Below are 57,671 nucleotides of genomic sequence, written 5' to 3'. Positions count from 1 at the left end.
GGATGAAGAATGCGAGCAGCGGTCCGATGGCCGCGCCGATGTTGTCGAGCATCCGATGCATCCCGAACGCGGCGCCGAGACTGTCTGGTCTGGACGACGCCGTGATCACGGCATCCCGCGGCGCCGTGCGGATTCCCTTGCCGATGCGGTCCGCAGAGATCACCGCCGTCAGTGCACCGAAGCCGGAAGCGAACAGGAGCCCGACGCGGGCGACGGCGGCAAGCGCGTACCCGGTGAAGGCGACCCACTTGGGCTGGTCGAGGCGATCCGAGGTGTACCCGCCGGCGATCCGCACGAGCGCGCTGATGCCCTGGTAGAAGCCGTCGAGGAACCCGAACGCGATGGTCGACAGGCCGAGGAACCCGGTGACGTACAGCGGCAGGATCGCGGTGACCGACTCGGACGAGATGTCGGTGAGCATGGACACGATGCCGAGTGTCACCACGGTCGACGACACGGTGCGGCGGCCGGGCCGCTTCCCGCGCGCGGCTCCCTTCGAGTCGGCGGGCTTGGGAGTGTTCGAGAACGAGATGTACATGCTCACTCCGTCCGCAGGACACCGAAGATCGTGTACATGTTGCCCGTCCCCGTCGTCCGCACGTTCAGCGTCAGGGACTCGAACTCACCGGTGAACGCCATCGTGCTGTCGTCGCCGGGCTGCTCCCGGAGCCCGAGCGAGGTCCACAGTGCGCGGTAGTGCGCGCGGATCTCGTCCAGCGCGGTCGTGGTGGACGAGACCAGGCTGACCTGCATCGCGGTGTTCTCGGTGGCGATCGAGGTCGACACGACGTCGGAATCCTCCATGGGCTCGGCGACGGAGGTCGGGAAACCCGCCACGAGACCCCCGTCGCGCGAGCCGGATTTCGGCAGCGGCGCGGCGACCAGCGGCTCGGCTGCCGCGAGCGGCGGCAGCCCGGTGCCGGGGGCCGCTGTCGGCGGCGGCACCTCGGACCCCGTCGTCGGCGTCGCCCCTGGCAGTGGCCCCGGCGTCGTCGGCGGGGCCACTGCCGTTGTCGGCGCGCTGGAAGGCGGCGCTTCCGCGCCATCCCGACCCGCCGTGTTCAGCATCGCGATGACGACGATCCCGGCGACGACGAGCACGCCGATCACCGCGATCGCGATCTTCATCGCCGGCGTCAGCGCCGTGCCTCCTGCTGTGTGTGCCACCTTCCCCGTCTCCCCTCGGGTGCTGGGCGCTCGTCCCGTGCGATCAAGGTCGCATCGGGTCACGCGCCCGTCGTCAGTAGGCTCCCTTCGGAGCGAGCATGACCTTGGCTGTGCGCCACATGATCTGCAGGTCGGTGATCACCGACCAGTTCTCGACGTAGCGCAGGTCGAGGCGGATGCTCTCGTCCCAGCTCAGGTCGCTGCGTCCCGACACCTGCCAGAGGCCGGTGATGCCGGGCTTGATATACAGCCGGCGCGAGACGGTGCCGTCGTAATCGCTGACCTCGGTGGGCAGCGGGGGCCGCGGCCCGACGACGCTCATCTCTCCGGAGAGTACGTTCCAGAACTGCGGCAGTTCGTCGAACGACAGCTTGCGCAGGATCTTCCCGACGCGGGTGATGCGGGGGTCGTCCTTCATCTTGAACAGGAGCCCCGCGCCCTCGTTGGCTGCTTTCAGCGCGGCGAGCTTCTCCTCGGCATCGGCATGCATGGAGCGGAACTTCACCATCTGGAAGGGCTTCCCATCCCGGCCCACGCGTTCTTGGAAGAAGAACACGGGACCGGGAGAATCCAGCTTGATCAGCAGTGACAGCAGCGGTGTCATCAGGACGATCGGGATGAGCGCGAGAGCCGACACGACGATGTCGAGGGCGCGCTTGAGAATGTGCTTGGCGCCCTCGTACGTCGGGATCTGCATCTTGATCATCGGCAGGCCGTCGACCGGAGTGAACGACAGCCGAGGGCCGGCGACGTCGGCGAGGCGGTCCGTGAGCACGAGCTCTGCGGCCGTCCCCTCGAGCTGCCAGCCCAGGCGCTTGATGAAGTCCGTGTCGCGCTCCGGGCGGCCGGCGACGATGATCGTGTCGGCTTTGAGGTCGCAGGCGACCTGTGCGACCGAGTTGAGGTTTCCGAGTACCGGCACGGTCGTGCGACCGAGGTCGAGCTCGCGGGCATTTCCGTCGAGCAGCGTGGCGCCGACGATCTGGTAACCGGCGGTGCCGATCGGCTCCAGAGCGCGCACGACGTACTCGACCTCATCGCGATTCCCCACAACGAGGGTGCGCGACGTGAAACGGCCATGGCGGCGCTGGTTGCTCAGCCAGCGCCGCCACGACCACCGACTCATCAGAAGGCCGAGCAGGCCCGTGGGGAGGGTGATGAGCACGGTGAGCCGCATCGAGTCCCAGCCGAGAAGAACGGCAACAACCGCCATCAGTCCGATGGCGAGGCCGGAGGCATGCGCGATGCCTCGGTACTCGGCGGTGCTCGAGCCGAACAGTGCCGTGAGGCTCGTGCGCATGACGAGCAGCGTGGCGAACCACACAGCCGTCAGAAGCACACATCGCATCGCGACATCTGCGGGCGGTTCACCTTGATGAAGCTGGATACCGGCCGCGATGCCAGTGGCGATCGCGATAACGGCTGCATCCGTCAGGCCGAGGCGGACGCGGTGCGCCCGTTCCCAGTGCAGACGGTGCTCCAGCGTCGCCGAGACTCGCGGCATTGGTGCCGTGGTCGTCTCGACCCGGACGCGCGGAACGGGCGACGCCGGGACGGCGACCGATTCATCACGCGTGAGGCTCAGAGCGTTCTCTACGGACGTCATGTCCGTACACCCCGAGCCGTGCATGCACGCATACCCCAGTGCGACATTGCTTCCCCAGTTTCATCCCCAGTGACCGTGCGTCCCACACGCACGGGTATCCGTCACCACAACCCCTTGTGGTGTCGCATGACACGTGATCCCACATCACGGTGTGTGCGTCGTTCCCAGGCGACGCTCACTGTCAAGCAGTTCGGATGTTGGTCACATTAGCCCAACCCGGCGCGCGATGCATAGACATTCGTCGGTTAATTCTCCGGATGACGTCACGAAGGGGAGAACTCCCGCGTCGGGCGGCTCCATGACGGGTGAAAACCCGATGCGCAGCGGGTTCGCTCCGTGGCTACTCCGCGGCGCAGATGCGGTAGCGACCGCTGTCGGCGAGGACGTCGGTCGTGCACTCGGCGCCGGTCAGCCTCGGCACGCCGCGCATCGACTCCGCGTCCCAAAGCCCGACGTGTGCGCCGGACAGGACGACCGGCGAGACGGCCGCACCCCACGGCGCGGCGGCCAGCCATTCCACGTCGTTCTCGGCGACCCACGCTGCGAGCGGTTCGGCCGCAGCCCGCTGCATCGCGAGACTCTCCCAGCGTGCCCCGGTGGTCGCGACGACGACGTGCATGGTCGCCCCCGCCCCGATCCCGAGTGCCAGAACGGATGCCCCGACGATGGCCACAATGCGCATCCCGTGCCGCTCGAACAGCACCCCGACACCCCATGCTGCCGCAGCGGCGAGGATCGGGAAGAATGCGAACACTCCGGGCGCGGGATGCCGCACCCACAGCGGCAGGTGCGATGCGGTCGCCCACCAGCCGACGAACGCCAGCGCTCCGACGACCGCCGGCCAGACATACAGCGCGACACGCGATGCAGTGTTAGAGCCGCGCGCGACCCACAGTCCACCGGCGATCAGCCCCACTGAGACGACTGCGAGCGCGACAGCGGCCCACACGGGCAGCGACCATGACTCCGACAGTGTGGTGAGCTTCTGCACCATCGTCGTCGGCGCGCTGCCCTGCCCGCCGCTGCGGACGAACCACCAGAGAGCCCGCAGGTGCTCGATGAACCCGTCGAAGCCGAGCGAGATCAGCGCGAACACCTCGACGAGGAACGTCGGCAGCGCCACGAACAGCAACGGCACCCACGACCGCTTGAGGGTGTCCACGATGCGCGCCCACCCACTGCCAGAAGCCACCAACCACAGCGCCACCGCGAACGCCGGTAGCGCGAGCAACGCGATGAGCTTCGCCTGCACGGCGAGTCCGACGAGCAGCCCCGCGAGCCAGGCACGTCGCGGCAGCACGACCAGGGCCCAGACGAGCAGGGCGGCGGCGGGGATCTCGCCGAGCAGATCGGCCGGCCCCTGAATGGGGGAGACGCCGACTCCGGTGCTGAACGCGAGCGGCACGGCGACGGCGACCAGTGCCGCCCAGCGACCGCCGATGCGGCGGCCGAGGACGAAGAGCCCTGCCAGCAGCAGCGCCCAGTACGCCAGCGGGATCAGGCGTGCGCCGATGACCGGGTCGATGCCGGTCGCGACGACGGCGGCGACGGGCAGCAGGACGGCCGGTCCGGTGGAGATGCGCGGGTCGAAGGGCGTGAGCGTCGAGCCCGACAGAGTGCCATCGCTGGTGTACCCGAGTCCTGCGAGAAGGTTCAGCGGTACGGTGAGGTTGAACGCCTCGTCCTCCCAGAAGCGCCAGACGACCAGGCTGTTCCACGCGAGCACGAGGTGGCCGACGAGCAGCGCCGCCGCCAGCACCCAGAACAGGGCCGAACGCACCGCCCTCATGTCAGGCGACGGGTGCGGGTCGTCGGATGCTGCGCAGCGGTGCGGACGGCCGCAGCGACAGCATCCACACCTCCTGCAGGGCGTTGATCGCGAACTGGCGCAGGCGCTTGGGAGGAAGGCGCACGCCGGCCGCGCGCCCCCACATCGTGCCGCTCTGCGATTCGCCGCGGCGCGGGATGCTGGCCACGCGCAGGTAGCGCACGGCGAAGCCGGAGCGTGCCTCGGCGAGCGAGAAGTGCACGTGGGGGACGGACGCGTGTTCCGGCACGGCATCCACGAGCGCCTGCAACGCGGCGGGCCGGTAGGCGCGCAGGGGAGTGTTGACGTCGGGAACCCGGCGGCCGGATGCCGTGGCGATGAGCACGCCGACGCAGGCTGTGAGCACCTTGCGGTACCAGGGGTCGGTGCGTCCGTCGCGCACGCCGTGGACGACCTCGGCCGAGGTGGCTTCGGCGGCGTCGATGAGGCGGGTGAAGTCGGTGCCGAGGAACTGTCCGTCGCCGTCGACGTGCACGATCAGGTCGGCATCCGATGCCAGACCGAGGCGGTAGGCGGCCAGCGCGGTCGGGCCGTGGCCGCGGTTGGCGGGCTGCGTGTGCACCTCCACGTCGGAAGTGTCGTCGAAGACATGCGCCGTGGCATCCGTCGAGCGGTCGTCAGCGATGAAGAACGAGACGCGTTCGGCGAGCGGGGCGATGTTGTCGCGGATCTCGTCGATGAACCCGCGGATGCCTTCGGCCTCGTTGTAGGCGGGCATGACGATGGCGAGATGGGTGACGGTCACAGATTCCTCGGGCGCTCGTGGATGCGCGGTTCTGGGCGCATGCACCTAGTACTCTAATGGAGTGAAGATCCCTGCCCGTTTGCGACGCCTGGCGGGTGTGGGAAGTCGGTTCCTCATCGTCGGTGCGATCAGCACCGTGATCGAGATCGCGGCGTTCAACCTCTTCGTCTTCGTGTTCGACTGGGACCCGGTCGTGTCGAAGATCGCCGCCTCGCTGGTCGCTCTCGTGAACGCGTACATCGGCAACCGCGAGTGGGCGTTCCGTCACCGTGATCGCCGGGGGCGGGTCTCGGAGCTGGCGCTGTTCCTCGCGACGAACGGCATCTGCACGCTGCTCGGTGCGGGGCTCGTCTGGCTCGGCGTCGAGGCGCTGGAGGCGATCGTCGGTCACGCGACCGGAGCGTTCGCCCTCAACGTCGTCAACCTGATCAGCATCGTGATCGTGGTTCTCTTCCGCTTCGTGCTCTACCACAAGGTGGTCTTCCGCACCTCGGGCTCGTCGACCTCCGAGCCCCCCGCGGCCTGAGCCCGTCCGGTCCCTGACCCTGTCACCGGTCCGTGAGCCTGCCGAAGGGCGCGGTGCACCCTGACCTTCTTGCGGGTCGTTGAGTGAAGACGGCCTTGTTGAGCGAAGGCCTCTGCGGGTCGTTGCGCGAAGGCGGTCTCGTTAAGCGAAGACCTCTGCGGGTCGTTAAGCGAAGACGGTCTCGTTAAGCGAAGACTTCTGCGGGTCGTTGAGCGAAGGCGGCATCGCCGCCGAGGACGAAACGCGTTGAGCGAGCGTCAGCGAGTCGAAACGTCCCCTCCGGAACGCGACGACCTAAGCCCCGACGCCATCCTTTGCCCGCGTCCTTCTCTGCCGCTTCGGCTTGGCCTGTGCCTGAGTCAGCTCCGTCGGAGCCTGCTCCAGCGTGTGCGTGGATCCGTACGTGTAAGAGCCGTAGCCGTAGCTGTCCGGCCCCTTGGTCGGAAGCATGGTCACGACAACGCCGAGCAGGTTGACACCCGCAGTCTCGAGTGTGCGGATTGCGCCCGAGAGTTCCGGCTTCTTCGTCTTCCCCGAAGCAGCAGCGAGAATGACGCCACGGGCCTTCTTGCCCACCACAGCTGCGTCGGTGACGAGCAGCAGTGGGGGAGCATCGATGAGGATGTAGTCGAAGTACTCCTCGAGGGGCTTGAGCAGTCGGTCCATCGCCGCAGATCCGAGCAGCTCGCTCGGGTTCGGCGGGATCGGTCCGCTGGGCAGCACGAACAGGTCGGTCTTGCCCCACTTCTGCAGGGCCTCCGAGACCTCGATCTGGCCGATGAGCACGTTGGTGAGACCGACGCCGCCCTCGATGGCCATGTAGTCGGCGACGCGCGGCAGGCGCAGGTCGCCGTCGATGAGCAGCACGCGGGCGCCGGTCTCAGCGAGCGCGATCGCGAGGTTCGCCGTCGTGGTCGATTTGCCCTCACCAGGGCCGGCGCTCGAGACAACGTAGGTACGCGAAGCGGAGTCGACGTCGAGGAATTGCAGGTTCGTGCGCAGGGTGCGGAACGACTCGGCGCGCGGGCTGCGCGGATCGGCGTGCACGATGAGGGGGCGCTTCTTCGCCTCGGGGTCGTATGCGACGCCGCCGAGCATGGGTCGGTCTGTGATCGTCTCGAGGTCGTGGATCGTGTGGATGCGCGTGTCGAGTACGGTTCGCAGCACGGCGAAGCCGACGCCTGCTGCGAGACCGAGCAGGCCGCCCAACAGGATCAGTAACGGCACGTTTGGACTGGAAGGACTGGTCGGTACCGCGGCCGGGTCGGTCACCGTGATCTGCACGGGGCTCGCGCCGCCCTCAGTAGTAGGACGCTCGAGGTCGCTCTGCACCACGTTCGCGAAGCTCGCGGCAGTGGCATCGGCGATCTTCGCGGCCTGTTCCGGATTCGTGTCGGTGACCGTGATGTCGATGAGCACCGTGTTCAGCGGGGTGGTCGCGGAGACGCGGCCCGAAAGCGCCTGTGCTGAGATGTCGATTCCCAACTCTTCAACCACGGGCTCGAGCACGAGCGCTGTGCTGATCACATCGACGTAGCTCGTGACGATCTGGCGGGCGAACGTCGTGCCCTGCACGAGATCTCCCGTGGCGGCACCTTCGGTGCGTACCGACACGTAGAGCTGGGTGGAGGCCACGTACTTGGGAGCCTGCACCGAAGCATATGCCGCGCCTCCGGCGAGGCCGAGGATCAGCAGCACCAGGATCGCTATCCAGTTCTTGTGCAGGATGCGGATGTAGTCGCGAAGCTCCACGCTTGTAGGTTCCCTCGGTCTGTCGGTCGGCGCCGCATTCGGCGCCGTGATTCGTGTACAGGTTACTAGTGGGCCTCAGTCGGCCCTGATTCAGCGGGTCGCAGCCTCATGGGAGCCGTAGACGCCGTAAGCGGTCTTGTCGACGCCCTTCGTCGGCAGCATCGTGACGACGGCGCCGAGCACCTTCGCTCCGACGCTCTGGATGCTGTCCACCGCATCCACCAGCCGCGGCGCGTGGGTCTTGCCGGCCGCGGCGACCATGATCGCGCCGTCAGCCTGCCGAGCGAGCACGGCGGCGTCGGTCACCAGGCCCACGGGCGGGGCATCGATGATGATGATGTCGAACGCGTGCTTGAGCTCGTAGATGAGGTTGGTCATCGCGGCTGACCCGAGCAGCTCCGCCGGGTTCGGGGGGATCGCGCCGGATGGGAGGAGGAAGAGCGCTCCCCGCCCCCAGCGCTGCATGGCCTCGCTCGCCGCGATGCGGCCGATCAAGACCTCTGTGAGCCCCACACCTCCTTCGATCGCGAAGTACTCCGCGACGCGGGGGAGACGAAGGTCGGCGTCGAGGAGCGCGACCCGCGCACCGGATTCCGCGAATGTGATGGCCAGGTTCGCAGCAGTGGTCGACTTGCCCTCACCCGGGCCGGCGCTCGTGATGACGAACGCGGCTGGGTCGCCGTCGACGGTGAGGAACTTCACATTGGTGCGCAACGCGCGGAAAGCCTCGGCCCGGCGATCCCGCGGGTCTGCGGCGATGACGAGTGGGTGTTCACGCGCATGCGGGTCGAGAGCGATCCCGCCGAGGATGGGAACATCGATCGCCCGCTCGACGTCGTCTATCGAGCGGATGCGGTTGTCGAGCACTGCGCGCAGGGCGGCGACACCGATGCCTGCGGCGAGCCCGAGCAACGCTCCGAACGTCACGATGAGCGGCACGTTGGGGGCTGAAGGAGAGACCGGTACCTGGGCAGCCTCCAGGGTGTCGATGCGCACGATGCTCGGCCTGGCATCGATCGGACGCTCGAGGTCTTCGGCCACGACTGTCGTGAAACTCTCACCGATCGCGTTGGCGATGCGCGCCGCCTGCCCCGGGTTCTCGTCGGTGACCGTCACGGTGATCGCCGTGCTCGATGTCGCTGCCGTGGCGCTCACCTCAGACACAAGCGCTTCGATCGTCATGTTGAGCCCGAGATCATCGATGACCGGCTGCAGCACGAGCGAGCTCGGGATGATTGCCACGTAGCTCGTGGTGGCCTGCTGCGCATAGGTGCGCGCGAGGTTGAGTTCGGCGGGCGTGCCCGTGCTGGCCTGGGCGGAGATGAACAATTCTGTGGAGGCGCTGTAGCGGGTGGGCGTGTTGAGGGCGACGACTACTCCCGCAGACAGGCCGATGACGGTGAGCGAGAGAATGAGGACGAGGTTGCGTCGAAGCACGCGCAGATAGTCCTGAATGGTCATCGCTCTCCCGATGTTCGAATAATGGTCGGCGACGGCCGAGTATCCTGAATGACATTAGTCCCTCGCCGCGCGTCTCGTGGCGCGCACGCACGGAGAGTGAACATGATGTCCCCCAACGCCGCGAAGCTGGAGGCACTCGTCGGTGCGCCGCGCCGCGCTGACGCGCCGCTCGATGAGGGGCGGGATGCCGTCAGGCTCGTCGCCATGGTCGAGGCTGCTGCCGTGAACAGTTCGCCGACGCTGGTGTCGGGCGGCTTCCTGAAGAATGCGAAGCAGAAAAAGGTGCGTGGATATCGCCGCATCGACTGGCTGAACGTGGGGGCGGCCGCGATTGCGATCATGGTAGCCGCGGGGGCCGCGACCTTCACCGGTGTGCAGATGGCCAGTGCTAGCCCGACCCAGGGCGCGGTGCAGATTCTCAGGGCAGATGAGTCGGCGCTCGCCGGTGCAGAGCAGGCTGCGGCCGCGTCGAAAGCTCGCCTCGAAGAGGCGGTTCAGACGGCCGCCACGGATGCTGCGGCGTTGCGCACGGCGCTGGGCGTGCTTGCCGAGACCGAAGAACAGCCAGCGACGGCCGACTCAACGGCGCTCGCGACAGTGACCCAGGCCGTCGACGGATACACGACGGCCCTCGGCGAAATCGTCATCCCTGAAGTTCCTGCTGCTTATAAGCGCGGAAAGGTCGACACGGGGTCGCTGCAGAGCGTCGGCGATGCGATCAACCGTGTGCAGGAAGCTTCGGTCGAGGTGGATGCCGTCGCAGAGCAGTTGCGAGCTGCACGCGCAAGCGTGGACGCGCTGACCGCGACCTTCACGACACAGTTGGCAACATTTGCCACTTCGTTCGCCGGCCACGCCCAAACCGAGATTGATGAGTACCCGGTAGCCGAGCAGGAGTTCCGCGACGCGGTGACTGCTGCGGCGGACGCCATCACCGCGACGCCGTTGAACACGCCGATGGGCGCGACGGCCCTCGCTGCCTACCGGGACGCAGTGATCGCGCTGCACGACGACGACTATCGGGCACGTCTCGAGGAAGAAGCCGAGCGCGAGAGCCAGCACCAGAACAACTGGCAGAGCCCGCCGGCGTCGGAGGAGCCGACCGATCCTGGCACAGCAGATCCCCGAACGACGAATCCAGGAACGACGAATCCCCCTCCGGTCGTGGATCCGGAGCCGGATCCGGAGACACAGCCGGAAGACGACGACACGTTCTTCTAATACGCCGGTTCCGGCCACTGAGCCTGTCGAAATGTGCACCCCTGGGCTGTGGAGGCCCACTGGCCATCAAGTTCTTGGGATGTGCAAACATAGAAGGGCATGGTGCAGATGATGCCGATGCATGATTTCGGGGTGATAGCCGAGGGGGGCAAGTCGGTGGAACCAAGCGCAAGCACCGGTTCGATTTTAATAGTGTCAGTGAGACAAAGGCGGCGACGGTTCGCTGCTGCCGTCGTCGACAGCCTCGCGTGGGTGGTTGGAATCTTCGCTGCCGTCGTTCTGCGCTTTGAATTTGAGCCCACCACGAGCGGATGGGTTGCGACGCTGGCGCTCGCGCTGGTTGCGGCTGGCTTGCAGGTCATCGTCGGCCATTACTTCGCGTTCTACCGGGGCCGTTACGCGTACGGATCGTTCGAAGAAGTGCGGATGCTCGGGCTCGCGGTTCTGTTGCAAGCAGCAGTACTTACTGTGTTGGTGCTCGTACTTGGGCCGTTCGTCAGCATTCCTCGCGGAACCGTGATCTTGGCGTTCCCGTTCGTCCTTCTCTTAATGTTTGGTGTCCGCTACCTTGCACGTCTAATGCTCGAGCGGACCCGTAAGCCTGGTGAGGAAGCTAAGCCGGCGCTCATCGTCGGGGCCGGTTACCTGGGAAGCACCCTGATAAAGACACTCACGACAGACCCAACTTCCCCCTTCCGTCCGGTCGGTATCCTGGACGACGACCCGGCAAAGAAGAACCTCCGTCTGCGGGGCGTTCCGGTGGTCGGCCGAACGAAGAGCATCGCTGCGGCTGCCGAAGAAACGGGAGCCGAGGCGTTGATCATCGCCATCGGGCAGGCGGACAGCACACTACTCCGACGACTAACCGATGATGCGGCGAAAGCGGGTCTCACCATTTCGGTCACCCCGGCACTTTCCAGTCTCCTGAGCGGCGAGAAGTCCGTCGGTGACGTGCGTGATATCAGTATCGAAGATCTGATCGGACGGCATCCCGTCGACACCAACGTCGAACTCGTTGCAGGCTACGTCACCGGGAAAAGAGTGCTGGTCACAGGCGCAGGCGGCTCTATCGGATCCGAGCTGTGCCGCCAATTGGCGAAGTACGGCCCGAGCGAGCTGATCATGCTCGACCGCGACGAGACTGGCCTGCAGCTGGCCCAGCTCGGCACCGCTGGACACGGTCTGTTGGATTCCAAAGATGTCGTACTAGCCGATATCCGTGAGGCCGAGACACTGAACAACATCTTTGCCGATCGGCGTCCTGAAGTTGTGTTCCACGCGGCGGCACTGAAGCACCTGCCGATGCTCGAGCAATACCCGGACGAGGCGTGGAAGACGAACGTGCTTGGCAGTCTCAACGTTCTGCTTGCCGCCCAATCAGTTGGCGTTAGTACGTTCGTCAATGTCTCCACTGATAAGGCCGCAAACCCGACCAGCGTACTGGGACATTCCAAGCGCGTTGCCGAGAAGCTGACGGCCTGGGCTGGTGAGCAGACTGGAATGCGATACCTCTCCGTGCGCTTCGGCAATGTCATCGGCAGTCGTGGGTCGATGCTGCCTACGTTCCAAGCACTCATCGAGGCCGGGGGGCCGTTGACAGTGACGCATCCCGATGTCACCCGATATTTCATGACGATTCCGGAGGCTTGCCAGCTCGTCATCCAAGCAGGCGGAATCGGACGCGCGGGAGAGGTCCTCATCCTTGATATGGGCGAGCCGGTGTCGATCCTCGAAGTCGCAAAGCGCATGATCGCGATGTCGGGAAAGAACGTCGAGATCGTGTTTACGGGTCTTCGTCACGGTGAGAAGCTGCATGAAGTTCTCGTGGGCAATCGTGAAGATCTGGAGCGGCCTTTCCACCCGAAGGTTTCGCACACGCGGGCCGACTCGATCTCCCCGGAGCGCCTCGATAAGACGGGCTGGGAAGCCCGGATGAAGTCCGAGCCGCGCAACAATGACACTGCCATCGTTGAGCGCATTCAGGTGGACAACGTGGAGAGCGCGAAGTGAACGAACGTATCTATATGTCTTCCCCCGACATCGGTCAGTTGGAGGAGGACGCGGTCGTAGCTGCCATGCGCTCCGGCTGGATCGCCCCACTAGGGCCGGATGTCGACGCATTTGAGCGTGAACTCGCTACGCGCGTGGGTGTTGCACACGGAGTTGCGCTGGCTTCTGGGACTGCGGCGCTTCACCTCGGACTATTGGCGCTCGACGTCAAACCTGGCGACGTCGTCGTGACGTCTACATTGACGTTCGCGGCGACAACGAATGCGATTATTTATACAGGGGCCGAGCCCTACTTCGTAGACGCCGATCCGTCGACCGGAAACATGGACCCCGATTTGTTGCGCGCAGCACTGAGTTCGCTGCGCGACACATCTCGGAAGGTAGGTGCGATCCTTCCTGTGGACTTGCTCGGCAAAGCTGTCGACTACACGTCCATTCTCGCGATCGCGAACGAATTTGGAGTTCCGGTGCTAGCCGACGCCGCCGAATCGCTCGGTGCTACGCATGATGGGAAAGCAGCCGGCAGCTTCGGTGAGGCTTCGATCGTTTCGTTCAACGGCAATAAGGTCATGACGACCTCGGGCGGCGGAATGCTCCTCACCGATGATATAGAAATCGCCCAACGGGTTCGCTACCTCGCTACGCAGGCGAGGCAGCCTGTCGTCCACTACGAACACACGGATATTGGTTACAACTACCGCATGAGTAATCTGTTAGCAGCCCTCGGGCGAGCGCAGCTGGCTCGTCTGGATGAGATGATTGCCCGGCGCCGCGAGGTTCGTGAGTCCTATAAGGCGCTGTTTGCGGATGTGCCGGGAGTGCAGATCTTCGGCGCCGCTAATGATCAGAATGACAACGTCTGGTTGACGTCCATCCTCGTTGACGAAGCAACAGCCGGCTGGAAGCCTCAAGACTTGGTGTCAGCGCTCGCCGCAGACAACATCGAGAGCCGACCATTGTGGAAGCCGATGCATCGACAGCCGGTCTTCGCGGGATACGGCGGTCTGATCAATGGAGCGTCAGAAAATCTCTTCAGCAGAGGTCTCACCCTGCCCAGCGGATCCGCGCTCAACAACGAGCAGCGCGAGCGGGTGCGCTCCGCAATCGTGGCGTTCCTCGATCGGGTCTAACGTGGCCACGGGTAATCACCGTTCGTACGATGCGTTCAAACGTGTACTCGACGTGCTGGGAAGTTTCGTGTCTTTGGTGCTGTTGAGTCCCGTCATACTTCTGACGGCATTGTTAGTTCAGTTGCGCCTCGGGAGCCCTGTGCTTTTCATCCAAGACCGTCCCGGGCGGGGCGGGCGGGTGTTCCGTTTGTATAAGTTTCGCTCGATGCGCAAGCTCGATGAGGAACGGAGCTGGGTCACCGACGAGCAGCGTCTAACGCGATTCGGCCGCACATTGCGATCCACGAGCCTCGACGAGTTGCCGTCGCTCTGGAACGTACTTCGTGGCGACATGAGTTTCGTCGGCCCACGCCCGCTTCTGGTCGAGTACCTGGAACAGTACAGTCCGGCCCAGGCTCGACGACACGAAGTGCGTCCAGGCATTACCGGATTGGCGCAAGTGAACGGTCGAAACCATGTGCGGTGGTCTGAGCGGTTCACGCTAGACGTGGCGTATATCGAAAACCGTGGATTTTGGATGGATGCGCGAATCTTATGTGCCACCGTTAGGACAGTGTTTACGCGTCAAGGGATCTCTCAGGACGGTCACGCGACAATGAAGCGGTTCGGAGAAGGAGATGGCTGACGATATCCTCGTAGTCGGGGCCGGTGGCTTCGGGAGAGAGACGCTCGATGTTATCGAGTCGATCAATGCGACTAGGCGGGCCCCGCTTTGGAACGTGCTCGGAATCGTCGATGATGATCCGGAACCGGTTCAACGTGCACGGCTATCGGAACGGGGGTATACCTGGCTAGGGTCGGGCGACGAAGTCACGAGGATGTTTGGCGCTGTCTCGTACACACTCGCAATTGGTAAGCCACAGATTCGTGCCAAGCTCGCGACTCGTTTTGAGGCCGCCGGATGGTTGCCCGTTTCGCTGATTCACCCGTCCGCCAACGTCGGGTCGTACGCGAGGATAGGTTCTGGAACCGTGGTATGTGGTGGCGCCCAAATCTCCACTAATACCCGACTTGGGCGATATGTACATCTGAATCCGGGCGCGATAGTCGGGCACGATTCGGTGCTCGATGACTTCGTGTCAGTGAATCCGGGAGCAATCATCTCTGGAGAGGTTTCGATCGGCTCCGGGGCTCTTATCGGTGCGGGAGCTGTTGCGCTCCAGGGGCTTAAGATCGGTGCTGATGCGGTCGTTGGCGCCAGTGCATGTGTGACGCGAGATATTTCACCGCGAAGCACGGTAAAGGGGGTGCCGGCTCGATGAGTGTACGGCCGCGTCTATGCTTCATGGTTACAAGTTCCCTCACGGCTGCCACGTTTCTTCGTGGGTACATGAAGTTCCTTCGACAGCAGGGGTGGGACGTCACTGTCATCTGCGCGCCCGGGCCGGGCGTCGCGGAAATGGCGCAGGCTGACGGCGTTTCGCTTCATACTCTCGAGATGAGACGAGATCCGGCCCTGCTTCGAGACCTCGTCAGTCTAGGTCGCACTGCGATTCTCTTGAGAAAATTGCGCCCTGATGTGGTTGTGTACGCGACTCCAAAAGCGAGCCTCCTCGGGGCGATAGGCGGTGCGATGGCCGGGATCACTGTTCGTGTCTACGAACAGTGGGGGCTCCGGTTAGAAACACTGTCCGGCTTCCGGCGCTTTATATTGGCAGGTGTTGAGAGATTGACAGCGAAACTCTCTACGACAATTGTTGCCAATAGTCGTAGTCTCTCCGATCGTTTGCGTACGCTAAAGCTGTCAGGTGGGCGCGATGTGGTGGTGCTCGGAGACGGGTCAGCGCACGGCGTTGACACGACGCATTTCAGTTCGGATGTGGAAACGGCCGGACTGGATCGTGACACACGGACGTTCGTCACCGCGCACGAGAACATGCTACGCATCTGTTTCGTGGGCCGCCTTCACCCAGACAAGGGGATAGAAACACTACTCGAAGGCATGTCAGCCGCGGGTCGGGCCGGCGTAAGAGTGGCAGCGATTCTTGTTGGTCCGAGCGAAGGTGCAGAGAAGAACATTGGTGTTCATACCCGCTACAGTCAACTCAACTTGCGACTCGTCGGCGAAGTAGTTGATACGCGCCCATACCTGGACGCCAGCGATGTGCTGGTGCTAATGAGCCGTAGAGAGGGTTTCCCGACGGTTGTGCTCGAAGCCGCTTCGATGGGCATCCCCGCTATCGTCGCGAACAGCACGGGCACTGTGGATTCCGTAGTTGATGGGGTGACCGGCATCGTCGTCCCCGTGGGAGACTCACAGATGCTCGCTGACGCACTCGCTACTTTGGCAAACGACCGGCAACTGCTTAGCGCTTACGGCATGGCGGCTCGGCAACGTGCTATCGACAGGTTTGATCAGACTCACGTTTGGCGGATGCACTCCGAGTACTTCCTTGAACTTCTCGAGAGATCTCGACGCTAAGCGCGACCGAGATAGTGCTTGGATGTCATTGAGGCATCGCTGAGTAAACGTCGCCGCGAAAGAAGGAAATTCCTCACTATGGCTGTTAGACCGACAGTGTCGATCATCATGGCTGAGTTCAACACTCAACCGGAACACCTTCAGGACGTGTTGCGATGCGTTGTCGCGCAGAGCTTTCCGGACTTCGAACTGATCCTCGTCGACGATCGCGGCGCTAATGACGTGGGGGCTATCGTTGATGCGCTCAGTGATCCGCGGTTGCGCGTAATCGTAAATCCCAAGAACCTGGGATTTGTTGAGGCGCTTCACGTGGGTCTTGCCGCGGCGCGTGCGGACTTGCTTATTCGAATGGATACAGATGACCTGTATGAGGTGGACCATATCTCAAAATTAGTGCAAGCGGCCAGTAGCCATCCTGAGTATGCAGTGATTTCTACGATGAGCCGCGAGATCTCCGATGATGGCCGAACGATTTTGCTCGGTCGTGAAGGAGAGAAAACAGCGAAGGACTTGATCCGAGGGAATGCGTTAATTCACCCGGCGACGCTCATTCGAAGATCCGCAATTGAAAGGGTAGGCGGATACCCTCGGGAATTTCCGCGTGCCGAGGACCTCGCGTTGTGGTGCGAGTTTCTATTGGCCGGTGAGCGCCTGTACATGACTGGTGATATAACTCACAGTTACCGCGTTGATTTGGGAAACTACAAAAAGAGACGACTCCGGTACCGTGCGGGGGAGCTGCGCGCTCGCTGGCATTACTACCCGCGCCTTGGCGCGAGTCCATTCGATTACCTCAAACTATTACGAAGTGTCCTTGGAGGAATCCTACCTGGCCGCTTTGTTCGGTTCTTGCGGCGTGTCGAAGCCAACACCGTCGGTCGCCAGCCGTGAGCCCCAAGCTTCCTTCCCGGTTTGACTCGGCCCGAAAGACTGATCCGTCACACGCGTAAAGCGCCTGCCAACAACTAGGTAACGAGGCAATGAACAACACGGCACTACCTCCGATCATAATAGTTCATTCCACTTCGGTCATCTCAATGGATTCCGACTTGGCGGTGAACTTTCGGCCAGCTCGTTTTGTGCGAGCGTTTGAGGCAATGGGGTATCGCGTCATAAACGTGTCCGGATCCAAGGCGCAAAGAACAGAGACGATCAAGCAAGCGAAGCGCCTTGTTCGAACCGGCGCGGTGATTGATTTTATGTATTCGGAGTCGAACTATACCCCGACATTCCTGAATCGCCACGGCGAAAGATATGAACTAACGCCTGTTCTGGATTATTCCTTTTTTTATTGGGCCCGTCGCCATGGAATCCCGATCGGCCTGTTCTATCGAGACGCGTTGTGGCTGGTGCCCAGTCAGCGGAGCCGCTGGAGGATATTTGAATGGGCGCGACGTCTCGCCTATTCACTTGATCTGCATATCGTGTCGTCGCTTGTATCGCGGATCTTTGTACCGTCTGTGGCATTCGCGCGTAGCCTGCCGATTCGGACGTCTCAGGTTCCAGACAGGGTGATCCCTTTGCCGCCGGGGGCACCCAGTGTTTCCGCAGATCAGAGTTTGGGGATAAAGGGGCCCGGGCTCCGGTGCATTTACGCGGGGAGTCTCGGCGGCCATTATGATGTCTCACAATTGATCGCGGCGATGGGTGACGCACCGGGCTCGATCGAGTTGCTGATTTGCACTCGTGAGATCGGTTGGCACAGCCTTAGCGAAGCGGATCGTCAGGCGATCGAGGAAGTCGCGACCGTGGCCTTCTTGCGGCATTCTGAGATGTCACAGGTTCTTGCCGCTGCCGACATTGGTATGTTTATAACAGCGCCGTCAGAGTATATGGTGAACGCCGTACCGGTCAAAGTGTTGGATTACTTCTCGTACGGACTTCCTGTCGTCGCCACCGAGGGCACTTCAGGCGCCGAGCTGGTGCGGTCTTCGGGCGCGGGTTGGGTTTGCGGCTCCAGCCCGACCGAACTCGCGCATCTGCTTGAGTCATTGCAGGCCGACCCTGATGAGGTCCAGCGGAGGGGTAACATGGCCCGAGCCTATGCACGTGTGAACACCTGGACCGAGCGGGCGCTTGAGGTACGAAAGGTCCTGTTGGGAGGAAATCAGGCCGGTAAGTAGTTCGGGACGTCCGCGAAACCGGCGAACGGGCGTTTCGCACTCACGTCGGTCGCGGCGACGTGAAGCAAGCGATCGTGGACAGTATCGGCCCCGCTTCCGTCTGGTTTCACCTTGGGCCGTGGGATCTTGCGCCTCAATTCAGAGCCAAACGACCTGTAGGCTTACCGGAGCACTTCCGTGGAGAGGGATTGAACAGCAAGTGGCACCATATGTAGTCATCGCCATCATCGCGCTCGTTTTCCCCTGGATCAGCCGGGTCACCGCTCGGAAATACCGCCCAATCGTGACTAAGTCCGCTGCGAACCAAGCCGGTGCGTCGACGCGCCGGATCACCATCATGGATTTAGTCACGCTTCTGGTGTTGATTATCTTTGCGGGTACGCGGTCGATTTTCGTTGGTACCGATACCTCGATATACGCCGTATTCTTCACGCGGATCGATCCCGGCGATTGGGCGCTTTCTATTGAAGCCAGCCCCTTTGAAGTCGGTTATACCGTCCTTGCGCTGGTCGTCAAGATGTTCGGTGGCAATTTTACGACGTTGCTTTTGGTTGCTTCGACCATAACTGTGGGTGCTGCATTTTGGGCCATAAAACGGATAGCGTTGGATGTCCCGCTTGCGATACTGCTGTACGTCTTGCTCGCTTTCTACTTGACTCCGATGAATCTGTTGCGACAAGGGGTTGCGGTTTCGCTTGTTCTCCTCGCCTCAACCTTCATTATTGCGCGGGTGCGCCTCCGCGGGTTGATTGTCTTTCTCTGTCTAATCGGAGTAGCGGCGTCATTTCATGCAACTGCGGTTATCGTTGCTGTGGTCATACTCTTGCTTCGGCGAGTTCGGATCACGTTTAGGAACGCATTATGGATCCTCACCGTTGGGGCCGCGGGGGTAACCGCGATTTGGGCCTCTGGCTGGTTCAGCGCCGTAATCGCGCTCGTGAACCCAAGGTATGAGATCTACGGCGACATACAAGCAACTGGGGGACTGGGGAGTTACCTTATTCTCGGTTTCACGATCGTACTCGCTCTCTGGGCGCTCGTGCTCCGGCCCGCACGTGAAGACGCGCCCTTGGCAACTTTAGTTCTCGTGGGATGTATCGCACTTCTCCTCGGAACGCAGTTTATATATGCCGTCCGTTTCGCGGATTATTTCACTATATTCCTGGTGCTACTGTTGCCGAATGTCTTGAAGACCGCTGAGGTTGCCACCGGTCGCCGGGTATTCCTCGTGCTGGTGAGTGCGGCGTATTACATCGCATATTTGTCAAACTTCGGCGACCTTGTCCCTTATCGCTCAACGATCTCCCTATAATTTCAGGACGATAGGTTTTGTGTTCAGGGCCTATGAGCGTGGGCCGCCCCCTTCATTCGGTCCGGTCGCTGTGCGAGTCGTCGGTTTCCAATTGATGGGTGCATTGCCGAGCGTAGTCGACGGGCGCGAGGTACCCGAGTGATGAGTGTCGGCGGTCGTGGTTGTACTCGGTCTTCGGGACTGTCTGATTAACGGTGGATCTGGTCTGGCCTGACCGAAAGGAAGGGCGATGACCGATGTCATCGAGATGATCGATCCTATGACGGGAGAGATCATCGATGAGCAGCAGCTCGCGGAGCAGCTGCTGAAGCAGGCGAAGGAACAGGGGGTCGGCCTCGTTGGCCCCGACGGGGTGCTGAACGGGCTGACCAAGCGGGTGCTGGAGACAGCGCTCGAGGCGGAGATGACCGAGCATCTTGGCTACGAGAAGCACGGCAACACGACCGGAGAGAACGCCCGCAACGGGATCCGATCGAAGACGGTGCTGACCGAGGTCGGTCCCGTCGAGATCGACGTTCCCAGAGACCGTGAGGGGTCGTTCGAACCGAAGATCGTCAAGAAGCGGCAGCGGCGTCTCACCGGCGTCGACGAGATCGTGCTGTCGCTGACCGCTCGCGGGCTGACGACCTGCGAGGTCGCGGCGCACTTCGACGATGTCTACGGCGCTTCGGTGTCGAAGGACACGATCTCGAGGATCACCGACAAGGTCATCGAGGAGATGACCGAATGGCAGAACCGTCCGCTGGATCGTGTCTACCCGGTGGTGTTCATCGACGCGCTGGTGGTGAAGGTCCGAGACGGGCAGGTGCGGAACAAGCCGTTCTATATCGCCGTTGGCGTCACCGTGAACGGGGAACGCGACATCCTCGGGATCTGGGCCGGCGACGGCGGCGAGGGGGCGAAGTTCTGGCTCGGTGTGCTCACCGAGATCAAGAACCGTGGCGCCGAGGACGTGTGCATCGTCGTCTGTGACGGGCTGAAGGGTCTGCCGGAATCGATCAACACCGCCTGGCCGCTCGCGACGGTGCAGACCTGCATCATCCACCTGATCCGCAACACGTTCCGGTTCGCGTCCCGCCACTACTGGGAAGAGATGGGCAAGGACCTCAGACCTGTCTATACCGCCCCGACCGAAGCGGCCGCCGCCGAGCGATTCCGCGACTTCGACGCGAAGTGGGGTCAGCAGTATCCGGCGATCAGCAAGCTCTGGCAGAACGCCTGGAGTGAGTTCGTGCCGTTCCTCGACTGGGACGTGGAGATCCGGCGGATCATCTGCAGCACGAACGCGATCGAGTCCCTCAACGCCCGCTACCGCAGAGCAGCCCGGGCGCGCGGGCATTTCCCCAACGACGCCGCCGCGCTGAAATGTCTCTACCTCGTGACCCGTTCGCTTGACCCGACCGGGCGCGGCAGGGCACGCTGGGCGACCAGATGGAAGCCGGCGCTGAACGCGTTCGCGATCGCATTCGAAGGACGAATCAACTAATGAACGCCAGGCCAGATCCACCGTTTATCGGACACACCCTTTCCCGGCAGGTTCGCCTGCGACAGATACGCCGCCGCCCGTCGCAGCACCTCGTTCTCCTGCTCCAGCAGCCGGTTCCGCTTCCGCAGCTCACGGATCTCCGCCTCCTCGGACCGGGACTGACCCGGCGCCGTGCCCTCCTCGACCTTGGCGCGGTGGAGCCACTTCTGCAGCGTCATCGGATGAACACCGAAGTCTTTCGCGATCTGCTCGATCGTGACTCCGGGCTCGCGGTTCTGAGCGACGCGCACGACGTCGTCACGGAATTCACTCGGGTAGGGCTTGGGCACAGCAACATCCTTCCAGGCCCATCACGCGGGCAAGCCAGATCAGATGTCACCTACTCGTGCAGCAGTCCCCGACGCCCGCGCGGCGCTGCAGGTAGGAGTTGTTGAGGGAAGATCGCTGCCGAGCAGGATCGGCCGCGCATGTATCGCCCCTTCGCGCGGTTTGTGCCCTTCTCGACTCCGTGGGTCAACGGATCAGGGATGGACGCGCAAGCCAAAGCGCTAGTGCAATGTATGCCACAAGCGAGACCGCCTGACATGCGCTCATTATCCAGACTGCGAGTAGTAGATCATTGCTGAAGGTGAACAGAACGCCCAGTGAGAGAGCGGTAACGACCACGGCGTAGAAGAGCCCCACATGTTCTTTGCGCAAAACGATGAAAATCGTTGAGATAGGAGAAGCCACCAAATTGGCGTAGAGGGCGGGCACGAGTGCTTGGGCAAACTGCCCTGCTTCAACCCATTCCGGCCCGAGGACGAAGGGAAAGAGCGTGGGGCTGAGCCAGAAAATGAGTGCGAACGGGATCATTCCCAATGCGAAGGACTTCACAATGCTGCCGCGCACGGTCTCGAACAACTCGCTGCGCGCAACCGTGGCAAGTCTCGGAAAGTACACTTGACTGATCGCGGAGCCGACCAGTCCGGCTGGGAGCTGCACCAGTCGCCACGCCTGAGAATATTGCCCCAGCGCAGCAACTGAATAGTACCCGATTATCAAGTTGACTCCATTGAGTCGAAACGAATCGATCAGGGTGTGCGGCATTAGAAGTGCGGGCAAGCGCCAGTGTTTGCCAAGAAGGTACCGCCATCGGCGTCCATCCACGTCGACGAACAGTCTCGTCTCCTTGCGGCCAGTGAGAGCCAAGAAGATCGCGCCTGCCAGTTGTCCAATAAGAAGGCCGATCGCCAAACCGGCACCAGTGTTGGGAATGAGGAACCCAAGGGCAACCTGTGCGAGCGCCGCCACGGCGCTTTGGGTCACTCGGTTTCGGCTGATGATCTTGTATTTTGCCGAGCGGATGAGCCACTGAGTCATGTAGCTGGTGTAACCCAACAGAAAGACACCGGGGCCGACAAGTAGAGCAAGCCAGAGCCAGCTCGGAGGCAGCCCAATCGGTAGCAACACGAGAAGCCCGCACGTTCCCGTGGTCAGCAACGCCACAATTGCGAGTAGTCGAACACCAAGGCGTGCGATCGCCGCGGCCTCGCGGTTGGAGCGGGGCAACACCACTGCCATCTCGTATCGCAACGTGCCAACTATGGCGACGAGAGTCGTTATTGACACGAACAGGGCGTACTCGCCGAACGGAGCTGGCCCGTACAAGCGGCTGAGAATCGGGACGATGGCTAGGGTAACAAGTTGTGACGCCATCGTGCCGGTGATCAAAGTCAATATGTTGCGTCTTGTGCCTCGGTCAGAGCTCTTGTCTGCGACCACTCCAGCCCTCCCGTTCGTGTGATGGCGAGTAGTTCCTGGGCGGGAGCTCGGGCGGGCAGCCCAAACCCGCATGTACGCATCACCCATCGACAGTACCGTGTTCGGTGGCAACCGGCGCGCTCCACCGCCGCCGTCTCTAGCGTGCTTCATTCGCCATAACCTGTACGACCGCCTCATCGGCGGAGCCGAGGCGGTGGGTCGTTCCGAACAGCAGTGAGTAGGCGAACCTCGCGTAGAGTTGAAGCATGAGGAAACCGTCGAGGGCCCACACCGGGGGCGGCCGATCTGCGGTGGTGTTGTTCACGCTCGCATTCCCATTCGGGCACGGCGAGGAATTCCTCGAAACCGAGATCCTTCATCTCGCTAACGAGTTCGATCGAGTGCTCGTGGTTCCAACGGTGCGCCCAAAGGAAGCATCCCCAACCCGAGAACTGCCCGCAGGCGTCGTCTTGGTGACGAGCGAACTCAGCCAGGTTTCCACTGTTGCGAGATTTTGCGCTCGATACCCGATCGCGGCCGCTCGCTCTGTCGCGCGAGCATTTCGCGCTGGCTGGCAGCTCAGCAGGATTCGCGCCGACTTGAAGTTCGATCTCTACGCGACTGCATTGGCGCGAAGGTTGGCTCCGACGGTTGAGTTCTCATTGCGTGACGTATCAGACCTCGTCTTTTACGGGTTCTGGTTTCACTCGCCGACGCGTGTGGCCCTTGAGATGCGACGGTTTCTGAAGCGTTCGGTTAGCCCCGTGGTAAGTCGTGCCAATGGGTTCGATCTCTTCGTCGAACGGCATCCGGACCGTTATTTGCCTCAGCGTGAGCTGTTGCTCGATGGCGTCACCTACGTACTTGCGGCGTCCCCGTCAGCGGAACAATACCTGCATCAGAAATACCCCAAGTATCGTGCAAAATTCTCATCAGAGAGGATTGGTACACCAGCCGCAATTAACCCAGGAAATGCGAGTCGAAAAGCGCTGCACATTGTCTCCTGTTCCTATATATCTCCTGTCAAGCGTTTGAAGATGCTCATCGATAACCTTGCCGAGGCACAGACGAGTCGCGGGATTCTGGTTACGTGGACGCACATCGGCCCGGGTAGCGGTGCTTACGCGGAGGAGGTATTCGCCCACGCGACGTGTCGGCTTGCGTCGGGCACGTTCTCGTTCTTGGGGCATATGGGAAACCGCGAGCTTCACGAGTGGTACGCCAACAATCCGGCCACCGTGTTCGTACAGATGTCGGAGTCCGAGGGGGGGCTTGCCGCTTCTATTCAGGAGGCGCTGGCACAGGGGCTTCCGGTAATCGTGACGGATGTGGGCGGAGTCGGAGAACTCAGACAAGACGCGAGACTGTTTCCTGGATTACTTGACGCCAACCACACGCCTGCTCAGTTTGCTGATCGTCTCGTTGATCTCCTGAGTTCGGACGACGAGTCCTATCAGAGGTATGTTGGCGCCAGCATGGAGTATTGGCGAGTGCATTGTTCCGCATCCACACTCGCGAGTGGCTTCGCTCGTCGTCTACGTCAAATCGCAACCGAAACGTCGGTCGGATACGTCAGCGCGTGACTATCGTGCGCCGCCTGGCTTAGCGGAAGAGTACCCCCGTCACGTGTACGCGCCCAGAGCGGTTCGTGGCGGCGCTGCTGACGCCGCACCACGTATCGCGTTCCCGTACGGACACCGACTACGTGTCCAATGACGTGATCGCTCGGTTATTGGTAGAGCGCGTCGAAGACTGCTTAGGTAGCCACCCGTTTAGCGGAGCACTTCCGCTAAACGGGTGGCTAAGGGTGGTCCTAGCTTCTCCGAGAATGTGGCCGTTATGTGGTGCGCGTCACGGTAGACGAGGGTGCTCCCGATTATGGGCTCGCACCTGGACGCGCTGCAGAAATAGTCCGTGAAGTCAAGATAGGGGACGCCCGCACCTTGCGCGGCATCTGCGGTGGCGGCCCGCGTAGGAGACTGTAGCGCAGCGTCGCGCGGTAGGCCGCACGCTTCCGCGTCATGGAGCCGACCAGAGAGGCACACGGCGGGCGTGGCGCGAAGATCAGGCGTATCAGCGATGACAGCGACGGGCGCCTCGATCTTCACGATCATCTCGTTCAAGCCTGCCTGCCAAGTGGTTGCGGAGTCGCCAGCGAGCTCGTTGGAACTGAAATTGGTGAGCACCACAAGGGCTGGCGGATCGTCGTTGAGGTGCTTGATCACGGCATCGCGCCACTGCTCGCACTCGATGAACGGCACACCGTCCTTGATTGCCGATGCTGAGATCGAGGGGCACGAGTTCTTGGTGCGAATCTCCACTTGGTAACCTTCCGCTTCTCCTGCCGCGCGCAGAGCCGGTGCCCATTGTGCGCCGTGCGAGTCGCCGAACAGGACGACGCGGGGGCCGCCTTCGGTTCCGTAGAGGCACGGCGGTAGCGCCACTCCGCCGACGTCTTGATGGCACCCGTCGCCGGAGATGTCAGGGAGGTCGTACTGTACCGTGTCGAGGGTCGGGATCAGGTTCGATGGGACGAACGGGGTCACGACCGGGGGTGTTTCGAGCACGGTGGCGGCCGCTGGTTGTCCTGCGTCCAGTGGCCGCGCATCGGAGTACGCGAGGGCTGCCGTTGCGACGGCGATGGAAGCGACTGATCCCGCAACTGCGGCGAGCAACGAGCGCCGAGGCCGAAAGCGGGTCAGCCATGACGCTTTCCGGGCCGGGTCCTCCACGTATCGGTACATCAACCACGCGGCCGGGATGCAGAGCGCAGCTAGCCCCAGCGTCGCCCACAGTGGGAGCGGGTCAGCGTAGCCGACGCTCGCCTGGGGAATCCTCAACGCGGGCCAATGGACCAGGTAGAGAGAATAGGAGATCCCGCCGAGGAACAGCATCACCCGGCCCGACAACACGCGGGTGGGCGCGAACCTGCTGGACGTCGCTCCAGCGAGAATGACCAGGGCCGTTCCAACGACGGGTACAGCCGCCCAGTAGCCAGGGAACGGTGTGGCCGAGGTGAATAGGAACACGGGGACGATCATCGCCGCCATCCCAATCCACCCGACCAGGCTGGCGACCTTGGTCGGCACGAACTGGGGGCGGCGTAGGAGCAGAAACGCGATGATTCCGCCGATACCCAACTCCCACGCCCGAGTCGGTAGAAGGAAGAATGCATACGGCTGCACCCAGAACGTCAGTACGACACCCGTTGCGAACGACACCACGACGAGCGCGAGTAGTAACGTGAATAGCGCGCGCCGTGACCGCACCCAACGCCATCCGAGCGCCAGCAGCAGCGGCCAGATGAGGTAGAACTGCTCCTCGATGCCCAGTGACCAGTAGTGCTGAAACATGGACGGTGCTTCTTCAGCGAGGTATTTGGTGCCGTCGAGAGCGAAGAGAAGGTTAGGCACGTAGAGAGCGGTCGCGACTGCGCCGCGCCAGAGTTCCTTCATCATCAGCGGAGGCATCCATGCCACTGCGGCCACCACCGTCAGAACCAGGACAAGGAACGCCGCGGGAAGGATACGACGTGCTCGTTTCGCGTAGAAGGATGCGAAGCGAACATGGCCATCGCGCTCGAGTCCTTCTAGCAAGTGCGTGGTGATCAGGAATCCGGAGATCACGAAGAAAACGTCGACGCCGACGTATCCACCGCTCAGGAACGGCACTCCGGCGTGATAAACGACGACGGCAATGACCGCGATAGCTCGCAGACCCTGAATATCACTACGGAAGCCGCGCGCGTTGGTAGTCGTCCCGCTCGCGCCTGTCACGGCGAGAGTCTAGCCACGTTGTCCCACATCGACGAAATCCGATCGTGTCGAGTGTCGGACGCCTTCGTCAGAGTCGCGCGACGGTGCATGTCACGACGCGCATCCGCTGCTGTCGAAGAACGACCAGCGATGGGTTACCTAGTCGCCGCGAGCGTCGACCGCTTGACGATGCACTGTGGAGTCGACGTTGGCGACAGTTGCCACAACTCGCCGAACTGCCTTGGGATGAAGTGAGGGCCAGCCGGCAATGTCAATCGCGCGGAGGGCGCCACCGCGGCGATAGCGGGCTCCCAGATCTGGTGTTCCAAGCGCCGGTGCCGCGGGGATCGGTCTGGGTGGCGGTGTCTCCGATATGATTGTCACGATCTATTTGTGTCGGAGTAGGCGGGATTAGTTCCGTACTTGCAAGCGCAGATGCCCGGGATAGGCCTCGCGGTGGGCGCGCTTGGTCGAAAGGAAACGCGTGACGGAAAGCGCCTGCGTAGGGGCAACGGTCGTTGTCACGGGGGGAAACGGGCGCGTCGGGCGGCTCCTGGTAGAGAGGCTTCGAGCGGATGGTGTGCGTACTGTATCTCTTGCGCGCTCGCGGGCTGATGCGGGGCATCCGGACGATGTGCTCGTCGATCTCACTGATATGCGCAACGTTCGAGATGTCATATTGAACGCTGACGCGAGCGTAGTCGTGCACTTGGCATCCGTGCTCCGAGGGCCCGACGTTTTGGAAACAAATGAGCGCATTGACAAGTGCGTCGCATTCGCAGTCGACGAGGCCGAGATTGAGCACGTAGTGCTTGCCTCATCGGGATCGGTTTATGGGACGGTCGCAACAGAATCTCGTACAGAAGCGTCAGCGCTCGACGGAGATAGTCCATACGCGATTTCCAAAAAACGCACCGAAGATATTTTTAGAGCAGTTGCGACGCGAAATGGTGCTGCTTCGTTGGCGACGCTTCGCATTTTCAATCTTTCTGGGCCGTGCTTTCCCGACTCCCTGGTGCAGCGACTAATCCGTGCAGACTTGAATCGTCCGGTAACGCTAATTGGTGCAGACACGTTTGTGCGCGATTATATGTATCAAGGTGACCTCATCAAGGTTCTGCGAGAAGCAGTTAATCGACGGTTTTCGGGTGAGAGTATCGTCAATGTGGGCGCTGGCGTGCCGGTTAGTACCCGCCAGTTGCTTGAGCGTCTGAGGGTCGACCCGTCTTTCTTTATAGAGGTCGAGGGCGCGCCAACTTCGAGTTGGACAGACAACTCGAAGATGATCGACTTGTTCGGGGTTGTTCCACGGGCTATGCCCGATCGGTCTTGGGACTTGCGCTCTGCCTGAAGGCCTGGGGACTCTCGACCGGGCGAACGGACGCTAACCATCTGGCCTGTTTGGTCTGCTGTTGAGCGCGAGCGCAAGAGTGGGCGTCATGCGTATTGCCGTTGTGACACCCGGAAGTATCTGGTGGGCTTAGCTACAGCCTTCGGCCGTGAGCTTCTCGCTGACCGAACGGACCATCGGCGTGTGCTGAATGTCGAGCTCGCCGTATTCCCCGGCCTCGCCCGCGAATTGTGCCACCACGGTGTGGGTTTGTCCGGGCGCATTCTCGATAGCGACTTTCACCGCTCCGCGGCCTAGATGCTGAACCCCACGCGCCTGAACCGGTTGACCATCGATCGTCACACTGGTGAGGGTTGACCCGACGGGGCCGTAGAACACCACATAGGTTGCGACCGTACCTCGGTCAAAGAACCTTGCGGGCGCGATATGGTAAGGCAGCTCAGGTGCTTGAGCGGGGGTAATGGTGTTCGCCAGCGTGGCCGTTGTTGTGAATGTCGGAGAATCCGGTGTGGTGCACTGCGTCGACGTTGCCGCGACGTCCAGCTGCATGTAGTAGTCAAGTTTGCTCTGAGTGAAGTCGTTCATGTACACACCGACCAAAGTGCGTTCAGAGTTGGTGCTAGGAAGGCGCCCCGAGAGCTTCGACTCGCCGACAAGTGCGGCCTCGGCTTCGTCGGACGGCGAGTAGAGCAGCCGGTTCTCGTCGATCGCCAGCGCAAGACTGTCGACCAGCGCCTTCGGGTCAGTGCTGCCTGCTGTCAGAACCTCGAAAACAGACTTCGCAGCGGCTGCGAAGAATGCGTCCTGGACGCGCCCGTCAGGGAATCTCCAATAAACCTCGTTGAGTAGCAATGGCACTGCGTTCTCACTGGTGAGTGTGATCTGCTCCTCAAACAGTTGCAACTCCACTCCGTCCACGTCGATTGGCTCAGCCGGAATGATCGCCGGCCCGGTGGCTCGCAGGAGGTAGCTCAGTGCCACCGGGTCAAACGACACCACAGCATCGACCGGCGTTCCGAACGATTCCGCCCAATAGGCGCGAATAATCCGCGCAGACTCTCTGAAATCGGGGCTCATCGTGGTGTCAGAGATCCAGCGTCCCACCTTATCGCCGTACAAGGCTTCGAGCTCAGGGTCCAGATCGATCACCGGAGTAGGGCGTTCATTGCTGAAATTCGCACTAGAGGCTTGTTGAGTGATGCTGATGCGTCCCTGGTCTGCAGTGATCATCACAATCGCTGCCGGGTTGCCGCCGGTGCCGCGGGATTCCGCGTTGTTCTGGAAAACCGTCAGATAATTGCGCGGACCATCTGCGCCGAGCGCGGCCGGAAGGACTCCGATGATCTCCTTGGCAGGCCCAAGCAACGGTTGCAGCTCGTCGACCGCTCCGGTGAGCTGGGCCAGGGCACCCTCGACCTGCGGGATAAGTGAGGCGTGATCGATCGCCTCGAGATCAGTTGCGGCCTTGTCGACGGCATCCGCGGCTTGCGTCACCGTCGCCTGCATGTCGGTGATCGCGGCGAGGTTGATTGCACCGTCGACGGGCGTGAGCGCAGCGAGGCTCAGGTTCGTCGCGGGAGCGACGGCGCCGGTGACCAGATCGTCGGTGACCGCCGCAGCGGTGCGGACGGCGTGCAGGTTCGGTCCGACGAACGGCACCCATTCCAGGCTCTTCCACATGCCACCGTCGGTCTGTTCGCGGGCGTCCGCTGTGAGCGAGCTGAGCTCGGCGGCGGTCGCCTTGGCGCCCTCCGTGTCGCCGGCGAGAATCTGATTTTTCGCCGTCGTGGCGAGAGGCATCGCCTTCTCAAGAGAGGTCTTCGCAGACATCGCTCGGTCGTAGATGGGCTTGCCGACGAGAACACCGGCGACGGCGAGCACGAGGAGCAGCAGGACGATTCCAACCGGAATCCAGAAACGGAAACTGCGCAGCAGGGGTCGGCGCGGCTTCTTCTCAGCACGCAGCTCGGCTCTTGTCGTCATGATCTCAATCGTAGGAGTCGGAATCGGGGGAATTGCCGTGAAAGACGGCGGGTGTTCTCGGGCCCTTCGACAGGCTCAGGGACCGAACTGGGCTCAGGCCAGCGCGGCGCGAACGATGCGCTCGACATCGTCGATCGCGGGCGTGAGCTGCGACGTGGAGAGTTCGTACGTCTCGCGCGACCGTCGATATGGGTCGATGACGTCGTCCTCATCCGGCACCGCGGCAGACAGGCCACGCTGACCGGTCACAGCCAACGCCGCAGCCCTCAGCCGATCGCGCGGGTTCTCGCCCGCGGCATCCGCTGCGGCGCGGGCATCCTCGGTGCTGAGCGTCTGCGCCAGCCGCGCGAACTCGCGCAACGTGAATGTTCGGCGCAGCGCGCTCGGCATGAGTTGCACGGCGTGCGATCGGTGCTCACGCGCCATGGTGAGAACGAGATCGGCATCCTTGAGCATCGGTTCCACCAGATAGCGGGCGCGGTGGGCGCTCGCGGCATCCGTGCCAGCGCCGTGCTCGACGGCGAGCTCCTGAGCGGGCTCGGTCATCGCGTGGTCGACGAGAGCGTGCGTGCCGGCGCTGTGAACGCGGACGCCGAGCGACTCGAGGCGCGCGCGCAGCAGGATCTCGGCCATCGGCGAGCGGCAGATGTTGCCGGTGCAGACAGTGAGGATCGTGGGGCGGGTGTCGTCGGCATCCATTGTTGCCGGCTGCGGAAAAGGAGTCGGCAGGATGGGCGCCTGCACCGGTGTCGCTGCGGGCGGCGTCGACGACGGTGTCGCCTGGACGTTTCGGCGACGCCACTCCCGACGGCTGATGCCCTCGGGTGGGCGATCGGGGGAACGGAAGATCATGAGTCCACAGTAGAGGGCGTAACCCTTCGACAGGCTCAGGGAGCGAGGTGCGGGCTCAGGGAGCGGAGTGCGGGCTCAGGGAGCGAAGTGCGGGCTCAGGGAGCGAAGTGCGGGCTCAGGGAGCGGTGACAGGCTGCGGGGCCAGGGCGCGGCGCGGATGCCGCTGGACGAACAGTCTGACCGCGAGGCATCCGATCGCGGTACCGATCGTGTTCGCGACGACGTCCGACAGAGTGGGGTAGCGGCTGGGCAGCATCGTCTGGACGAGCTCGATCGTGGCGCTCGCCGAATACCCGATCAACAGCACGACCCACGCGTTCGACCGAGGCCAGGCGGCGACGAGCAGCAAGCCGAGCGGAATGAACAGTGCGATGTTCGCCAGGAACTCGAAGATCGTTGCACTCGTGGCATACGCGATGCCGTAGTGCTCGCTGACGTAGCGCGCGATGCGGAACGCGATGCCGGTCGCGCGACCGGCGATCGACGCAGGGAGCCAGACGATCAGCGCGACACCGACGATGTACGGCACGAGCAGCACGCGAGCGATGATCGCGAAGGGCGGAGTGCGGCGGTCGGGCATGAAGCGAGTCTAGGGCTGGGCAGCTTGGGAACTGCTCAGCGATTACGCGGCAGCCGCGCCGGCCGACAGTGTCACCGGACGCATTTGCAAAGGAGCTGGGGACATGACATCGCTTCCGCCTGCCGGGTGGTACCCGGATCCCTCTGCCGAGCAAGCCGGCGATCTGCGCTGGTGGGACGGCGCCGTATGGACCGCGCAGACGCAGTCGGTGGCGGCTCCGGCATCCATGCTCCCCCCGCCGTCGGCATCCGCGCCCGTCGTCAACGCGACGAAGCGTCGCCTGCCGATCTGGGCCTGGGTGCTCATCGGCGTCGCCGCCCTCGCGCTGGGACTGATCCTGTCGCCGGTCTTCGCGCCGCTGTGGCTGGTCGTGCTCATCACCGGCATTGTCGCCCTCGTGAAGAACACGCCCACGTGGCTGCGGTTCCGCGACCGCAAGGTCGCGACTGTCCTCACGGCGATCGCGGCGGTCGCGTTCCTCATCACCGGCAGCCTCAGCAACGTCGTGCTCGGTGCCACCGGTAGCAAGCCGGTCGCCGAGGCCTCGCCGACAGCCACGTCGGAGCCCAGCCCGTCACCGACACCGTCGGCTACCCCCGAGGGAGAATCGGAGCCAGTCGCCTTCACCGGCGAGGTCGGCACTGCGACTGATGCGTCCTCGACGGACGGGCTCACCGCACTCGAGGTTCTGGAGACCCTGGCGATCAAGGGGCGCGCTGCCAAGACCGGATACGACCGCGACGAGTTCGGGCAGCGCTGGCTCGATGTCGACCGGAACGGATGCGACACTCGCAACGACATCCTCGCCGCGCAGCTCACCGCCATCACCCGTTCGGGTGTGTGCAAGGTCACCTCGGGCACGCTCGACGATCCGTTCACGGGGAAGACGATCGACTTCGTGCGCGGCCAGGGAACCTCCGAGCTCGTGCAGATCGACCATGTCGTCGCGCTGTCGGACGCCTGGCAGAAGGGTGCTCAGCAGCTGACCGCAGACCAGCGCGCATCGTTCGCGAACGACCCGCTGAACCTGCTCGCCGTCGACGGACGCGCCAATGCGCAGAAGAGCGACGGGGATGCCGCCACGTGGCTGCCGGCGAACAAGAGCTTCCGGTGCGAGTACGTCGCACGGCAAGTCTCGGTCAAGGCGACCTACGGGCTGTGGGTGACGCAGGCGGAGCATGACGCGATCGCTCGCGTGCTCGGGGATTGCTCCGAGCAGCCCGCAGTGACGTCGAAGTACGCGGCCGCCGCGCCGGTCGTCGAGGTGAAGCCGGATCCCGTTCCCGAGCCTGCGCCTGTGGCGCCTGCGCCGGCCCCTGCTCCCGTCGCTCCGGCACCCGCGCCCGTCGCGCCGGCTCAGCCGGCGCCCGCTCCCGCGCCGCCGGCATCCGTGTACTACGAGAACTGCACGGCCGTGCGTGCCGCCGGCGCCGCACCGATCCACGCCGGCGATCCGGGATACAGCCGCAAGCTCGACCGTGACGGAGACGGCATCGGCTGCGAGTGAGGAGGCGGCTGGCCGCTACGGCCGTCCCATGCCGTAGTAGGTCCACCCGGCGGCGCGCCAGGCCGCGGCATCCAGGCCGTTGCGTCCGTCGACCACGACGCGTCCGTGCGTCAGTGTGTTGACGTGCTCCGGAGCCATCTCGCGGCGATACTCGTCCCACTCGGTGACCAGCAACACAGCATCCGCATCGCGCAGCGCCTCGTCGCGGTCGGCGACGTAGGTGAGCTGCGGATGCAGGCGCCGGGCGTTGTCGATCGCCTGCGGGTCGGTGACGACGATGTCCGCTCCCAGGCCGTTGAGCCGCACCGCCACATCCAAGGCGGGGGAGTCGCGCACGTCATCGCTGTGCGGCTTGAACGCCGCGCCCAGCACGGCGATCTTCTTGCCGAACACTGAGCCGCCCAGACCGTCGACCACGAGCTGGACCGCGCGGTCGCGCCGGCGCAGGTTGATCGCATCCACCTCACGGAGGAAGCTCACCGATTCACGCCGACCGAGCTCTTCGGCACGAGCGGCGAACGCGCGGATGTCCTTCGGGAGGCAGCCGCCGCCGAACCCGATGCCGGCACCCAGGAAGCGCCGGCCGATCCGCACGTCGTACCCGATCGCGTCCGCGAGCAGGGTGACATCGGCGCCGGTCACCTCGGCGATCTCGGCCATCGCATTGATGAACGAGATCTTGGTCGCGAGGAACGCGTTCGCCGACACCTTCACCAGCTCGGCCGTCGCGTAGTCGGTGACGATGAACGGCGTGCCCTTGGCGACGGCCGGGTGGTAGACGTTGCGGAGGATCTCCGCCGCGCGCTCGCCGTCCGGGCCCTCGGGCACGCCGGCGACAAGGCGGTCGGGATCGACCGTGTCCTGCACGGCCCAGCCCTCGCGCAGGAACTCGGGATTCCACACCAGCGTCGCGCCCGTCGCCGCCACCTTCGGCGCGAGAGTCGCCGCCGTGCCCACCGGCACGGTCGACTTGCCGGCGACGATGTCGCCTTCGCGAAGGTGCGGGAGCAGGTTCTCGAACGCCGCGTTCACATAGGTGAGATCGGCGGCGTACCCGCTCTGCTGCTGCGGCGTGCCCACGCCGATGAAATGCACGGCGGCGCCTTCGGCGGCGGCGATGTCAGTGGTGAACGAAAGGCGGCCGGACTCGACGCCCTCGGTGAGGATCTGCTCGAGCCCCGGCTCGAAGAACGGCGCCTGCCCCGCGGACAGCGCGTCGATCTTGCGTCGATCGACGTCGATGCCGATGACATCGTGACCGATGGATGCCATCGCCGCCGCGTGCACGGCCCCCAGATACCCACAGCCGATGACGGATACGCGCATGTTGTTCCTCCCCAAAAGGACGTTGGCACCATCATGGCCTATCCGGGCGCGCCGGATGGAAGTATCTGCGACGACGAGGTTGACGGCGTCTGAACTCTTCGTCGCCGCGCATCGCCAGTTCTGGTCAGCTGCGGCCGTCGAGAGGGCGCGGATGCGGGAAGAGCGCGACGGCGGCACCGACGGCGATGCCCGCGCCCACCACCTGCGCGATGAGGAACGGCAGCACCGATGCCGGGGCGATGCCCGCGAACGTGTCCGTGAAGACGCGTCCGATCGTGACGGCCGGGTTCGCGAACGACGTGGAGCTGGTGAACCAGTAGGCGGCGCCGATGTAGCATCCGACCGCCGTCGCGATCACGGCGATCGACTGGCCCGCGCGGATCAGCCCGGTGATCACGAGAACCAGGCCCGCGGTCGCGACGACCTCGGCGAGGAACGTGGCAGGGGTGGCGCGGTCGGTGGTGGAGAGGGTGGTCGGCACGTCGAACATGGCGTTCGCCAGCGCGGCACCGCCGATGCCGCCGGCGATCTGGGCGGGGATGTATGCGGCGAGCTCGCGCATCGGCATCCGCTTGGGGGAGCGATGCTCGAGGACGGCGATCGCGAGCGACACGACCGGGTTGAAGTGCGCGCCGGACACCGAGGCGAGCAGCACGATGAGCACGCCGAGCCCCATCGCCGTGGCGAGGGCGTTCTCGAGCAGTTGCAGCCCGACGTCTGCGGACAGCCGCTGCGCGGCGATGCCGGATCCGACGACCACGGTGACGAGCATCCCGGCGCCGAGGAACTCAGCCAGCGTCCGCCGCCAGAGGGGATGCGGGCTCACGCGGTGAGTTCGTCGATGAGCTTCTCGACGCGGTCGCGGATGTCATCGCGGATGCGGCGAACGGTCGCGGCATCCTGACCGGCGGGATCGTCGAGCTCCCAGTCCTCGTAGCGCTTGCCGGGGAAGATCGGGCACGCGTCTCCGCAGCCCATCGTGATCACCACGTCGGACTCCTTGACGGCGTCGACCGTGAGGAGCTTCGGGGTGTTGTTCGCGATGTCGATGCCCGCTTCGGCCATGGCGGACACGGCGACGGGGTTGATCTGATCCTTCGGCTCGGAACCGGCCGACAGCACCTCGATGCGGTCACCGGCGAGGGACTGCAGGAATCCGGCGGCCATCTGTGAGCGGCCCGCGTTGTGCACGCAGACGAACAGGACTGTGGGCTTGGTCATACTATAAAGAATAGATCAATATCTATAGATTTGCGAGCAGTGTGCGGACGCGGCGATCGATGTCGTCGCGGATCTCGCGGACCGTGCTCAGGGGTTTGCCGACCGGATCTTCGAGATCCCAGTCCTCGTAGCGTCTGCCGGGGAAGATCGGGCACGCGTCGCCGCATCCCATCGTGATCACGACGTCGGCAGCCTTGACGGCCTCATCGGTCAGCGGCTTCGGGAACTCGCCGCCCAGCGGGATGCCGATCTCGTCGAGCGCGGTGACCACGGCGGTGCGGACGTCGGATGCCGGCGCCGAGCCGGCTGTGCGCACCGTGACCCGGTCGCCCGCGAGCTGGCGCAGGATGCCGGCGGCCAGCTGCGAGCGCCCGGCGTTCTGCACGCACACGAACAGGACTGTGGGGCGTGCCGCGCTGCTCCGAGCGGCCCTGCGGTCGTCGAGGAGATCAGAGGCGAAGCGCGCCGTGCGCGAGGCGAGGAGGTGCGTACCGCTGCTCCGCAGGAGCAGGTCGTGGCTCTCCTGCACGCATCGGGCGACCGTCTCGCGATTGAAGGTGCCGCGGTAGCGCGTGGCGAGATCGTCGACGATGCGGTCGAGATCGGGTGCGACCTCCGCCCCCCGGGATCCGAGGATGGCGGTGATCCTGTCTGCCTGCGCAGGGTCGATCGAATACCAGACGCGGCGCCCCTCGCGCTCGCGGATCACGATGCCCTCGGTGTGCAGGACGCCCATGTGGTGGCTGACCGTGGGTTGGCGCAGCCGCAGTTCCTCGGCGAGTTCGCCGACGAGCGCGCGGCTGCCGTCGGCATCCTGGATCAGCTGCACGATGCGCGCGCGAGTCGGATCGGCGAGCGCTGTCAATGCGCCGTCGTGCACCGCGGGACTCATAGACGGGAGTCTATCTCGCGGTGTGGAATGCTGGGACGAGCTCGCACCTTATACCCCCTAGGGGTACTAGCCACGATCGCAGGAGGTCCTGATGAGCCAGCATGATCACACCATGAGTCATTCGCATGATGAGCACGTGGCGGGTCGAGGGCACGGCCACGCCGAGCACGCGGGTGACGGCGCGCATGCGGGCCACGCCGAGCACGCGGGGCACGGAGGTCATGCGGGCCATGGCGATCACGCCGGGCAATTCCGGCGGCTGTTCTGGGTCATGCTCGTGCTCGCTGTTCCGGTGGTCGCGTTCTCCAGCGCGTTCGCGATGCTGCTCGGCTATCAGCTGCCCGACGCGGCATGGGTGGGGTGGATCTCACCGGTGCTCGGCACCGTCATGTACGTGTGGGGCGGAGCGCCGTTCCTCACCGGCGCCGTGCAGGAGCTGCGCAGCCGCGCGCCCGGGATGATGCTGCTGATCGGGCTCGCGATCACGGTGGCCTTCGTCGCCTCATGGGGCGCGAGCCTCGGGCTGCTGCACCACGAGCTCGAGTTCTGGTGGGAGCTGGCGCTGCTGATCGTGATCATGCTGCTCGGCCACTGGATCGAGATGCGCTCGCTCGCGCAGACCACCTCTGCGCTGGATTCTCTGGCCGCGCTGCTTCCGGACGAGGCGGAGCGCGTGGAGGGGGATGCCACAGTCATCGTGGATCCGTCGGATCTGCGAGTCGGCGACGTCGTCGTGATCCGGCCCGGTGGGCGCGTGCCCGCCGACGGCAAGGTCGTGCAGGGCGCTGCGAGCATGGACGAGTCGATGATCACCGGGGAGTCCCGCACGGTGCGCCGTGCGGAGGGCGACCAGGTCGTCGCAGGAACCGTCGCCACGGATTCGGGTCTTCGGGCGGAGATCACTGCGATCGGCGACGACACGGCGCTCGCCGGCATCCAGAAGCTCGTCACCGAGGCGCAGAACTCGTCCTCCCGCGCGCAGCGCATCGCCGACCGCGCGGCCGCGCTGCTGTTCTGGTTCGCGCTGACTGCCGGTGTGATCACGGCCATCGTCTGGACCGTGCTCGGGATGCCGGACCAGGCCGTCGTGCGAACGATCACCGTCCTCGTGATCGCGTGCCCGCATGCGCTCGGCCTGGCGATCCCGCTCGTCGTGTCGATCGCGACCGAACGGGCCGCGCGCACCGGCGTGCTCATCAAGGACCGGCTGGCGCTGGAGAGCATGCGAACCGTCGGCACTGTGCTGTTCGACAAGACTGGCACGCTCACCAAGGGGACGCCTGCGGTCACCGGCATCCACCCCGCCGACGGAATCGACGCCGACCGGCTGCTCGCGCTGGCTGCCGGTGCGGAGGGCGACTCGGAGCATCCGCTGGCGAAGGCGATCGTGAACGCGGCCTCGCATCTCGCCGTGCCGCCGGCGTCGGAATTCGCGTCATCGCCGGCGGTCGGCGTGCGCGCGAACGTCGACGGGAAGATCGTGCAGGTCGGCGGCCCGTATCTGCTCGAGCAGGAGAACGCCGCCGAGCTTCCGATCGCCGAGGACTGGCGAAGGGAAGGGGCGATCATTCTGCACGTGCTCATCGACGGTGCCGTGGCGGGAGCGCTGCGCCTGGCCGATGAGGTGCGCAGCGAATCGCGTGAGGCGATCGAGGCGCTGCACGCACGGGGCGTTGAAGTCGTGATGATCACCGGCGACGCGGAGGCGGTTGCCGCATCGGTGGCTGCCGAGCTGGGCATCGACCGGTTCTTCGCAGGCGTTCGCCCGGAGGACAAGGCCACGAAGGTCAAGCAGCTGCAGGACGAGGGCCGCAGCGTGGCGATGGTGGGCGACGGCGTCAATGACGCCCCGGCCCTCGCGCAGGCGGACGTGGGCGTCGCGATCGGCGCCGGCACCGACGTCGCCATCGCATCGGCCGGCGTGATCCTCGCGAGCGACGACCCGCGCGCAGTGCTGTCGATCATCGAGCTGTCGCGGGCCAGCTACCGCAAGATGAAGCAGAACCTCTGGTGGGCCGCCGGGTACAACCTCATCTCGGTTCCGCTCGCCGCCGGTGTGCTGGCCCCGTTCGGGTTCGTGCTGCCGATGTCTGTCGGTGCCGTACTGATGTCGCTGTCGACGATCGTGGTCGCGCTGAACGCGCAGCTGTTGCGACGGCTGGACATCCGGCCCGAGAAGGTCGTGGCTGTCCGGTGATCGCTCAGATCCCGGCGCCGCCCCAGGTCATCGACTCGGTGTAACGCAGCAGCACGCCCTCGCGCAGCGCCCACGGCGAGACCTCGATCTCGTCGATGTCGAGCAACTTCATCGCGGTGTGCAGACACACGGCGGCGGCCACGATCTGCAGCGTGCGATCGGGTGTGATCCCCGGTAGCTCCTGACGAGCGGATGCCGGAATCCGGGCGAGCCGCGGAATCCATGACTTCAACGCCGAACGCGACATCACGGTCCGATCGAAGCCGAGTCCAGAGACCTCGCGACCGGCGAGGTTCGCCAGCGACCGGATCGCCTTGGACGAGCCCACCAGGTGATCGGGGCTCGGGAGGGCGTTGAGCTTCGTCGCCACCGGCGCAAGCGCCTCCCTGGCGTGCGCGCGCAGGAGCTCGACAGCATCCTCACCCGGCGGATCGCCGGGCAGGAACTGGACGGTCATCCGCCCGGCGCCGAGAGGGACGGATGCCGCGACCTCCGGTAGCTCGTCGCCACCCGCGGCGAACTCGAACGACCCGCCGCCGATGTCGAGGAGCAGGATGCGTCCGGCATCCCACCCGAACCAGCGCCGCACGGCGAGGAAGGTGAGCTCCGCCTCCTGTTCGCCGGTGAGCACCTGCAGCGGCTGGCCGAGCGCGCGCTCGATGCGAGCGATGACCTCTTCGCCGTTCAGCGCCTCGCGCACCGCGCTCGTCGCGGTCGCGAGCAGCGTCTCGACCCGCTCGGTCTCGGCGACCTGGCGCGCGCGTGTGACGGCATCCACGAGAGCCTGCACGCCGTCCTCGCTGATCGCGCCCTCCGGCGTGAGGAAGCGCATCAGCCGCACCACGCTGCGATCGCTGGTCGTGGCAAGCGGACGTCCGCCGGGACGGGCGTCCGCCGCGAGCAGGTGGACGGTGTTCGACCCGATGTCGAGGATTCCCAAGCGCACGGAACGAGACTACTCGCGCGGTGGTCTTCTCCCCGGCGTTCTGTCATGATGACCGCAGGGTCCCACTGGGGAGGATCCGTAGCGCAAGGGGAAGCGATGCGCGTTCTTCTGGGGTGGACACTGCTGCTGGGAATCGTCGGGACGATCCTGCTCATCACGACGGCCGAGCAGGTACGCAGCGCCTGGCCATGGGTTCAGGGCGCTGGGCAGGTGGTCCTGGCGCTGATCGTCGCGCTCGCCGCAGGAACTGCGCTGTCGGCCCTCGCAGGCGCGTGGGCGCGAGAGATGGATACATTCGGCGCACCGCGGGTCGCCGTCGCCAGCGCATTCCTCGCACTGCTCGTCTCGATCGGGGTGTGGTCGGCGTTCACGTTCTGGATCGTGAACCTGGCCCGATCCGGGGCGGCGATGGCGGCCGCGTCCGATGCCCGGACAGCCGCGATCTGGTTCGTCGGCACCTGGTTCGTCGTCACCGTGCTGTGGCTGGCCTTTCTCGTGTGGGACTACGCCCGGTGGCGGGTGCTGCGGATCGTCCAGTGGCGCGATCCTTCGACGCCCGGCCTGCGCAGCTTCGAAGGAACCATCGTCACCGTCCCCGGTGAGCCGATGCTCCGCGACCCCCTGCACGGCAGCGCATGCGTGTCGTGGAGCATCGACGGCACCACTCAGGAGAACTGGGGCGACAGCGTCGATCGCGCCGCAACTGGCGGATACCTCGAAGGGCGCTGGGTGCCGGGATTCGCGAACTCGGAGGAGCACGCGGGCTTCGACGGTGCAGCATCCGAGTTCTATGTTCTCGTCGGCGAAGACTTCGTCCGGGTTCAGCCAGAGGGTGTCGAGATGCGTGGACGCCCTGGCGCGAAGGCGACGATCGACACGATCCGCCTCGCCGATCGCGCACTGGCCGAGCATGCGCGTGCGCTCCGCGTGCGGCAGATCCGCACACGGCTGCTAACAGTCGGGGATCCGGTCATCGTGACGGGCGTGATCACCGTGGATGCCGACGGCGTCCTCGCCCTGCAAGCGAAGCCCGACGGCGGCGCGCGTGGCGCGCTGGTGCCGAGGGCTTCGGTTCGGGTGCGGCTGTGAGAGGCGGCATCCGATACGCGCGGCGGATGATCTCGCGACGCGCGCCGATACGATGGATGCCGTGACCACCGCCGACCCCACACTGCCACTGTCGCCGTACCGCGAGATCGGACGCGCGGAGTGGGCGCGATTGGCCAAGGGGCTCGACCAGCCGCTGAGCGAGACCGAGGTCGTCGAGCTGCGCGGCATCGGCGACCGGCTCGACCTCACCGAGGTGCGCGAGGTGTATCTGCCGCTGAGTCGGCTGCTGAGTCTGTATGCCTCGGCGACGAAGCGGCTCGGCGCCGCGACCAGCGCCTTCTTGGAAGAGGAGGACGTCACCACTCCGTTCGTGGTCGGCGTCGCCGGTTCGGTCGCGGTGGGCAAATCGACCATCGCGCGTCTGCTGCGCGAGCTGATGAGCCGTTGGCCGGGGACGCCCCGGGTCGAGCTGGTGACGACCGACGGGTTCCTCTACCCGAACGCCGAGCTCGAGCGGCGCGGCCTGATGGACCGCAAGGGCTTCCCGGAGTCGTACGACCGGCGGGCGCTGCTGGAGTTCCTGACCGAGGTGAAGTCGGGCGCCGCCGAGGTGCGCGCACCCTTCTACTCGCACATGAGGTACGACATCGTGCCCGACGCCCGGGTCGTCGTGCGGCGGCCGGACGTCGTGATCGTCGAGGGGCTGAACGTGCTGCAGCCTCCGCCCGCCCCGAACGATGTCGCCGTCAGCGACCTGTTCGACTTCTCCGTTTACGTCGACGCCGATCCGGCGCACATCGAGAAGTGGTACGTGGATCGGTTCCTCGCGCTGCGTCAGGGCGCGTTCGCCAACCCGTCGTCGTACTTCAACGTGTTCGCGCAGCTCACCGATGCAGAGGCCGAGACGACCGCGCTCGGATACTGGCGAGACATCAACATGCCCAACCTCATCGAGAACGTCATGCCGACGCGGCACCGCGCGACGCTCGTTCTGAACAAGGGCATCGACCACAACGTCGAGAGCGTGCTGCTGCGCAAGTTGTGAGCGCGGTTGCGGCGAGCTCGCGGCCGCGAGGGGTCGCAAGTTGTCGCTCGCGGACGGTTTTAGCGACCACTTGCGACCCCTCCTGCCGCTAGCGCACTTAGCTCGGCGCGGGAGGTGGCGTGAATGGTCGCCCGCGCGGCGTTTTGGCGACCACTTGCGACCCCTCCCGAGCGGATGCTGCGTGCACAAGCGCGTGGAGATGACCGCCACCGCGCGCACGGACGGGTGGATATGCTCACCGCATGGGGAATGGCACTGGGGTCATCGGCGGGGGAATCGTCGGCATCGCACTGGCGCGGGCGCTTGCGCAGCGCGGCGATGAGGTCACGGTTCTCGAGAAGGAGCAGCGGCTCGCCGCGCACCAGACCGGGCACAACTCCGGCGTCGTGCACGCCGGCCTGTACTACGCGCCGGGGTCGCTGAAGGCGACGCTGTGCGCTGCGGGCCGCGCGCAACTGCGGGAGTTCTGCCAGGAGAAGGGGCTGCCGTACCGCGAGGTCGGCAAGCTCGTGATCGCGGTCGACGAGGCAGAGGTCGCCGCGCTCGACGAGATCGAACGACGCTCTCGTGCCAACGGCGTGCCCGACCTCGAGCGGATCGACGATTCCGGACGCCTGGCCGAGATCGAGCCTCACGCGCGAGGCGTGGCCGCCGTCCACTCGCCGCACACCGCAGCCGTCGATTACACCTCGATCACCGAGGCCATGGCGCAGGACGTGCGGGCGGCTGGTGGCAGCATCCTGCTCGGTCATGAAGTGACCGCGATCACCGCCGAACCCGGCCGGGTGCGCGTTCGAACAGCCGGTTCCGAGCACACGTTCGACCGTGTCATCGTCTGCGCGGGGCTGCACTCCGACGTCGTCGCACGTTTCGTGGGCGCCGACCCGTCGCCGAAGATCCTGCCGTTCCGGGGCGAGTACTGGGCGCTGCGGCCGGAGCGCACCGACCTGGTGCGCGGAATGATCTATCCGGTGCCCGATCCGCGGTTCCCGTTCCTTGGAGTGCACTTCACCCGAGGCGTCTACGACGACGTGCACGTCGGACCGAACGCGGTGCCGGCGCTCGCCCGCGAGGGCTACAGCTGGCGCCGGATCTCGGTGAAGGACACCTGGGATTCGCTGCGCTGGCCCGGCGCCGCGCCGCTCGCCCGGCAGCACTGGCGCATGGGCATCGATGAGATCAGCGCATCCGTTCTGAAGCCGCGCTACTTCCGCAAGGCGCAGCGGTTCATCCCCGAGCTGAAGATGTCGGATCTGCGCCGCACGTCCACCGCCGGAGTCCGCGCCCAGGCGTGGGGGAGGGGCGGCGAGCTGCTCGACGACTTCGCCATCGACAAGGTCGGCGCGGTCACCCTCGTCCGCAACGCGCCCTCGCCCGCCGCGACGAGCTCTCTGGCGATCGCCGACCACCTCGTGGCGCAACTGTAGGGGACGGCATCCGGCGCGCGCCGCCGCGCGGCAGGTGGTCGGTGTTGTCGCTCCGGGGCGGATTGAGCGGCAGGAAGCGACACCTCCCCGGGCTTGGCGCCGAGCCCCACGCGCGGCAGGTGGTCGGTGTTGTCGCTCCGGCGCGGATTGAGCGGCAGGAAGCGACACCTCTCGGGCGGCGGGCAGGCGTCGGCGACGGCATCCGCGATTGTTCGGAACCCTTGCAAAATCTCGCGCTTATTCTTGACGACATGTGTGGAATCGTCGGATACGTGGGCCCGCGCCCCAGCCAGGACATCCTTATCGCCGGCCTCGCCCGTCTCGAGTATCGCGGCTATGACTCCGCCGGAATCGCGGTCATCGACAGCGACGGCGACCTCGGAATGCGCAAGAAGGCCGGCAAGCTCCAAGCGCTGCGCGACTCGCTCTCCGATGCACCTCTCGGCGACGGCACCACGGGCATCGGGCACACCCGCTGGGCCACCCACGGCGGCCCGACCGACCTCAACGCCCACCCGCACCTCGCCGACGACGGCAAGCTCGCCGTCATCCACAACGGCATCATCGAGAACTTCGCGCCGCTGCGCGATGAGCTGATCGCCGACGGCGTCGACTTCCTCAGCGAGACCGACACCGAGGTCGCCGCAGCCCTCCTCGGCCGCGAGTACGCCAAGAACGCCGACCTGCAGGTCGCGTTCCAGAACGTCGTGAACCGCCTCGAGGGTGCTTTCACGCTCCTCGCCATGCACCAGGATCAGCCCGGTCTCGTCGTCGGCGCTCGCCGGAACTCGCCGCTGGTGATCGGCCTCGGTGAGGGCGAGAACTTCCTCGGATCCGACGTCGCCGCCTTTGTCGAGCACACCCGCAAGGCGCTCGCGATCGGCCAGGACCAGATCGTCGCGATCACCCCGTCCGAGGTCACGGTGACCGACTTCGACGGCAACGCCGTCGAGGCCGAGCCCTTCGACGTATCGTGGGATGCCGCCGCCGCAGAGAAGGGCGGATGGTCTTCCTTCATGGCCAAGGAGGTCGCCGAGCAGCCCGAGGCCGTCGCGAACACCATCCGCGGCCGCGTGCAGGACGGGCAGGTCGTCATCCCCGAGCTCGACGGGCTGGACGAACTGTTCGTCGGCATCAACCGCGTGATCATCACTGCCTGCGGCACGGCATCCTATGCCGCCCTCGTCGGCAAGTACGCCATCGAGCAGTGGGCCCGCGTCGCGACCGACGTGGAGCTCGCGCACGAGTTCCGCTATCGCGACCCGGTGATCGGCGACGACACGCTCGTCATCTCGATCAGCCAGTCCGGCGAGACCATGGACACGCTCATGGCCGTCAAGTACGCGCGCGAGCGCGGCGCGCGCACCCTGTCGATCTGCAACACGCAGGGTGCGACGATCCCTCGCGAGTCGGATGCCGTCGTCTACACCCACGCCGGGCCAGAGGTCGCCGTGGCATCCACCAAGGCGTTCTCGGCGCAGATCACTGCCCTCCTGCTGCTCGGTCTGCACATGGGCCGCGTGCGTTCGACGCTGACCGACGGCACTGCGGTCGGAGAGCTCGCCACGCTTCCCGAGAAGATCGCCAGCGTGCTCGAGAAGGAGCACGACCACGTGTCGCAGCTCGCGAGCTGGATGGCGGACACCCGCTCGGTGCTCTTCCTCGGTCGCCACGTCGGATACCCGATCGCCCTCGAGGGTGCGCTCAAGCTCAAGGAGATCTCGTACATCCACGCGGAGGGCTTCGCCGCCGGCGAGCTCAAGCACGGCCCGATCGCGCTGATCGAGCCCGGCCAGCCGGTGTTCGTGATCGTCCCGTCACCGCGTCACTCGGCGCTCATCCACTCCAAGGTCGTCTCGAACATCCAGGAGATCCGCGCGCGCGGCGCTCGCGTGATCGTCGTGGCCGAAGAGGGGGATGCCGCCGTCCTGCCGTTCGCGGACGAGGTCATCCACATTCCGCTGGCCGGCGCCATGTTCGAGCCGGTGCTCGCGGTCGTTCCGCTGCAGATCTTCGCCATGGCTCTCGCCACGGCCAAGGGCCTGGACGTCGACCAGCCGCGCAACCTCGCGAAGTCCGTCACGGTCGAGTAGCCCGGAGCGGGCGGGGTCGCTTCCCCTTCGACAGGCTCAGGGTCCGCTTTGTGTGAGCGGCCGCTGAGCGTGTCGAAGCGTCCGAGCGTCAGCCCTCGTCGGCGGGCAGCGTCACGTCGATGCCTGACGTCCGGAGCGCCGGAGCCAGGGCGGTGAGACGGCTCAGGTAGGACTCCCAGGTGCGGTCCGCGCCCTCGCGCGGCGACCACGCGGTCTCCGCGTGCGCCGTGAGGCGCGGGAAGACCAGTGCATCGGCATCCTCGAGCGACTCGACCGTCTCGGTCCACAGGGGCGCCTCGACGCCGAGGATGGCGCTCTCAGCTACGCCGGCAACGACATCCGCCGGATCCCAGTCGTACGCGGTGCGCAGCGGCACGATGCCCGCCCAGTCGAGGCCGAGCGGGAATTCGGCATCCGGTTTCATGTCGAGGTACGTGCGATCGCTGGGCGACAGGATCAGGCCGCCGCCGCCCGTGACGAAGCGGGTCGCCTCCTCCGCGTGCGAACCCTGCGGCACCACAGATCCCCAGTACTGCCCGACGGTGCCCTCGGCGATGTCGTGCACGGCCCCGGCCTCGTGCCAGGCGATCGGGGTCTTCCCGGTCTCACCGACCAGATGCGTCGCCCGTGTCATGAAGACGGCGAAGTCCGCGGGGGACGTGCCCAGGCATTCGTCCCCACCGATGTGCAGGTAGGGGCCCGGGGTCATCGCCGCGACCTCGTCGAGCACGTCCTTCACGAAGTCGTACGTGCGCTCCTCGCCGATGCGCAGCGACGAGTGACCCACCGCCCAGCCAGAGAAGTGCTCGCCGTGCACGGGAACCGGCTGCGCCAGCCGCTCCGCCTCGGCGACGAGCTGATCCGTGATCCAGGGCTCCTCGACGAGATCGGGGTAGGCGACGCCGACCGCGTGCGTGTGCCCGGGGAGGTCGATCTCCGGCACGACGGTCATGTGCCGGTCTGCGGCGTACTCGACGATGTGCCGGTAGTCGTCCTTCGTGAAGAACCCGCCGGGGCCCTCGCCGGCGTCGCCCGCGGAGGCGCGCTCGGTCAGCAGCGGCCAGGCATCGATCTGGATGCGCCAGCCCTGGTCGTCGGTCAGGTGCAGGTGCAGGTGGTTGAACTTCAGCGCGACCGCACGGTCGATGTATGCCTTGACCTCGGAGACGCTGAAGAAGTGGCGTGCCACATCGAGCATCACGCCGCGGTAGGCGAATCGGGGAGCGTCCTCGATTAGGATGCGCGGGACGCTCCAGCCCTCGTCGGTGCGTCGCAGCAGCTGCAGCAGAGTGCGCGTGCCGTAGTAGAGGCCCGCGGAGTCGCGAGCGGTGATGCGGATGCCGTCATCGCGGGTGTCGAGGATGTACCCCTCCGGGCCGGTGGAGGCGTCATCGGTGAGGGCGAGGACCACGTTCCCCGCGGCGTGCGCTGCTTCCGGCCCCGCCGTGCCGGCCAGCCGTCGCAGATCCTCCCGCATGAGCGCGACGGTCGCGGGATCGCCCTCGACCTCGAGAGAGGGGAGGAGGAGGTGACCCTCCGCCGGCCGGACGTGAGCCGGAAGCGGAATCAGCGGCAGAGAGTGCGCCGAGTCGATCGGATCCTCGGGAAGCGTCTTCGCATCAGTTAAGACCATGAACAAAACCTAGCGCGGGTCGGCGAGGTGCGCCAGGGCCGGCGGGACATTCCCCGGGAAGTGGGGTCTTGTCTCAGCCCGCACCTTTTGTTAGGTTGCTGTCCTAACAAACCCCTGCGGTTTGAAAACGAGGACGTTTTACCCCTCATGCAACGCAGCACCGAGAGGAAGAGTCGAAATGACCAGTAGGACCTCGCGCAGAATTGCGCTCACAACCGCGGCGGGAGTATCAGCTCTCGCCCTCGCACTCACCGGCTGTTCGGCCGGCGGGGACAGCGACTCAGCGGACGCGGCATCCGACCGCGCTCTCCGGGTCTGGGCCGGCAGCCAGACACCCATTGAGGCCAACTTCAACCCGTTCGCGCCAACCGTGCTCCACGGCGCGCTCGGGCCCATCTACGAGCCGCTGTTCTTCTTCAACAAGACGGCGGACACCGAGCCGGTAGGCCTCATCGGCGAGTCGTACGAGTACAACGAGGACGGCACGCAGATCACGGTCACGATCAAGGACGGGCTCAAGTGGTCCGACGGTGAGGCGCTGACCGCCGACGACGTGGTCTTCTCGTTCCTCTACGAGGCGAACAACCCGGAGGCCAACGGACTGGTCTCGGCAGAGGCGACCGATGAGACCACCGCGGTGCTGACCTACGACACCCCGCAGTACACCACCGAGTTCCAGCGCATGGGCTCCAGCTACATCCTTCCTGAGCATGTCTGGTCGGAGGTCGGCGACTACATGACCTTCACCAACGAGGAGCCGGTCGGCTCCGGCCCCTACATCGTCGACAAGACGACGAAGGAGTCGTACTCGCTGGTCGCCAACCCCGAGTTCCGAGACGCCGACGAGCTCGGCGTGAAGTCCGTGCAGTACATCGCCGTCGACAACAACCAGACCGCGCAGGATCTGCTCGCCGCGGGCAAGCTCGACTGGACCGGCATGTTCATCCCGAACCCGGACTCGGTCACGAGCAACGGGAAGATCGAGTGGATCAACACTCCGCAGGACCCGACGGTGCTCTACACCTGTGCGAATGCCGACCTCGGCTGCACCGGCGCGCAGACGGACGTGGCCGTCCGGCAGGCGCTGAACGCGGCCATCGACCGCACCACCATCAAGGACAAGGCCTTCGTCGGGCTGACGGGCGAGATCTCGCCGACCTTCGCGCTGCTTCCGCGCGATGAGAAGTGGGTCGCCGATCCCGCGAACGAGACGAGCCCGCAGAGTCCCGATGCCGCCGCGGCGGGCGAGATCCTCGAGGCAGCCGGTTACGCGAAGGGCGACGACGGGTTCTACGCGAAGGACGGCAAGACCGTCGAGATGAGCCTGACCTCGGTCGACGGCTGGACCGACTACAACGACGCCGCCAAGCTCATCGCCGAGCAGGCGGCCGAGGCCGGAATCAAGATCAACGCCTCCACCGTCCAGTGGCAGGAGTTCTCCGATTCGCGTCAGACCGGCCAGTACGAACTGATCATGGGCGGCATGATCGGCACCTCCGTGGCGGACCCGTTCCAGATCTATCGGGACTGGTTCGGCGGTCAGGCCGTCGCCTCGACCAGCGCAGTCGGCAGCGAGGTGCCCACCGGGCGCTGGAACTTCAGCCGCTACGACAACCCCGTGGTGGATGAGGCCGTCCAGGCCGCCATCGGCACGAACGACGAGGCCACCAAGCTCGAGCTGTACGGCACGATCCAGGACGAGATCGTCCGCGACCTGCCGTACATCCCGCTCGTGATCAACGCCACGCAGACCTTCTACAACTCCGCCGACTACACCGGCTGGCCGACCGAGGAGGACCTGTACGCCTTCCCGCCGTCCTGGGGTGCGATCGCCGCGGGGTACATCCTGCAGCACCTGGAGCCGGTGAAGTAACGACATGGGTCCGAGGGAGCAGGAAGTGACGAGGAAGATCTGAGATGAAGTTCTACCTGCGAAGGATCGGGTTCTACGCGGTGACGCTGTGGGCCACGATCTCGCTCAACTTCCTGCTCCCGCGGATGATGCCAGGCAATCCTGCCGACATCATGATCGCCAAGCTCCAGCGCGCGGGCGGCGACGTGTCGGAATCGACCATCCGCAACATCAAACTGCTGCTCGGCGGTGACGATCAGCCGCTTTGGCAGCAGTACCTCGGCTACTGGGGCCGCATGTTCCAGGGAGACCTGGGCGTATCGGTGACCAAGTACCCGGCCCCGGTGACCGAGCTCATCGCCGAGGCGCTGCCCTGGACCCTGATCCTGGTCGGCGTCGCCACGGTCATCTCGTTCGTGCTCGGTGTCGCGCTCGGCGCGTGGGCCGGCTGGAAGCGCGGAACCTGGGTCGACAACATCATCCCGGCCACCACCGTGCTGCAGTCGATCCCGTACTTCTGGCTCGCCCTGATCCTGGTTGCTGTGTTCGCGGTCGGCCTTGGCTGGTTCCCGATCTTCGGCGGCTACGACGTCTTCGATTTCCCTGACGGCCCGGTGCCGACATGGTCGTTCATTTCGGATGCCGCAGCCCATGCCGTGCTGCCGGCACTGACCATCGTGCTCAGCTCGGTGGGCGGCTGGCTGTTCGGCATGCGCAACATGATGGTCTCGACTCTCGCCGAGGACTACATCACCACGGCCGAGGCCAAGGGACTGCGGCCGCGCCGCATCCTCACCACCTACGCCGCGCGCAACGCCGCCATCCCCTCGATCGCCGGGTTCTCGATCACCCTCGGCTTCGTCGTGGCCGGCTCCATCGTCATGGAGCAGGTGTTCACCTATCCCGGTGTCGGCAAGCTGATGTTCCAGGCCGTGCTCAACAGCGACTACGCGCTGATGCAGGGCGTCTTCCTCGTGATCACCATCGCGGTTCTCGCAGCCAACTTCTTCATGGACCTGGTTTACGGGTTCATCGACCCGAGGGCACGGCAGAATGTCTGACACCACCACCCGGAACCCTGCCGAGCTGGCCATCATCGAGGACGACGCGGTCGTCTCCTCCCCGCCGCGCACCGAGGCGCTCGTCACCCAGCCGAAGCGGCGCAGCGGACTCCGGGCGATGCTGCCCACGATGACGCCGAAGCTCGTCATCGGCATCCTGCTCGTCGGCGCGATCGTGCTGTTCGCGATCATCGCGCCGCTCGTCACCCAGAACCCTCGCAACTCGCAGAACCCGGCGCTGTCGCCGCCGTCGAGCGAGCACCTGCTCGGCACCACGAAACTCGGGTACGACGTGCTCGCCCAGTTGGCGCACGGCGCGCAGGGGTCGCTCATCGTCGGTCTCATCGCCGGCGGAATCGCCATCGTGCTGTCGCTGGTCTTCGGCGTCCTGGCCGGATACCTCTCGGGGTGGCGTGAGGACGTGCTGGCACTGGTCACCAACATCATGATCGTGATTCCGGGCCTCCCTCTCGTGATGGTCATCGCCGCCTTCGCGCCGGTGCGGAGCATGCAGCTGGTCGCCTTCGTGCTGGGCATCACCTCCTGGGCGGGCGCCGCCTACGTGCTGCGCCTGCAGACCCGCTCGCTGCGCACCCGCGACTACGTGTACGCCTCGAAGGTCGCCGGTGAGCGCTCGCTGCGCATCATCCTGATCGAGATCATGCCGAACCTGCTGCCGCTGCTGGCCGCGCAGTTCCTGTTCGCGATCATCTTCGCCATTCTCGGCGAGGCGGGCCTGTCGTACCTGGGCCTCGGGCCGACCGACTCGATCACCTGGGGCACGATCCTCAACGAGGCCCAGTCGGGGCAGGCGCTCGGCCAGGGCGCATGGTGGTGGTTCGTGCCGCCGGGCATCATGATCGCCGCACTCGGCTGCGGTCTCGCCCTCATCAACTTCGCGATCGACGAGATCATCAACCCGAAGCTGCGCAGCTCGCCGCAGGCCGCCCGCAACGTGCGCAAGGCCGCCAAGTCGAAAGGAGTGGCCGCGTGAGCGTGGTCGAGCCGGTGCTGAGCGCCCGCAACGTGTCGATCGAGTACGAGGTCGACCCGCCGGTGAAGGCGGTTCGCGATGTCTCGCTCACCCTCAACCGCGGTGAGATCCTCGGCCTCGCCGGTGAGTCCGGCTGCGGCAAGACGACCCTCGCGTACGGACTGAACCGACTGCTGAACGCGCCGGCGCTGATGACCGGCGGCGAGATCGTCTTCCACGACCGCAACGGCGACGACATCGACATCGTCGGCCTCACCGGGGAGAAGCTGCGGGCGTTCCGCTGGGACAAGATCTCGATGGTCTTCCAGAGCGCCATGAACTCGCTCAATCCGGTGATCACCGTCAAGGCGCAGATCTTCGACGTCTTCGACACGCACCGACCCGGGATGAGCAGGGCCGCGAAGAAGGAGCGCGCACGAGAACTGCTGACCCTCGTCGGCGTCGACCCGAACCGGCTCACGAGCTTCCCTCACGAGCTGTCGGGCGGGATGCGGCAACGGGTGATGATCGCCATGGCGCTGGCTCTCGATCCGCAGGTCATGATCATGGACGAGCCGACCACCGCGCTGGATGTCGTCGTGCAGCGCGACATCATCAGAGAGATCATGCGACTGCGCGAGCAGCTCGGCTTCGCCGTCATCTTCATCACGCACGACCTGCCGATGCTGATCGAGATCAGCGACCGGATCGCCGTCATGCTGCAGGGGCAGATCGTCGAGCAGGGCACGTCCGAGGAGATCTACCGCAACCCGCAGCACGAGTACACCAAGCGGCTGCTGTCGAGCTTCCCCAGCCTCCGCGGAGATCGCGGCGACTTCGTGCGCACAGGAGCGCAGATCAGTCAGGAGCAGGTCCGATGAACGCGAAACCGAGCCTCGAGGCCCGCAATCTGGTCAAGGACTTCACGCTGCGCTCTGGCCTGCGCACCTCGATCCTGCACGCGGTCAAGGATGTGTCGTTCACGATCGAGGCCGGCAGGACGATCGCTCTGGTGGGGGAGTCCGGTTCGGGCAAGTCGACCATCGCCCGGATGCTGATGAAGCTCGAGACCCCGACCTCCGGTGAGATCCTGCTCGACGGGAAGCCGACCGGTTCGGGCGGGCGCGACGTCGCCGCGTACCGCTCCGAGGTGCAGATGGTGTTCCAGGACCCGTTCGCCTCGCTGAATCCGTACCACACGATCGCTCACCACCTCGAGCGCCCGGTGCGGCTGCACCACCCCGACCTGAAGGGCGATGAGGTGCGAGGGCGCGTGCTCGAGCTGCTCGAGCGCGTGCGGCTGTCGCCCGCTGAGAGCTTCGCCGACCGTCGCCCGCACGAGCTGTCCGGCGGCCAGCGGCAGCGCGTCGCGATCGCGCGGGCGCTGGCTCCGGGGGCGCGGTTCATCGTCGCCGACGAGCCGGTGTCGATGCTCGATGTGTCGATCCGCCTCGGCGTTCTGAACCTGCTCGCCCACCTGCAGCGCGAGGACGATCTCGGCGTGCTGTACATCACGCACGACCTCGCCACTGCCCGGCACTTCAGCGACGAGATCATGGTGCTGTACCGAGGCGACGTCGTCGAGCGCGGGCCCAGCGACGAGATCATCCTCAACCCGCAGCACGAGTACACCAAACGGCTCCTCGACGCTGCGCCCGAGCCGGAGAACCTGGGGCGGCTGCGGGACGAGGTGCGGCGGGAGCTCTCCCGGGCCTGAGCCGTACGGATGGGACCGCCCCGAGTAGGCTGGAACCGTGATCATCGGGACCGGCATCGACCTCGTAGACATCCCGCGGTTCGAGCGCACCATGTCCCGGACACCGCGGCTGATGGAGCGACTGTTCGCCCCGACCGAGCGCGAGCTGCGGCTGCCGTCGCTCGCCGCGCGCTACGCCGCGAAGGAAGCCCTCATCAAGGCGCTCGGAGGCTCGGACGGCGTGCACTGGACCGAGATCGAGATCGGGTCCGAGGAATCGGGCAAGCCGTACTTCCGGCTCTCGGGCACGACCGCAGACGCCATCGAGCAGCGCGGCATCACCAGCCTGCACCTGACCATGTCGCACGATGCCGGACTCGCCACCGCGTTCGTGATCGCCGAGCGAGTGGAGGGGGCCGCGTGAGCGTGCCGTTCCGCGAGGCGTCCATCGAGATGGATGCCATCGCCGACAACACCCGCCACCTGCGCCGCCTCACCGGCGTCGAGGTCATCGCCGTGGTCAAGGCGAACGGATACGGGCACGGTACCACGGCATCCGCCGTCGCCGCGCTGTCCGGCGGGGCGACTCGTCTAGGCGTCGCGGAGATCCCCGAGGGGCTCGCCCTGCGCCGCGCCGGCATCAACGCCCCGATCGTGGCGTGGCTGCACGAGCCGGGTGAGCGCTTCGAAGAGGCCGCCGCGAACGGCATCGAGGTCGGGATCTCGTCGTTCGACCAGCTCGAGGCCGCCGGTGCTGTCGCCGGCGGTGACGTCGCCGTGCATCTCAAGCTCGAGACCGGCCTCTCCCGCAACGGGATCGCGCCGGGGGACTGGGGCCGGGTCTTCGCCGAGGCCGCGCGCCTGGAGCGCATCGGCCGCATCCGCATCGTCGGTCTCTTCAGCCACCTCTCGAACGCCTCGCCCGCTGACGACAGGGCGGCGCTCGCACGTTTCGAGGAGGGGACGAAGGCCGCGGCATCCGCCGGCATCCATCCAGAGATCCGTCACATCGCAGCGACCGCTGCGGCGATCGACCTGCCCGAGACGCGACTCGACGCCGTGCGCATCGGGATCGGACTGTACGGGCTCTCGCCGTTCGACGACCGGTCATCCGCCGAGCTCGGACTGCGCCCGGCCATGACGCTGCGCGGGGCGGTCGCGGCCGTACGACGGGTGCCGGCCGGATCCGGCGTCTCGTACGGCTACGACCATCGCACGAACCATGACACGACCCTCGCTCTCGTGCCGCTCGGATATGCGGACGGCATCCCACGGCAGGCATCCGGGCGCGGACCCGTGGTGATCAATGGTCAGCGGTTCGCTGTGGCGGGCCGCGTCGCGATGGACCAGTTCGTGGTCGATGTCGGCGACGCGCACGTCGCGGTGGGCGATGAGGTCGTGCTGTTCGGCGACCCGACTCTCGGTGCGCCGTCGGCGACGGAGTGGGCGAACGCGGCGGGCACGATCAACTACGAGATCGTGACCCGCGTCGGCAATCGCGTGCCGCGGAGCACGTCGTGAGCGTCGATCCCGCCTTCCTCGGCCGTCGTGAGATCGCGACCGCTGATGAGATGGAGCGACTCGGGTTCGTCATCGGCGAGCAGCTCGTCGCCGGAGACCTGCTGGTGCTGACCGGACCGCTCGGCGCGGGCAAGACGACGTTCACGCGCGGGCTCGCGGAGGGCCTCGGCGTGCGCGGGCCGGTGCAGAGCCCGACGTTCGTGATCGCCCGCACGCATCCCTCGCTGGTCGGGCGGGCGCCGCTCGTGCACGTCGACGCGTACCGGCTCGGTTCGGCCGCGGAGCTCGACGACCTCGACGTCGACCTCGCAGGATCGGTCGTCGTGATCGAGTGGGGCCGCGAGATGGCCGCGTCGATCGCGGATGCGTGGTGGGACATCGAGCTGGAGCGCCCGGTGGGCGGCGCCGAGGGCATCGCCGACGAGGACCTGGATGCCGACGCACCCCGCATCGTGACGATCGAGCGCGTCGGCCCCTAGGTCAGCGCGGGAGGTGTCGCTTCCTGCCGCTGGGGCGGCGCCGATGCGACAACTTCGACCACCTCCCGGCGGGGCACAGTTGCCGAGGGGCGTTGAGCGGAGGCGCGGAGCGCCGCAGACGAAACGGGGTGAGCGAGCGGAGCGAGTCGAAGCCGGGTGTGTGTGAGGACGCTTCGACTCGTCGCCTGCGGCTCCTCGCTCACCGCGTTTCGTCTCGCTGCGCTCGCTCAACGACCCGCAAAGGTGCTCCGGTCTTGAGCCCGCATGGAGCTGCCCGACGCTATGAGCAGGGAGCTGCCCGACGCCAAGAGCCCGCGGTTATCGCGGGGCGTTGAGCGGAGGCGGCGGAGCCGCCGAAGACGAAACGGGGTGAGCGAGCGGAGCGAGTCGAAGCCGACTCCGGCCGCTATGACTCCTGCGTCCCGCGGCGCTTGGCGAGGGCCTCGAAGATCGCCTTCTCGGCGTCGGCGCCGGAATCGGCTGCTGCGGAGACGTTCTCTGCGACGACGGCATCCACGATCTCGGACCGCTGGATGCGGGTCTCGCGAGGCGCGTTCACGCCGATGCGCACGCTGTCGCCCTTGATGTCGAGCAGCGTCACCTCGATTTCGCCGTCGATGCGTACGCTCTCACCGATCCGCCTCGTCAACACCAGCACCAGTTCAGCCTACTGGGGTGTCGGCACAGAACCCACCGCCGGACCGCTCGACCCGGTCAGCGCTGCGCTGTCGCGCACGACCCCGACGGTCTCGATCGTGAGCGCCGCGGCGGTCGCCTCGTTGTACGACAGCACCGGCAACCCGTCGGTCTGCGCCGAGACCAGCCGCCGCACGGCGGCCCGCAGCGTCGGCGCGCACACGAGCACCGGCTCGCCGTCCGTGACGCCGGCCACGGCCTGCTTCACGGATTCGATGACCGCCTCGAGCCGCTGCGGGTCGAACACGATCTGCGGTCCGTCGTCGCTGCCCCGCAGGCTCTCCAGCATCGCCTGCTCCAGCAGCGGGTTGATCATGATGACGCGCAGCGTCCCGGCATCCGCGAACCGCGCAGCGATCGCAGGCCCCAGCGCCGTCCGCGCGGCCTCGATCAGGCCGTCCGGCTCGGTCGACGTCTTCGCGCGCAGCGCGAGCGCCTCGTAGATCCGGCTGAGGTCGTTGATCGGCACGCGCTCGGCGAGCAGCCCCTGCAGCACCCGCTGCACCTCGGCGAGCGAGAGCAGCGCGGGGGTGAGCTCCTCGACGGCGGCAGGCGACACCTGCTTGAGCGCGTCCGTGAGCTGGCGCACGTCCTCGCGACTGAGCAGTCGCGCGGCGTTCGACTGGATGACGCTCGACAGGTGCGTGATGATGACGCTCGCGCGGTCGATGACCGTGGCGCCGGAGAACTCGGCGCTGTGCCGCATCTCCATCGGGATCCACTTGCCCTCCAGCCCGAACACCGGGTCGAGCGCGGCCTGACCGGGCAGCGACTCCAGCCCCTGTCCGAGCGCGAGCACGGACCCCGGAGGCGCCGTGCCGCGTCCGGTCTCGACGCCGGCGATGCGGATGACGTACGTGGAGTTCGGCAGCTCGATGCTGTCGCGCGTGCGCACTGGAGGTACGACGAGGCCGAGGTCGAGGGCGATGCGCCGCCGCAGCGCCTTGACACGGGCCAGCAGATCGTCGGGGCCGCCCGTCACGAGATCGACGATGTTCGGTGCGAGCTGGATCTCCAGCGCGTGCACGCGCATCTTCTCGATCAGCTCCTCCGGTTGCTCCGGCCCCGGCGAGCCGTCCGGGCCGGCGGCGGCGGAGGCCGCCTCGGCGGAAGCCCGCGCCTGCGACGACTTCACACGCTGCGCCGCCAGCAGCAGCAGTGCGCCGGTCGCGACGAACGGCAGCAGCGGCATCCCGGGGATGAACGCCATCACGATCGCCGCGCACCCGGCGATGGTCAGGGCGTTGCGGGACTGTCCCAGTTGCGCAGTCGCGGCCTGACCCATCTCGGCCTCGGCGTTCGAGCGCGTGACGATCATGCCGGTCGACACCGCCATCAGCAGCGCCGGGATCTGCGTCACCAGGCCGTCGCCGATCGTCAGGAGGCTGTAGGTGCTCACCGCCTCGTCGATGGCCATACCGTGCGAGACGATGCCGATCGCGATGCCGCCGATGAGGTTGATGATGATGATCACCAGGCCCGCGATCGCATCGCCCTTGACGAACTTCGACGCACCGTCCATGGCGCCGTAGAAGTCGGCCTCCGCGGCCACCTCGGCGCGACGCGTGCGCGCCTCGGTGTCGGTGATCAGACCCGCGTTGAGGTCTGCGTCGATCGCCATCTGCTTGCCGGGCATGGCGTCGAGGGTGAAGCGCGCTCCCACCTCGGCGACGCGCTCTGCGCCCTTGGTGACCAGGACGAACTGGATGACCACCAGGATGAGGAACACCACCGCGCCGATGATGAGCGACCCGCCCACCGCGATCTCGCCGAACGCCTCGATCACCTGGCCGGCATATGCTTCGCCGAGCACCAGTCGGGTGGATGCCACGTTCAAGCCGAGCCGGAACAGCGTCGCCACCAGCAGTAGCGACGGGAACACCGAGAAGTCGAGTGGCTTCTTGACGAACATCGACGTCAGCAGGATCAGCAGCGCGAACATGATGTTCAGGATGATGAGGGTGTCCAGCAGGAACGGCGGGATCGGCACGACGAGCAGCATGATGATGCCGACGACGCCGATCGGCACGGAGAGCTTGTTCAGCAGTTGATTCATGCGGTCCTCCGGTAGGGAAGAGAGTGGATGCCGCGTGCGGCACCGCGCTTGCGGAGACTGTCGACGAACACGAGCACCCTCGCGACGGCGTTGTACAGGTCGGCGGGGATCTCCTGGCCGAGCTCGCACGCGGCGAACAGCGCACGCGCGAGCGAGATCTCCCGCACCATCGGCACGCCCGCAGACTTCGCCCGCTGGCGGATACGGTCGGCGATCACGCCGGTACCCTTCGCGACCACCTTCGGGGCGGCCTTTCCGGCCTCGTACTTCAGCGCCACGGCCACGTGCGTCGGGTTCACCAGCACGACGTCGGAGCCGGCGACGGCCGCGATCATGCGGTTGCGGCTGATCGCGAGCTGGCGCGAACGGCGCTGCTGGCGGATCAGCGGGTCGCCCTCGGAGTTCTTGTTCTCGTCGCGCACCTCGCGCTTGGTCATGCGCGTGTGCTTCTTGTTGCGACGCATCACGACGAACACGTCGATCGCGGCGAGGGCGAGCCCGACGGCGATCGCGGTCTGCAGCAGCGCAGTGCTGCCGTCGTTCGCGGTGCCGAGCAGGCGCGAGAGGGAGTGCGAACCGCTCGCCGAGAGCACCGGCACGAGGCCGGCGATCACAATCCACAGCGCGAGGCCGATGGCCGCGGTCTTCAGCAGCGCCTTGGCCCCTTCCCAGAGCGCCTGCATCCCGAACACGCGCTTGACGCCGTTCACGATGTTGAACTGTTCGAAGCGTCCGGCGAGCTTGCGGGGGTGCACGCCGCCCTGGATCACGGCGCCGAGGAGCGTGACGATGGCGACGGTCGCGAGCATCACCCCGAGCGTCGGCAGCACGGAGCCGAGTCCGAGCCCGAGCGCGCCGAGCGCGGTCGACGTCGACGGCGCGTGCACGATCGAGGTGAGCGAGATCAGCTGCTCGGTGCCGGCGGCCGAACCCGCCACGATCGCGGC

General features: G+C 65.5%; 49 protein-coding genes and 1 pseudogene (1 of these 50 running past the window's edge). 27 read left to right on the top strand and 23 right to left on the bottom strand.

What is annotated here, in order from left to right:
- From MAE01_RS07140 to MAE01_RS07120, 5 genes are all read right to left on the bottom strand, one after another.
- A protein-coding gene (locus tag MAE01_RS07140; RefSeq protein ID WP_147038870.1) for an MFS transporter crosses the window boundary here: on the bottom strand, positions 1-538 show its 5' end (the start). The gene continues 845 nt to the left of window position 1, outside the view; the window shows 538 of its 1,383 coding nt (coding positions 1-538); it begins with the start codon at positions 536-538; its stop codon lies beyond the left edge, outside the window.
- Between the two features lie 2 nt (positions 539-540).
- Positions 541-1,167: a hypothetical protein gene (locus MAE01_RS07135; protein ID WP_147038869.1), complete on the bottom strand. Its 627-nt coding sequence runs from the start codon at positions 1,165-1,167 to the stop codon at positions 541-543.
- A 73-nt stretch (positions 1,168-1,240) separates the two neighbouring features.
- A complete protein-coding gene (locus MAE01_RS07130; protein ID WP_147038868.1) occupies positions 1,241-2,773 on the bottom strand; it encodes a sugar transferase in 1,533 nt (510 codons plus the stop codon).
- 340 nt (positions 2,774-3,113) lie between these two features.
- Positions 3,114-4,562, bottom strand: coding sequence for a glycosyltransferase family protein (locus MAE01_RS07125; RefSeq protein ID WP_147038867.1), 1,449 nt, complete (start codon positions 4,560-4,562; stop codon positions 3,114-3,116).
- A 1-nt stretch (position 4,563) separates the two neighbouring features.
- Entirely contained in the window at positions 4,564-5,346 is a 783-nt protein-coding gene (locus MAE01_RS07120; RefSeq protein WP_147038866.1) for a glycosyltransferase family 2 protein, read from the bottom strand.
- A gap of 61 nt (positions 5,347-5,407) precedes the next feature.
- Between MAE01_RS07120 and MAE01_RS07115 the strand changes: the two genes are divergently transcribed.
- Positions 5,408-5,872, top strand: coding sequence for a GtrA family protein (locus MAE01_RS07115; RefSeq protein WP_147038865.1), 465 nt, complete (start codon positions 5,408-5,410; stop codon positions 5,870-5,872).
- Between the two features lie 294 nt (positions 5,873-6,166).
- Here the strand turns inward: MAE01_RS07115 and MAE01_RS07110 are convergent, their stop codons facing one another.
- Both MAE01_RS07110 and MAE01_RS07105 read right to left on the bottom strand, forming a co-directional pair.
- Complete coding sequence (locus MAE01_RS07110; RefSeq protein WP_147038864.1) at positions 6,167-7,624, bottom strand: tyrosine-protein kinase domain-containing protein; 1,458 nt, start codon at positions 7,622-7,624, stop codon at positions 6,167-6,169.
- 90 nt (positions 7,625-7,714) lie between these two features.
- Positions 7,715-9,085, bottom strand: a complete 1,371-nt coding sequence (locus tag MAE01_RS07105) for a tyrosine-protein kinase domain-containing protein (protein WP_147038863.1) — start codon at positions 9,083-9,085, stop codon at positions 7,715-7,717.
- A 204-nt stretch (positions 9,086-9,289) separates the two neighbouring features.
- Here MAE01_RS07105 and MAE01_RS07100 point away from each other — a divergent pair, with 204 nt between their 5' ends.
- From MAE01_RS07100 to MAE01_RS07060, 9 genes are all read left to right on the top strand, one after another.
- Complete coding sequence (locus MAE01_RS07100) at positions 9,290-10,306, top strand: hypothetical protein (RefSeq protein ID WP_147038862.1); 1,017 nt, start codon at positions 9,290-9,292, stop codon at positions 10,304-10,306.
- A gap of 99 nt (positions 10,307-10,405) precedes the next feature.
- Positions 10,406-12,316 carry a polysaccharide biosynthesis protein gene (locus MAE01_RS07095; RefSeq protein WP_229718071.1) on the top strand — a complete coding sequence of 637 codons (1,911 nt, stop codon included), beginning with the start codon at positions 10,406-10,408 and terminating at the stop codon, positions 12,314-12,316.
- Positions 12,313-13,446: a DegT/DnrJ/EryC1/StrS family aminotransferase gene (locus MAE01_RS07090; RefSeq protein WP_222591661.1), complete on the top strand. Its 1,134-nt coding sequence runs from the start codon at positions 12,313-12,315 to the stop codon at positions 13,444-13,446. Before MAE01_RS07095 ends, MAE01_RS07090 begins: the two co-directional genes overlap by 4 nt.
- Positions 13,328-14,071: a sugar transferase gene (locus MAE01_RS07085; protein WP_147038861.1), complete on the top strand. Its 744-nt coding sequence runs from the start codon at positions 13,328-13,330 to the stop codon at positions 14,069-14,071. The genes MAE01_RS07090 and MAE01_RS07085 overlap by 119 nt, the downstream gene beginning before the upstream one ends.
- The gene (locus MAE01_RS07080) at positions 14,064-14,708 is read left to right on the top strand and encodes an acetyltransferase (protein WP_147038860.1); all 645 of its coding nucleotides are present in this window, start codon (positions 14,064-14,066) and stop codon (positions 14,706-14,708) included. Before MAE01_RS07085 ends, MAE01_RS07080 begins: the two co-directional genes overlap by 8 nt.
- Entirely contained in the window at positions 14,651-15,868 is a 1,218-nt protein-coding gene (locus MAE01_RS07075; RefSeq protein WP_147038859.1) for a glycosyltransferase, read from the top strand. The genes MAE01_RS07080 and MAE01_RS07075 overlap by 58 nt, the downstream gene beginning before the upstream one ends.
- A gap of 78 nt (positions 15,869-15,946) precedes the next feature.
- Positions 15,947-16,759 (top strand): glycosyltransferase family 2 protein, encoded by an 813-nt coding sequence (locus tag MAE01_RS07070; protein WP_267901849.1) that lies wholly within the window; start codon positions 15,947-15,949, stop codon positions 16,757-16,759.
- 146 nt (positions 16,760-16,905) lie between these two features.
- Positions 16,906-17,991 carry a glycosyltransferase gene (locus MAE01_RS07065; RefSeq protein WP_186806155.1) on the top strand — a complete coding sequence of 362 codons (1,086 nt, stop codon included), beginning with the start codon at positions 16,906-16,908 and terminating at the stop codon, positions 17,989-17,991.
- Between the two features lie 283 nt (positions 17,992-18,274).
- Positions 18,275-19,303: an EpsG family protein gene (locus MAE01_RS07060; RefSeq protein ID WP_186806154.1), complete on the top strand. Its 1,029-nt coding sequence runs from the start codon at positions 18,275-18,277 to the stop codon at positions 19,301-19,303.
- 52 nt (positions 19,304-19,355) lie between these two features.
- Here the strand turns inward: MAE01_RS07060 and MAE01_RS07055 are convergent.
- Positions 19,356-19,478 (bottom strand): annotated as a pseudogene (locus MAE01_RS07055) (IS3 family transposase); the annotation flags it as partial.
- A 72-nt stretch (positions 19,479-19,550) separates the two neighbouring features.
- Here MAE01_RS07055 and MAE01_RS07050 point away from each other — a divergent pair.
- The gene (locus MAE01_RS07050) at positions 19,551-20,789 is read left to right on the top strand and encodes an IS256 family transposase (protein ID WP_186806153.1); all 1,239 of its coding nucleotides are present in this window, start codon (positions 19,551-19,553) and stop codon (positions 20,787-20,789) included.
- On the opposite strand, the gene MAE01_RS16085 is transcribed toward MAE01_RS07050, so the two are convergent.
- The gene (locus MAE01_RS16085; protein ID WP_222591660.1) at positions 20,786-21,118 is read right to left on the bottom strand and encodes a transposase; all 333 of its coding nucleotides are present in this window, start codon (positions 21,116-21,118) and stop codon (positions 20,786-20,788) included. The genes MAE01_RS07050 and MAE01_RS16085 overlap by 4 nt on opposite strands.
- 184 nt (positions 21,119-21,302) lie before the next feature.
- The gene (locus tag MAE01_RS07040; protein ID WP_267901848.1) at positions 21,303-22,625 is read right to left on the bottom strand and encodes a lipopolysaccharide biosynthesis protein; all 1,323 of its coding nucleotides are present in this window, start codon (positions 22,623-22,625) and stop codon (positions 21,303-21,305) included.
- 218 nt (positions 22,626-22,843) lie between these two features.
- On the opposite strand from MAE01_RS07040, the gene MAE01_RS07035 reads away from it, so the two are divergent.
- Entirely contained in the window at positions 22,844-24,115 is a 1,272-nt protein-coding gene (locus MAE01_RS07035; RefSeq protein ID WP_186806151.1) for a glycosyltransferase, read from the top strand.
- Between the two features lie 189 nt (positions 24,116-24,304).
- On the opposite strand, the gene MAE01_RS07030 is transcribed toward MAE01_RS07035, so the two are convergent.
- A complete protein-coding gene (locus MAE01_RS07030) occupies positions 24,305-26,308 on the bottom strand; it encodes an acyltransferase family protein (protein ID WP_147038852.1) in 2,004 nt (667 codons plus the stop codon).
- Positions 26,309-26,771: 463 nt separating this feature from the next.
- Between MAE01_RS07030 and MAE01_RS07025 the strand changes: the two genes are divergently transcribed.
- Positions 26,772-27,638, top strand: a complete 867-nt coding sequence (locus MAE01_RS07025; RefSeq protein WP_186806150.1) for an NAD-dependent epimerase/dehydratase family protein — start codon at positions 26,772-26,774, stop codon at positions 27,636-27,638.
- 129 nt (positions 27,639-27,767) lie between these two features.
- On the opposite strand, the gene MAE01_RS07020 is transcribed toward MAE01_RS07025, so the two are convergent.
- From MAE01_RS07020 to MAE01_RS07010, 3 genes are all read right to left on the bottom strand, one after another.
- Positions 27,768-29,621 (bottom strand): DUF4012 domain-containing protein, encoded by a 1,854-nt coding sequence (locus MAE01_RS07020; RefSeq protein WP_147038850.1) that lies wholly within the window; start codon positions 29,619-29,621, stop codon positions 27,768-27,770.
- 93 nt (positions 29,622-29,714) lie between these two features.
- Positions 29,715-30,473 (bottom strand): arsenate reductase/protein-tyrosine-phosphatase family protein, encoded by a 759-nt coding sequence (locus MAE01_RS07015; protein ID WP_229718070.1) that lies wholly within the window; start codon positions 30,471-30,473, stop codon positions 29,715-29,717.
- A gap of 115 nt (positions 30,474-30,588) precedes the next feature.
- Positions 30,589-31,053, bottom strand: a complete 465-nt coding sequence (locus MAE01_RS07010) for a VanZ family protein (protein WP_147038849.1) — start codon at positions 31,051-31,053, stop codon at positions 30,589-30,591.
- Between the two features lie 103 nt (positions 31,054-31,156).
- On the opposite strand from MAE01_RS07010, the gene MAE01_RS07005 reads away from it, so the two are divergent.
- Positions 31,157-32,560: a GmrSD restriction endonuclease domain-containing protein gene (locus MAE01_RS07005; protein ID WP_147038848.1), complete on the top strand. Its 1,404-nt coding sequence runs from the start codon at positions 31,157-31,159 to the stop codon at positions 32,558-32,560.
- A gap of 15 nt (positions 32,561-32,575) precedes the next feature.
- Here MAE01_RS07005 and MAE01_RS07000 read toward each other — a convergent pair whose 3' ends face one another.
- The 4 genes from MAE01_RS07000 to MAE01_RS06985 all read right to left on the bottom strand — a co-directional run bounded on the left by MAE01_RS07000 (position 32,576) and on the right by MAE01_RS06985 (position 35,999).
- Positions 32,576-33,886, bottom strand: a complete 1,311-nt coding sequence (locus tag MAE01_RS07000; RefSeq protein WP_147038847.1) for a UDP-glucose dehydrogenase family protein — start codon at positions 33,884-33,886, stop codon at positions 32,576-32,578.
- A gap of 124 nt (positions 33,887-34,010) precedes the next feature.
- Positions 34,011-34,712: an aquaporin gene (locus MAE01_RS06995; protein ID WP_147038846.1), complete on the bottom strand. Its 702-nt coding sequence runs from the start codon at positions 34,710-34,712 to the stop codon at positions 34,011-34,013.
- Positions 34,709-35,107, bottom strand: coding sequence for an arsenate reductase ArsC (locus tag MAE01_RS06990; RefSeq protein WP_147038845.1), 399 nt, complete (start codon positions 35,105-35,107; stop codon positions 34,709-34,711). Before MAE01_RS06990 ends, MAE01_RS06995 begins: the two co-directional genes overlap by 4 nt.
- A 22-nt stretch (positions 35,108-35,129) precedes the next feature.
- Complete coding sequence (locus MAE01_RS06985; RefSeq protein WP_147038844.1) at positions 35,130-35,999, bottom strand: metalloregulator ArsR/SmtB family transcription factor; 870 nt, start codon at positions 35,997-35,999, stop codon at positions 35,130-35,132.
- A 91-nt stretch (positions 36,000-36,090) separates the two neighbouring features.
- Here MAE01_RS06985 and MAE01_RS06980 point away from each other — a divergent pair, with 91 nt between their 5' ends.
- On the top strand, positions 36,091-38,196 hold the full coding sequence (locus MAE01_RS06980) for a heavy metal translocating P-type ATPase (protein WP_147038843.1): 2,106 nt from the start codon (positions 36,091-36,093) through the stop codon (positions 38,194-38,196).
- A 4-nt stretch (positions 38,197-38,200) separates the two neighbouring features.
- Here MAE01_RS06980 and MAE01_RS06975 read toward each other — a convergent pair whose 3' ends face one another.
- Positions 38,201-39,142: a Ppx/GppA phosphatase family protein gene (locus MAE01_RS06975; RefSeq protein WP_147038842.1), complete on the bottom strand. Its 942-nt coding sequence runs from the start codon at positions 39,140-39,142 to the stop codon at positions 38,201-38,203.
- A gap of 96 nt (positions 39,143-39,238) precedes the next feature.
- Between MAE01_RS06975 and MAE01_RS06970 the strand changes: the two genes are divergently transcribed.
- The 4 genes from MAE01_RS06970 to glmS all read left to right on the top strand — a co-directional run bounded on the left by MAE01_RS06970 (position 39,239) and on the right by glmS (position 44,757).
- Positions 39,239-40,231 (top strand): hypothetical protein, encoded by a 993-nt coding sequence (locus MAE01_RS06970; protein WP_147038841.1) that lies wholly within the window; start codon positions 39,239-39,241, stop codon positions 40,229-40,231.
- Positions 40,232-40,283: 52 nt separating this feature from the next.
- Positions 40,284-41,237, top strand: coding sequence for a type I pantothenate kinase (gene coaA / locus MAE01_RS06965; RefSeq protein ID WP_147038840.1), 954 nt, complete (start codon positions 40,284-40,286; stop codon positions 41,235-41,237).
- Positions 41,238-41,479: 242 nt separating this feature from the next.
- Positions 41,480-42,664, top strand: coding sequence for an L-2-hydroxyglutarate dehydrogenase (gene lhgD, locus MAE01_RS06960; RefSeq protein ID WP_147038839.1), 1,185 nt, complete (start codon positions 41,480-41,482; stop codon positions 42,662-42,664).
- A gap of 251 nt (positions 42,665-42,915) precedes the next feature.
- A complete protein-coding gene (glmS, locus tag MAE01_RS06955) occupies positions 42,916-44,757 on the top strand; it encodes a glutamine--fructose-6-phosphate transaminase (isomerizing) (RefSeq protein ID WP_147038838.1) in 1,842 nt (613 codons plus the stop codon).
- Between the two features lie 88 nt (positions 44,758-44,845).
- On the opposite strand, the gene MAE01_RS06950 is transcribed toward glmS, so the two are convergent.
- Positions 44,846-46,390 carry a beta-N-acetylhexosaminidase gene (locus MAE01_RS06950; RefSeq protein WP_147038837.1) on the bottom strand — a complete coding sequence of 515 codons (1,545 nt, stop codon included), beginning with the start codon at positions 46,388-46,390 and terminating at the stop codon, positions 44,846-44,848.
- Positions 46,391-46,568: 178 nt separating this feature from the next.
- Here MAE01_RS06950 and MAE01_RS06945 point away from each other — a divergent pair, with 178 nt between their 5' ends.
- The 8 genes from MAE01_RS06945 to tsaE are packed head-to-tail and all read left to right on the top strand — an operon-like array spanning position 46,569 to position 53,972.
- Entirely contained in the window at positions 46,569-48,263 is a 1,695-nt protein-coding gene (locus tag MAE01_RS06945) for an ABC transporter substrate-binding protein (RefSeq protein ID WP_147038836.1), read from the top strand.
- A gap of 44 nt (positions 48,264-48,307) precedes the next feature.
- Positions 48,308-49,303: an ABC transporter permease gene (locus tag MAE01_RS06940; RefSeq protein ID WP_147038835.1), complete on the top strand. Its 996-nt coding sequence runs from the start codon at positions 48,308-48,310 to the stop codon at positions 49,301-49,303.
- Positions 49,296-50,297 (top strand): ABC transporter permease, encoded by a 1,002-nt coding sequence (locus tag MAE01_RS06935; protein ID WP_147038834.1) that lies wholly within the window; start codon positions 49,296-49,298, stop codon positions 50,295-50,297. Before MAE01_RS06940 ends, MAE01_RS06935 begins: the two co-directional genes overlap by 8 nt.
- Before the next feature lie 2 nt (positions 50,298-50,299).
- Entirely contained in the window at positions 50,300-51,157 is an 858-nt protein-coding gene (locus MAE01_RS06930) for an ABC transporter ATP-binding protein (protein ID WP_147038976.1), read from the top strand.
- Entirely contained in the window at positions 51,154-51,993 is an 840-nt protein-coding gene (locus MAE01_RS06925; RefSeq protein ID WP_147038833.1) for an ABC transporter ATP-binding protein, read from the top strand. Before MAE01_RS06930 ends, MAE01_RS06925 begins: the two co-directional genes overlap by 4 nt.
- 37 nt (positions 51,994-52,030) lie before the next feature.
- Positions 52,031-52,396, top strand: coding sequence for a holo-ACP synthase (locus MAE01_RS06920; RefSeq protein WP_147038832.1), 366 nt, complete (start codon positions 52,031-52,033; stop codon positions 52,394-52,396).
- Between the two features lie 29 nt (positions 52,397-52,425).
- Positions 52,426-53,493: an alanine racemase gene (alr, locus tag MAE01_RS06915; protein ID WP_147038975.1), complete on the top strand. Its 1,068-nt coding sequence runs from the start codon at positions 52,426-52,428 to the stop codon at positions 53,491-53,493.
- Positions 53,490-53,972: a tRNA (adenosine(37)-N6)-threonylcarbamoyltransferase complex ATPase subunit type 1 TsaE gene (gene tsaE, locus MAE01_RS06910; protein WP_371861765.1), complete on the top strand. Its 483-nt coding sequence runs from the start codon at positions 53,490-53,492 to the stop codon at positions 53,970-53,972. The genes alr and tsaE overlap by 4 nt, the downstream gene beginning before the upstream one ends.
- Before the next feature lie 406 nt (positions 53,973-54,378).
- Here tsaE and csrA read toward each other — a convergent pair whose 3' ends face one another.
- The 3 genes from csrA to MAE01_RS06895 form a co-directional block, all read right to left on the bottom strand.
- Positions 54,379-54,630, bottom strand: a complete 252-nt coding sequence (gene csrA / locus MAE01_RS16240) for a carbon storage regulator CsrA (protein ID WP_147038831.1) — start codon at positions 54,628-54,630, stop codon at positions 54,379-54,381.
- A 9-nt stretch (positions 54,631-54,639) separates the two neighbouring features.
- The gene (locus MAE01_RS06900; protein WP_147038830.1) at positions 54,640-56,724 is read right to left on the bottom strand and encodes a flagellar biosynthesis protein FlhA; all 2,085 of its coding nucleotides are present in this window, start codon (positions 56,722-56,724) and stop codon (positions 54,640-54,642) included.
- A partial coding sequence (locus tag MAE01_RS06895) for an EscU/YscU/HrcU family type III secretion system export apparatus switch protein (protein ID WP_147038829.1) occupies positions 56,721-57,671 on the bottom strand: 951 nt, incomplete at its 5' end. The genes MAE01_RS06895 and MAE01_RS06900, both read right to left, overlap by 4 nt.

The organism is Microbacterium aerolatum (genome assembly GCF_007988825.1).
GTDB lineage: Bacteria > Actinomycetota > Actinomycetes > Actinomycetales > Microbacteriaceae > Microbacterium > Microbacterium aerolatum.
This window is presented reverse-complemented; position numbering and strand designations above follow the sequence as displayed.

Bases quoted from the DNA above. Each gene is read 5' to 3' on its own strand.
- MAE01_RS07130 (WP_147038868.1), bottom strand. From the start codon at position 2,773: ATGACGTCCGTAGAGAACGCTCTGAGCCTCACGCGTGATGAATCGGTC.
- MAE01_RS07125 (WP_147038867.1), bottom strand. From the start codon at position 4,562: ATGAGGGCGGTGCGTTCGGCCCTGTTCTGGGTGCTGGCGGCGGCGCTG.
- MAE01_RS07105 (WP_147038863.1), bottom strand. From the start codon at position 9,085: ATGACCATTCAGGACTATCTGCGCGTGCTTCGACGCAACCTCGTCCTC.
- MAE01_RS07100 (WP_147038862.1), top strand. From the start codon at position 9,290: ATGGTCGAGGCTGCTGCCGTGAACAGTTCGCCGACGCTGGTGTCGGGC.
- MAE01_RS07095 (WP_229718071.1), top strand. From the start codon at position 10,406: ATGGTGCAGATGATGCCGATGCATGATTTCGGGGTGATAGCCGAGGGG.
- MAE01_RS07085 (WP_147038861.1), top strand. From the start codon at position 13,328: ATGGAGCGTCAGAAAATCTCTTCAGCAGAGGTCTCACCCTGCCCAGCG.
- MAE01_RS07080 (WP_147038860.1), top strand. From the start codon at position 14,064: ATGGCTGACGATATCCTCGTAGTCGGGGCCGGTGGCTTCGGGAGAGAG.
- MAE01_RS07075 (WP_147038859.1), top strand. From the start codon at position 14,651: ATGTGTGACGCGAGATATTTCACCGCGAAGCACGGTAAAGGGGGTGCC.
- MAE01_RS07070 (WP_267901849.1), top strand. From the start codon at position 15,947: ATGGCTGTTAGACCGACAGTGTCGATCATCATGGCTGAGTTCAACACT.
- MAE01_RS07065 (WP_186806155.1), top strand. From the start codon at position 16,906: ATGGATTCCGACTTGGCGGTGAACTTTCGGCCAGCTCGTTTTGTGCGA.
- MAE01_RS07050 (WP_186806153.1), top strand. From the start codon at position 19,551: ATGATCGATCCTATGACGGGAGAGATCATCGATGAGCAGCAGCTCGCG.
- MAE01_RS07040 (WP_267901848.1), bottom strand. From the start codon at position 22,625: ATGCGGGTTTGGGCTGCCCGCCCGAGCTCCCGCCCAGGAACTACTCGC.
- MAE01_RS07020 (WP_147038850.1), bottom strand. From the start codon at position 29,621: ATGACGACAAGAGCCGAGCTGCGTGCTGAGAAGAAGCCGCGCCGACCC.
- MAE01_RS07015 (WP_229718070.1), bottom strand. From the start codon at position 30,473: ATGATCTTCCGTTCCCCCGATCGCCCACCCGAGGGCATCAGCCGTCGG.
- MAE01_RS07010 (WP_147038849.1), bottom strand. From the start codon at position 31,053: ATGCCCGACCGCCGCACTCCGCCCTTCGCGATCATCGCTCGCGTGCTG.
- MAE01_RS07005 (WP_147038848.1), top strand. From the start codon at position 31,157: ATGACATCGCTTCCGCCTGCCGGGTGGTACCCGGATCCCTCTGCCGAG.
- MAE01_RS07000 (WP_147038847.1), bottom strand. From the start codon at position 33,886: ATGCGCGTATCCGTCATCGGCTGTGGGTATCTGGGGGCCGTGCACGCG.
- MAE01_RS06990 (WP_147038845.1), bottom strand. From the start codon at position 35,107: ATGACCAAGCCCACAGTCCTGTTCGTCTGCGTGCACAACGCGGGCCGC.
- MAE01_RS06985 (WP_147038844.1), bottom strand. From the start codon at position 35,999: ATGAGTCCCGCGGTGCACGACGGCGCATTGACAGCGCTCGCCGATCCG.
- MAE01_RS06980 (WP_147038843.1), top strand. From the start codon at position 36,091: ATGAGCCAGCATGATCACACCATGAGTCATTCGCATGATGAGCACGTG.
- MAE01_RS06970 (WP_147038841.1), top strand. From the start codon at position 39,239: ATGCGCGTTCTTCTGGGGTGGACACTGCTGCTGGGAATCGTCGGGACG.
- coaA (WP_147038840.1), top strand. From the start codon at position 40,284: ATGGATGCCGTGACCACCGCCGACCCCACACTGCCACTGTCGCCGTAC.
- lhgD (WP_147038839.1), top strand. From the start codon at position 41,480: ATGGGGAATGGCACTGGGGTCATCGGCGGGGGAATCGTCGGCATCGCA.
- glmS (WP_147038838.1), top strand. From the start codon at position 42,916: ATGTGTGGAATCGTCGGATACGTGGGCCCGCGCCCCAGCCAGGACATC.
- MAE01_RS06950 (WP_147038837.1), bottom strand. From the start codon at position 46,390: ATGGTCTTAACTGATGCGAAGACGCTTCCCGAGGATCCGATCGACTCG.
- MAE01_RS06945 (WP_147038836.1), top strand. From the start codon at position 46,569: ATGACCAGTAGGACCTCGCGCAGAATTGCGCTCACAACCGCGGCGGGA.
- MAE01_RS06940 (WP_147038835.1), top strand. From the start codon at position 48,308: ATGAAGTTCTACCTGCGAAGGATCGGGTTCTACGCGGTGACGCTGTGG.
- MAE01_RS06935 (WP_147038834.1), top strand. From the start codon at position 49,296: ATGTCTGACACCACCACCCGGAACCCTGCCGAGCTGGCCATCATCGAG.
- MAE01_RS06925 (WP_147038833.1), top strand. From the start codon at position 51,154: ATGAACGCGAAACCGAGCCTCGAGGCCCGCAATCTGGTCAAGGACTTC.
- alr (WP_147038975.1), top strand. From the start codon at position 52,426: ATGGATGCCATCGCCGACAACACCCGCCACCTGCGCCGCCTCACCGGC.
- MAE01_RS06900 (WP_147038830.1), bottom strand. From the start codon at position 56,724: ATGAATCAACTGCTGAACAAGCTCTCCGTGCCGATCGGCGTCGTCGGC.